Source organism: Hymenobacter glacialis, from assembly GCF_001816165.1.
GTDB lineage: Bacteria > Bacteroidota > Bacteroidia > Cytophagales > Hymenobacteraceae > Hymenobacter > Hymenobacter glacialis.
Map to the genome: position 1 here is coordinate 57672 of NZ_MDZC01000068.1, position 57671 is coordinate 115342.

Annotated in this window: 43 protein-coding genes (2 of these 43 cut by a window edge); 20 read left to right on the forward strand and 23 right to left on the reverse strand. The window is 60.9% G+C overall.

The window, feature by feature from the left end:
* Positions 1–1088: the 5' portion of a type I pullulanase gene (gene pulA, locus BEN48_RS10585; RefSeq protein WP_070734673.1), read on the reverse strand. The gene continues 910 nt to the left of window position 1, outside the view; 1088 of the gene's 1998 nt are visible here — the first part of the coding sequence; the start codon lies at positions 1086–1088; its stop codon lies beyond the left edge, outside the window.
* Between the two features lie 271 nt (positions 1089–1359).
* Between pulA and BEN48_RS10590 the strand changes: the two genes are divergently transcribed.
* The 8 genes from BEN48_RS10590 to BEN48_RS10625 all read left to right on the forward strand — a co-directional run bounded on the left by BEN48_RS10590 (position 1360) and on the right by BEN48_RS10625 (position 16789).
* The gene (locus BEN48_RS10590; RefSeq protein WP_070734675.1) at positions 1360–2481 is read left to right on the forward strand and encodes a sensor histidine kinase; all 1122 of its coding nucleotides are present in this window, start codon (positions 1360–1362) and stop codon (positions 2479–2481) included.
* Between the two features lie 203 nt (positions 2482–2684).
* Complete coding sequence (locus BEN48_RS10595; RefSeq protein WP_070734677.1) at positions 2685–3422, forward strand: LytR/AlgR family response regulator transcription factor; 738 nt, start codon at positions 2685–2687, stop codon at positions 3420–3422.
* A 361-nt stretch (positions 3423–3783) separates the two neighbouring features.
* Positions 3784–4296 carry a hypothetical protein gene (locus BEN48_RS10605; protein ID WP_070734682.1) on the forward strand — a complete coding sequence of 171 codons (513 nt, stop codon included), beginning with the start codon at positions 3784–3786 and terminating at the stop codon, positions 4294–4296.
* The gene (locus tag BEN48_RS18165; protein WP_083320970.1) at positions 4281–4451 is read left to right on the forward strand and encodes a glycosyltransferase; all 171 of its coding nucleotides are present in this window, start codon (positions 4281–4283) and stop codon (positions 4449–4451) included. Before BEN48_RS10605 ends, BEN48_RS18165 begins: the two co-directional genes overlap by 16 nt.
* A gap of 29 nt (positions 4452–4480) precedes the next feature.
* Positions 4481–4684 (forward strand): hypothetical protein, encoded by a 204-nt coding sequence (locus BEN48_RS10610; protein ID WP_070734684.1) that lies wholly within the window; start codon positions 4481–4483, stop codon positions 4682–4684.
* Between the two features lie 882 nt (positions 4685–5566).
* Entirely contained in the window at positions 5567–9169 is a 3603-nt protein-coding gene (locus tag BEN48_RS10615; protein WP_070734685.1) for a lamin tail domain-containing protein, read from the forward strand.
* 955 nt (positions 9170–10124) lie between these two features.
* Positions 10125–15008, forward strand: coding sequence for a T9SS type A sorting domain-containing protein (locus BEN48_RS10620; RefSeq protein ID WP_158010154.1), 4884 nt, complete (start codon positions 10125–10127; stop codon positions 15006–15008).
* 245 nt (positions 15009–15253) lie between these two features.
* Entirely contained in the window at positions 15254–16789 is a 1536-nt protein-coding gene (locus BEN48_RS10625) for a hypothetical protein (RefSeq protein ID WP_158010155.1), read from the forward strand.
* Positions 16790–16969: 180 nt separating this feature from the next.
* On the opposite strand, the gene BEN48_RS10630 is transcribed toward BEN48_RS10625, so the two are convergent.
* From BEN48_RS10630 to BEN48_RS10645, 4 genes are all read right to left on the reverse strand, one after another.
* Positions 16970–17296, reverse strand: a complete 327-nt coding sequence (locus tag BEN48_RS10630; protein ID WP_070734691.1) for a HesB/IscA family protein — start codon at positions 17294–17296, stop codon at positions 16970–16972.
* Between the two features lie 119 nt (positions 17297–17415).
* The gene (locus BEN48_RS10635; protein ID WP_070734693.1) at positions 17416–17808 is read right to left on the reverse strand and encodes a hypothetical protein; all 393 of its coding nucleotides are present in this window, start codon (positions 17806–17808) and stop codon (positions 17416–17418) included.
* A 105-nt stretch (positions 17809–17913) separates the two neighbouring features.
* On the reverse strand, positions 17914–18324 hold the full coding sequence (gene iscU, locus BEN48_RS10640) for a Fe-S cluster assembly scaffold IscU (RefSeq protein ID WP_070734695.1): 411 nt from the start codon (positions 18322–18324) through the stop codon (positions 17914–17916).
* A gap of 104 nt (positions 18325–18428) precedes the next feature.
* A complete protein-coding gene (locus BEN48_RS10645) occupies positions 18429–19643 on the reverse strand; it encodes an IscS subfamily cysteine desulfurase (protein WP_070734697.1) in 1215 nt (404 codons plus the stop codon).
* A gap of 208 nt (positions 19644–19851) precedes the next feature.
* On the opposite strand from BEN48_RS10645, the gene mce reads away from it, so the two are divergent.
* From mce to BEN48_RS10660, 3 genes are all read left to right on the forward strand, one after another.
* Complete coding sequence (gene mce / locus BEN48_RS10650; protein ID WP_070734700.1) at positions 19852–20259, forward strand: methylmalonyl-CoA epimerase; 408 nt, start codon at positions 19852–19854, stop codon at positions 20257–20259.
* 162 nt (positions 20260–20421) lie between these two features.
* A complete protein-coding gene (locus tag BEN48_RS10655; protein ID WP_070734702.1) occupies positions 20422–20994 on the forward strand; it encodes an L-threonylcarbamoyladenylate synthase in 573 nt (190 codons plus the stop codon).
* A 28-nt stretch (positions 20995–21022) separates the two neighbouring features.
* Positions 21023–22462, forward strand: a complete 1440-nt coding sequence (locus BEN48_RS10660; protein WP_070734704.1) for a CCA tRNA nucleotidyltransferase — start codon at positions 21023–21025, stop codon at positions 22460–22462.
* A 174-nt stretch (positions 22463–22636) separates the two neighbouring features.
* On the opposite strand, the gene BEN48_RS10665 is transcribed toward BEN48_RS10660, so the two are convergent.
* Together BEN48_RS10665 and BEN48_RS10670 are read right to left on the reverse strand one after the other, a co-directional pair.
* Positions 22637–25345 (reverse strand): PspC domain-containing protein, encoded by a 2709-nt coding sequence (locus BEN48_RS10665; protein WP_070734706.1) that lies wholly within the window; start codon positions 25343–25345, stop codon positions 22637–22639.
* Positions 25346–25409: 64 nt separating this feature from the next.
* Entirely contained in the window at positions 25410–25757 is a 348-nt protein-coding gene (locus tag BEN48_RS10670; RefSeq protein ID WP_070728927.1) for a PadR family transcriptional regulator, read from the reverse strand.
* 411 nt (positions 25758–26168) lie between these two features.
* Between BEN48_RS10670 and BEN48_RS10675 the strand changes: the two genes are divergently transcribed.
* Both BEN48_RS10675 and porU2 read left to right on the forward strand, forming a co-directional pair.
* Complete coding sequence (locus BEN48_RS10675) at positions 26169–27302, forward strand: putative type IX sorting system protein PorV2 (protein WP_070734709.1); 1134 nt, start codon at positions 26169–26171, stop codon at positions 27300–27302.
* Between the two features lie 82 nt (positions 27303–27384).
* On the forward strand, positions 27385–32547 hold the full coding sequence (porU2, locus tag BEN48_RS10680; protein ID WP_083320972.1) for a putative type IX secretion system sortase PorU2: 5163 nt from the start codon (positions 27385–27387) through the stop codon (positions 32545–32547).
* Positions 32548–32615: 68 nt separating this feature from the next.
* Here the strand turns inward: porU2 and BEN48_RS10685 are convergent, their stop codons facing one another.
* From BEN48_RS10685 to BEN48_RS10695, 3 genes are all read right to left on the reverse strand, one after another.
* The gene (locus BEN48_RS10685; protein ID WP_070734713.1) at positions 32616–33104 is read right to left on the reverse strand and encodes a dihydrofolate reductase; all 489 of its coding nucleotides are present in this window, start codon (positions 33102–33104) and stop codon (positions 32616–32618) included.
* 25 nt (positions 33105–33129) lie between these two features.
* A complete protein-coding gene (gene fmt / locus BEN48_RS10690) occupies positions 33130–34074 on the reverse strand; it encodes a methionyl-tRNA formyltransferase (RefSeq protein ID WP_193408672.1) in 945 nt (314 codons plus the stop codon).
* Positions 34075–34170: 96 nt separating this feature from the next.
* Positions 34171–35418: an exo-beta-N-acetylmuramidase NamZ family protein gene (locus tag BEN48_RS10695; protein ID WP_070734715.1), complete on the reverse strand. Its 1248-nt coding sequence runs from the start codon at positions 35416–35418 to the stop codon at positions 34171–34173.
* Between the two features lie 109 nt (positions 35419–35527).
* Here BEN48_RS10695 and BEN48_RS10700 point away from each other — a divergent pair, with 109 nt between their 5' ends.
* A complete protein-coding gene (locus BEN48_RS10700; protein ID WP_070734717.1) occupies positions 35528–36751 on the forward strand; it encodes an ABC transporter permease in 1224 nt (407 codons plus the stop codon).
* 157 nt (positions 36752–36908) lie between these two features.
* Here BEN48_RS10700 and BEN48_RS10705 read toward each other — a convergent pair whose 3' ends face one another.
* A complete protein-coding gene (locus tag BEN48_RS10705) occupies positions 36909–37610 on the reverse strand; it encodes a peptidoglycan DD-metalloendopeptidase family protein (RefSeq protein WP_070734719.1) in 702 nt (233 codons plus the stop codon).
* A gap of 213 nt (positions 37611–37823) precedes the next feature.
* Here BEN48_RS10705 and BEN48_RS10710 point away from each other — a divergent pair, with 213 nt between their 5' ends.
* A complete protein-coding gene (locus BEN48_RS10710) occupies positions 37824–38927 on the forward strand; it encodes a ferredoxin--NADP reductase (protein WP_070734721.1) in 1104 nt (367 codons plus the stop codon).
* A 151-nt stretch (positions 38928–39078) separates the two neighbouring features.
* On the forward strand, positions 39079–40821 hold the full coding sequence (locus BEN48_RS10715; protein WP_070734724.1) for a M3 family oligoendopeptidase: 1743 nt from the start codon (positions 39079–39081) through the stop codon (positions 40819–40821).
* Positions 40822–40995: 174 nt separating this feature from the next.
* On the opposite strand, the gene BEN48_RS10720 is transcribed toward BEN48_RS10715, so the two are convergent.
* From BEN48_RS10720 to BEN48_RS10750, 7 genes are all read right to left on the reverse strand, one after another.
* Complete coding sequence (locus BEN48_RS10720) at positions 40996–41358, reverse strand: hypothetical protein (RefSeq protein ID WP_070734726.1); 363 nt, start codon at positions 41356–41358, stop codon at positions 40996–40998.
* A gap of 180 nt (positions 41359–41538) precedes the next feature.
* Positions 41539–42162 carry a hypothetical protein gene (locus BEN48_RS10725; RefSeq protein WP_158010156.1) on the reverse strand — a complete coding sequence of 208 codons (624 nt, stop codon included), beginning with the start codon at positions 42160–42162 and terminating at the stop codon, positions 41539–41541.
* A gap of 38 nt (positions 42163–42200) precedes the next feature.
* Positions 42201–42716 carry a 1,2-phenylacetyl-CoA epoxidase subunit PaaD gene (paaD, locus tag BEN48_RS10730; RefSeq protein WP_070734730.1) on the reverse strand — a complete coding sequence of 172 codons (516 nt, stop codon included), beginning with the start codon at positions 42714–42716 and terminating at the stop codon, positions 42201–42203.
* A 57-nt stretch (positions 42717–42773) separates the two neighbouring features.
* The gene (gene paaC / locus BEN48_RS10735; protein WP_070734732.1) at positions 42774–43523 is read right to left on the reverse strand and encodes a 1,2-phenylacetyl-CoA epoxidase subunit PaaC; all 750 of its coding nucleotides are present in this window, start codon (positions 43521–43523) and stop codon (positions 42774–42776) included.
* 41 nt (positions 43524–43564) lie between these two features.
* Entirely contained in the window at positions 43565–44260 is a 696-nt protein-coding gene (locus BEN48_RS10740) for a phenylacetic acid degradation b (protein ID WP_070734734.1), read from the reverse strand.
* 118 nt (positions 44261–44378) lie between these two features.
* Entirely contained in the window at positions 44379–45371 is a 993-nt protein-coding gene (paaA, locus tag BEN48_RS10745; RefSeq protein WP_070734736.1) for a 1,2-phenylacetyl-CoA epoxidase subunit PaaA, read from the reverse strand.
* A gap of 93 nt (positions 45372–45464) precedes the next feature.
* Complete coding sequence (locus BEN48_RS10750) at positions 45465–46058, reverse strand: TetR/AcrR family transcriptional regulator (protein ID WP_070734738.1); 594 nt, start codon at positions 46056–46058, stop codon at positions 45465–45467.
* A gap of 205 nt (positions 46059–46263) precedes the next feature.
* Between BEN48_RS10750 and BEN48_RS10755 the strand changes: the two genes are divergently transcribed.
* The 4 genes from BEN48_RS10755 to BEN48_RS10770 all read left to right on the forward strand — a co-directional run bounded on the left by BEN48_RS10755 (position 46264) and on the right by BEN48_RS10770 (position 49923).
* On the forward strand, positions 46264–47427 hold the full coding sequence (locus BEN48_RS10755) for a T9SS type A sorting domain-containing protein (RefSeq protein WP_070734740.1): 1164 nt from the start codon (positions 46264–46266) through the stop codon (positions 47425–47427).
* Between the two features lie 228 nt (positions 47428–47655).
* Positions 47656–48684 carry a thiamine-phosphate kinase gene (gene thiL, locus BEN48_RS10760; RefSeq protein ID WP_070734742.1) on the forward strand — a complete coding sequence of 343 codons (1029 nt, stop codon included), beginning with the start codon at positions 47656–47658 and terminating at the stop codon, positions 48682–48684.
* Between the two features lie 137 nt (positions 48685–48821).
* The gene (locus tag BEN48_RS10765) at positions 48822–49346 is read left to right on the forward strand and encodes a YMGG-like glycine zipper-containing protein (protein ID WP_070734907.1); all 525 of its coding nucleotides are present in this window, start codon (positions 48822–48824) and stop codon (positions 49344–49346) included.
* 124 nt (positions 49347–49470) lie between these two features.
* A complete protein-coding gene (locus BEN48_RS10770) occupies positions 49471–49923 on the forward strand; it encodes a YybH family protein (protein ID WP_070734744.1) in 453 nt (150 codons plus the stop codon).
* A 158-nt stretch (positions 49924–50081) separates the two neighbouring features.
* Here the strand turns inward: BEN48_RS10770 and BEN48_RS10775 are convergent, their stop codons facing one another.
* The 5 genes from BEN48_RS10775 to BEN48_RS10795 form a co-directional block, all read right to left on the reverse strand.
* Positions 50082–51032 (reverse strand): hypothetical protein, encoded by a 951-nt coding sequence (locus BEN48_RS10775; RefSeq protein ID WP_070734746.1) that lies wholly within the window; start codon positions 51030–51032, stop codon positions 50082–50084.
* A 225-nt stretch (positions 51033–51257) separates the two neighbouring features.
* Positions 51258–51632: a hypothetical protein gene (locus tag BEN48_RS10780; protein WP_070728946.1), complete on the reverse strand. Its 375-nt coding sequence runs from the start codon at positions 51630–51632 to the stop codon at positions 51258–51260.
* A 7-nt stretch (positions 51633–51639) separates the two neighbouring features.
* Positions 51640–52116: a hypothetical protein gene (locus BEN48_RS10785; RefSeq protein ID WP_070734749.1), complete on the reverse strand. Its 477-nt coding sequence runs from the start codon at positions 52114–52116 to the stop codon at positions 51640–51642.
* A 21-nt stretch (positions 52117–52137) separates the two neighbouring features.
* Positions 52138–53550 (reverse strand): 23S rRNA (uracil(1939)-C(5))-methyltransferase RlmD, encoded by a 1413-nt coding sequence (gene rlmD / locus BEN48_RS10790; protein WP_070734751.1) that lies wholly within the window; start codon positions 53548–53550, stop codon positions 52138–52140.
* Positions 53551–53750: 200 nt separating this feature from the next.
* Positions 53751–57671 carry the 3' portion of a gliding motility-associated C-terminal domain-containing protein gene (locus BEN48_RS10795; protein WP_083320973.1) on the reverse strand. The gene runs 303 nt beyond the window's last position, so the window shows 3921 of its 4224 coding nt (coding positions 304–4224); its start codon lies off the right edge, out of view; its stop codon occupies positions 53751–53753.

Consider the following 57671-nt stretch of genomic DNA (forward strand, 5'->3'; position numbering starts at 1 on the left):
GCCACGCGCACGGCGCGCATGGTCTCAATGTCCAGTACGCCCATCAGGTCGAAGCGGAAGCCGTCGGCGTGGTATTCGCGGGCCCAGTACGCCACCGATTCCACAATGAGTTTGCGCACCATGGGGCGCTCCGAAGCTATTTCGTTGCCGCAGGCGGTGGCGTTGCTCAGGGTGCCATCGGGGTTGTGGCGGTAGTAGTAGCCGGGCACCAGCTGCTCAAAAGAGCTGCGGGCAGCGTTGGCAGTGTGGTTGTACACCACATCCAGCACCACGCGCAGGCCCTGGCCGTGCAGATTTTCCACCATCTGCTTAAACTCGCTGATGCGAACGCGGGGGTTGGCAGCGTCGGTGGCGTAGGTGCCTTCGGGCACGGAGTAGTGCAGCGGGTCGTAGCCCCAGTTGTAGCGGCTGGCGCGGTCGGGGGCGGCTTCGTCGATGCTCGCGAAGTCGTTGGTGGGCAGCAGGTGCACGTGGGTCAGGCCCAGCTCCACCAGGTGCTCCAGGCCCGTGGTGACGCCCTCCGGGCCCCGGGTGCCCAGCTGGGCCAGGCCCAGGAACTTGCCCTTTTCCCGAATGCCCGACTGCGGGTGCATGCTCAGGTCGCGCAGGTGCACTTCGCCAATCACCACGTCGGTGGCTTGCTTCAGGGCCGGGCGCAGGTCGTCGGCCCAGCCGGGGGGCGCCACCAGGGCGGGGTTGAGTACGGCGCCGCGCTGGCCGTTGCGGCCCACGGCGTGGGCGTAGGGGTCGGCTACTTCGGCCATTTGCTTCCCGGCAATGGTGGCCTGCACGGTGTAGAAGCCGGTGGTGCCGGCGGGCAGGGCGTAGGTCCAGGTGCCCCCTTCGGCTTTGGTCATGGGGTACTCGGCGCGGGCCGGGCCGCCGGTGCCGCCGGCGTAGAGGCGTAGCCGCAGGGCTTCGGCGGTGGGGGCCCACACGCGCAGGGTGGCCTGGGTGCTGCGCCACGTCAGGCCCAGGTCGGGGCCCAGGTAGGTGGGGTACTTGCTGAAGTCGGGGAGGGGCGGAAGGGCTGAAACGGCGGTAGTGGCAGACAGAAGCACGAGCAGCAGCAGGAAGGAGCGAATCATGCCGCAAGTTCGGCAGGCCGGGCGCAAAGTCGGCTTGGGTAGGGGACGGCTCTGCACAGCAACCCAACAAATAGGGCTTCCAGCGGGCAGGTATCGTACAAGGGCTCAGCCACCCCAGCGGCCGCGTTGATTCCTCAGCAGAGAAGGGGAGTGAACAGCGCTGGCCCAACCGATGAAACCTTCCCCGCCGTCGATACAATCCCCCCTGCAGTCGGTTTGGGCCCTTGCCGGGGTCGGGCGCTAAGTAAATTTGTTGCGTATCCTTTCTTCCATGCCCTTGCCAACTCCCCGAAACTACCTCACGCTAGTCCTTCACGTCCTGGTGTGGGGATTATTCGGCCTCATCTTTTTGCTGTTTCAGCCGCTCACAGGCCGCCTCACGCTGCCCCCGGAATTCTGGGTGAAGCAGGGGCTCATGTTTGCCGTGTGGGTGGGCACGTTCTACCTCACGGCAAAAGTCACGGTGCCGCGCCTGCTGTTTAAAGGGCGAACGGGCTGGTTCATTCTGGCCCTGTGCGGCACCACGGTGGGCGTACTGCTGTTCAGCCGCGCGCTGGAGCAGGTTCTCGACCTGCCCGTACTTATCAACAAGGCTTTTGAGGCAGCGGCGGGCCGGCCCCGGCTGTTGCAGCAGCGCGGCCCGCGCTTCGATTCCATGGGCCTGCTCACCACCATGCTGGTGCTGGGCATCAGCACCTGCATCACGGTGGTGCAGAAGCTGCAGCGCGACGCCCAGCTTCGGCAGACGCTGGAACAGCAGCGCGTGACCTCCGAGCTGTCCATGCTCAAGGCCCAGATTAACCCGCACTTTTTCTTCAATACCCTCAACAACATCTACGCCCTCACGCTGCTCGACGGCGAGGAGGCGCGCTCGGCCATTCACCGGCTCTCGCGCATGATGCGCTACGTGCTCTACGACACCGCCCACGGCAGCACCCTGCTCAGCCAGGAAGTGGCCTTTGTACAGGACTACATCACCCTGATGCAGCTGCGGCTCAGCGACCGGGTGACCGTCACCTTCGAACGGCCCGAGCCCGTGCACGACGTGCCCGTGGCGCCCATGCTGCTGCTGCCCTTTCTGGAAAATGCGTTTAAGCACGGGGTGGCCGCCACCCAGGCCAGCACCATTTACGTGGCCCTGCGCCAGCCCCAGTCCGATGTGCTGGAGCTGGAAGTGCGCAACACCCGCCTCTCGCTGCCCTCCACCGACTTGGCCGGCAGCAACGGCATCGGCCTGGCCAACACCCGCCGCCGCCTGGATTTGCTCTACCCCGGCAAGTTCCGGCTCGACGTTAACGACCACACGCCCGCCAATGAGTTTCAGGTGCACTTGACGTTGAACGTGGGCGAGAGCAGCTTGGTGTTTACCCCACGGGACCCCGTTGGGGCATGACCCCCTCTCCAAAAAACAGGGGGCATCGGAGATGCTTTTGTGAGTTGATGAGTGATATAAAAATAGGTAATACAGGTATTTATGCCTTGTGCTAAGATTGTCGTTTTCCCCAAGCCTATGCTTCCTTTTTTTGGGAGAGGGGGTCATGCCCCAACGGGGTCCCGTGGGGTTGACGCCAGAATAATTTACTACATATACCGAGCATGTCGCCCTTAAAATGCATTGCCGTTGATGACGAGCCGCTGGCCCTTGGGCTGGTGGTCAATTTTGTGCAGAAAACGCCGTTTCTGGAACTAGTGGGCAAGTTTGGCAGCGCCGTGGAAGCCCTCAAGTACCTGCACGAACACCCCGGCTCCGTCGATTTGGCGTTTCTCGACATTCAGATGCAGGAGCTCAACGGCCTGGAACTGGCCCGCGTGCTGGGACCCACCGGCCCGCGCGTCATATTCACCACCGCCTTCAGCCAGTACGCCCTCGAGGGCTACCGCGTCGACGCACTCGACTACCTGATAAAGCCGTTCAACTACGAGGAGTTTCTGCGCGCTGCCGGCAAGGCCCGCGCCTACGCCGAACTCGTTGCGCAGCACGTGAGCAACCCGGCCGCCGCCAGCCCGGAAGAAGAGGAGTACCTCTTTCTCAAAGCCGAATACCAGCTGGTGCGCGTAGCCCTGAGCGACGTGCTCTACGTGGAAGGCCTGAAGGACTACGTGAAAGTGCACCTCAAAAGCACCCCGCGCGCCCTGCTTTCCCTCATGAGCCTCAAGGCCATGGAAGAGAAGCTGCCCGCCCGGCGGTTCATGCGCATTCACCGCTCCTTCATCGTGGCCCTCGACAAGATTGAGGCCGTGCGCCGCCTCACCGTGCAGATTGGCGCCGTCACAATTCCGGTGGGCGACCAGTACAAAGAAGCCTTCCTGCAGTTCCTGAGCCGCTGGAGCTGATAAATTTGCGGCCAGCCCGCCGATGGGCGGGGCATTGCTGGCTGCCACGGTCCTAGATTGCGGCGTTTGCCTGCCATCCGATGACTCCAACCGCTCCTTCTCTGCCCATTCATTGCCCCCGGCCAGCCCGCCAAGCCTGCCCTGGCGGTCCTGTGCTTGTCTGGCAGCCCGGGCGGGCTGGAACTGAACAGCCTCAAATTTGCCCGCTGGGGGCAGGAACAGGGGGGCGTCCCCGTTATTGGGTTGCCTGATACGCCCCTGGCCCGGCTCGCGGCCAAATGGGCGGTTCCGTACCAGCTATTGGCGGTGCGTCGGGGCCTCTTTCTGCCCCTCGCAGCCTGGGGGCTCAGGCAGCTAGCTGTTGCGGCAGCTGGGTAGCCAGGTGCTGGTAGTCACGCAAAACAAAGACCTGGCGTTGGCTATGCTCAGCAAGCAGCTCATGGGCGGGGCGGGGCGCGTTATTTACCAGCAGCACATGCAGCTGGGGTGCCCCAAGCGCAGCCTGGTGCACCGCCCGCGGTTCCAGCAGCTCAATGCCTGGCTAACGCCCCTGCCCGGCCTGGGCCAGGAAGTGCTCCGCTGGACGCACCTGGACCCGCGCCGCCTGCACGTGGTGCCCCTGGGCCTGCCCGTGGAACAATATGCCCCGCCGACCCGCACCAGCAGCCAGGCGCGCCAGGAGCTGGCGCTGCCTGAACAGGGCCTGCTCCTGGGCATTCTGGGCCGCTTGGACAGAGGCAAAGGCCAGGATTTCGTGCTAGAGGCGCTGTGCCTTTTGCGGAGCGAATACGGGCACGACGTGGGCTTGCTCGTGATGGGGAACCCACCCGCACATAAGACGATACCTATTACCAGCAGTTGCGCCAGGAGGTAGCCCGGCTGGGCTTGGCAGAGCAGGTGCATTTCCGCGGCATTCGACCCAATCCGGACGTTTTTCACCAGGCCATCGACGTTTTTGTGATGGCTTCCGAAAAAGAAACCTACAGCATGGTGACCCTGGAGGCCATGGCGGTGGGTGTGCCGGTGTAGGCGCTGCCGCCGCCGGCACAGCCGAGCTGGTGCAGGACGGCCACAACGACCTATTATTGCCGCTGCGCAACGTGGCGGCCTGCGCCCGCGCCCTGCACCGCTGCCTGGCCGACCTGCCTGCCACACGCCAGCGCGTAGAAAATGCCCGTCAGGAAGGCTGGCGCTACTCGCACCACCACCAGTGTGCCCTTACCGCGGAAGTGATTTGGGGCCTGTTCCCGATGCAACCATAGCCCGTCGTCGGTGCTCTACAGTTGCAAGGCAGCCGTGGCGGCCTGCACTGCACGCCAGGGTAGCGCACTTCACCTGAGGAGCAGTGTGTAATATTACTGAATATTAATATGTTATGATTTTATAATATGCGCTTGTGAAGCAATTCAGGCCAGTGCAGCGCACTCATTGGTGGCGCTAATAGAACACCAAACGAGCAGTGCCACCCATTGCCGGGGAGCCTTAATTGTCGGTTTTCAATTGCAACTGGCTCACGGGAGGCCAACTTATTGATGGGCAATAACCAACAGGAGCCCATCAGCCTTTTTGCCCGTGGCGTATGGCTTATAAATTTAATTTGATTAACTGAAGCTTATTTCAGATATTTGCACGCATTTGACATATTACAATTTCTGAGTTGAGATACAGAGACCATTTCGTGAATCAATAGCTTATAAAAATCGTATAGCATATCTTATTTAAATGCGGCTGCGAACCAACGCAATGAGGGGTTTCCTTATTTGCTAGCAATCAATCGGTCACAATAAATACCAGCTGCCGCAACGAATGGCATTGTATTTATATGCAATATGAGTTGCCCGTTAGTTGAACTGATAGGGCTTAGCTACTAGTGTGTTAAACATCAATAATAGAACGATTTTAACTTTTGTGGTAGCCTATTAAGATGTATATTAGCACTTTGAAAGCAAGCGCCGAAAACAGGTGGTTGTTTTAGTAGCAATAACAAAACGATATTTAGGTCAATTAAATAAAAGCACATTCGTCTTAGAATAATTAAATAACAGGTTGCTATAGCAGGAGCGGCACTGTTTATCATTTTTCAAATAAAATTCCCTTTTCTGCCATCCGTACATATTTGCAACCAACTCTTCTACATACCAATTATGAAAACAACCATTACCAGACCCAGCAGCCTGAGACGAGTTATTGGGAGTACCGCGGTACTTCTTTTAGCCCTGCTGAAACCCGCATTCTCCCAGGCCCAGGCGGGCTCGGTTGTAATCAGCGAAGTGTATGTGAGCGGAGCCGCGGGGGCTTTCAAAAACGACTTTGTTGAGTTATACAACAAGAGCAACACGTCGTTTTTGTTGACAGGGTACTCTGTGCAGTATCAGGGCCCTACCTCCTCTGCTAGCTACAGCCCTGTGCCACTCACAGGTACTACTATTCCTGCCAACGGCTACCTGCTGGTGCAGTTTGGGCAGGGTGTTTCCTCTGGTAACTCTTTGCCTGCTCCCGATGCAAGTGGCACCACCAACCTGGCACAGGGAGGGGGCAAAATTGCCTTGGTCAATACCATTGCAGCACTACCCGGAACTGCTACTGCCACCGATGCTGGGATTATCGACTTTGTTGGCTACGGTTCAGCCAACAAGTTCGAAGGCACCTCCGCCGCCCCAGACTTAACCACCACTACCAGCATTGAGCGCAAGGCAGTTGCCTCGTCTACCAGTGCGTCCATGGCCATTGGCGGAGCCGATGCGCAGCGGGGCAACGGGTTCGACAGCCAGGAAAACGGCCAGGATTTTGTGGTGCGCAGCTTGCCTGAGCCACAGAACAGCGCCTCGGCGCTCGAGACAGCGGCCACAGTGTTCTACAGTACCAAAAAGCCTAATGGCCCGCTCAACGAGCTGGGTACCTACAGCAGCACACTGGATGGCACGGGTCCGTCGCCGACTAACTTCAACGCCAACTCTCAGCAATTCATTGTAATTGGTACCAATCGCACGCTCACCGGTAACCTGACCATAATGGGTGGTGGCTCGCGGCTCGTACTTGATACGAATGCTTCGTTCACGGTGCCCGTATTATTTAACTACACCGGAACGCTGGACCTGAACAACAACGCCACGCTGACTGTGCTAAACGCCGCCCCTGGCGTGGTTTTCAACAACATCGCTGCTAGCAGCACCGTGGAATACGCACAGGCCACGCCCTACACCGTGCCTGCCACGCCCTCCTACGGCAACCTCACCCTTCGCAATTCCACCAAGCGGTTGAGCACCGGCACCACCGTGGTGCGCGGCAACTTCCTGGCCAACAATGTGGGCGCCACCAGCCCCAACGTATTGGGCGGCGCAGCCGGTTCGGCTTCTACCCTCAGCCTTGGGGGCAATTTTGCCCTCACCGGTACGGTCAATTTCAGCACCACTGCCGATGACCGCATTACGCTGGCCCTTACCAACACCACTACCCCGCAGGTATTGAACGGCGACGACAACACCATCAAGCTACTCAGCCTGACTACGAGCACCAACCAGGCAGGTGCTACCCTCGCCGATGGCGCCAGCAGCCTGGAGTTGGGCAATAGCACGGGCGGCGGCTACAACTTGGGCGCTGGTTCCGTGCTGACAGTGGGTGCCAATACCTTGAGCTTTGTGCCGGGTGGCGGCGCTACCATTGGCGCCGGTACCGGCCAACTGGCCGTAAATGCCGCGTCGAGCCTCGTATTCAGCAAAAACAGCCCTGCTGAGTTAGGCACCCTGCGCCTTACTCCAACCAGCACCCAGCTTGCCAACCTGAAGTTGGACGCCGCCGGTGGGGGCGGGCCAACGGCAAGCGCTAATACCCTGACCCTGCCTCGTAGCCTCGCCGTAAACGGTACCCTTACCCTCACCACGGGCACGCTGGCCATTGGCGCCAACAATGTACTGACGCTGAATGGGCCGGTAGTGACGACTGCCACGGGTTTCCTGCGTGGCACGGCCACAGCAGGCCTGGTAATAGGTGGTGCTGGTTCGCTGGCCGACATTCGTTTTGACAACGGCACCAGTGCCAGTACCACGCTAGGCAGCTTCACGCTGAATCGTCCGGGGGCCACTTTCCCGCTGGCCTCTTCGCTGATTGTTGAGAATGCGTTTGCACTCATCAATGGCAATTTTGCCATCGGCTCAAACACCCTGACTTTGAATGGAACGGTTGCTTCCTCTTCAACAGGCCTGCTAGAAGGTGGTCTGGCACCTGCAACTTTTATGCCTACATCAAACGTGTTCATCGGGGGAACCGGCCCACTCGGCACGCTGACCTTTGAGCGCTCGGCAGCAGTGCTCAACGTATTGGTGCTGAACCGCCCCGGAGGAACCCTGACACTGGAGGGCAGCGCCGTGCAGATAACCACCCTCACCCTGACCAGCGGTATCTTCAAGCTTAGCGAGGGGGTTGGCCTGAACGTGACGGGGGTATTTGACGCCGACCCCGCAGTGGGCCGCTTTGCGGTCGCCCGGACCTCGGTACTGAGCTTCACCGGTTCTGGAGATATTGGTCCGTTGGCTTTTGTTGCGGGCCAGGATGTGCTCCAACGTTTCACGCTGGACCGCGCGACAGGTGCCATACCTACGATTCAACTCACCACTACACTCACGGTAAATGATTTGTCCCTGACCCGGGGCCGCGTGTTTGTGCAAGGCAACAACAAGCTCATCGTATTGCCCGAAGGAAGCGTGACGGGTGGAGGCAACGATTCTTATACCAACACCCTGACCCGGGCTTCGGTAACCAACCAGACCACCAAAAATGCTACCATAAGCTTTCCGCTTGGGGTTGACGGGCAGTACCGTCCGGTTTTCTTCTTAGTAGAAGACTCGGAGGGTGGTACCAGCAGCTACACGGCGCACCAGTACGAAGCCCCTTCGCCGCCCCGGACCCTGCCGCCCACCTTGTCGCGGGTGTCGCAAATCCGGTACTACAACGTAGTGCGCGAGCCCGGTGGCACGAGTGTCTTGAACCGTGCCCGGATTACCTTGAACTATGACTTTGCCTCCGACGGCGTGACCCCGGCCACCGTTGCCTTTCTGCGCGTGGCCATGGCCGACCCCAACGACGACACCAAGTGGAAGAACATCGGCGGCGCGGGCCTGGGCTCAAGCATTCAGTCTGATTTCTTCCCTGCTGGACCCCTCGGTGACTTCACCCTAGCAACCGACAAGAATACACCCCCCAACGCCAACCCACTACCGGTGGAGCTGGTGCGCTTCACGGCCGAGCGCCAAGCCAGTGGCGTGCGCCTGCAATGGGCCACGGCGAGCGAGAAAAACAGCGCCCGCTTCGAGGTGCAGCGCAGCCTCGACGGCCGCACGTTTGCGTCCATCCTTTCAGTAGCGGCCCAGGGCAGCAGTACCCAGCTGCAGGCTTACATCGCCCTGGACGCGCAGGCCCCCGCCAGTCGCCTTTACTACCGCCTGCGCCAAGTGGACGTGGACGGCACAACTGCCTTCTCTGAAGTGGTGACGGTGAACGGCACCAACGGCCCTGCCGGTGAGTTGACCGTGTACCCCAATCCGGCCAGTGACCGCATCACGGCTGTGGTGCCCGCCGCTGAAGGGCGCACCTACCGCGTGCTCAACAGCCTGGGCCAGGTGCTCGACCGGGGCCGCGCTGCCGAGGCCAACCCGAGCGTGGACGTGCGCCGCCTGCCGGCCGGCACCTACTTCCTCGAGTTGAACTCGGCTACCGGCCGCATGGTGCGTCGCTTTGTGAAAAGCAATTAGCCTCAGCAACTCGTTCTGAGTGGTTTAGAAAAAATCCCCTGCTTCGGCAGGGGATTTTTTTATGTTTATGACCCAGCAAATGGATTTTTTGGGAGCCGGCTTGCGTTTGCGGCCAGCCAGGGGAGAATAAGCTTGGGCTCAACTGTAATATAACCGTTTGATGGTTTGTGTATTAGGTGGGTTATATAGAGTCGCAGTAACTTTACACCTAGTGTGTCTACCCCATGCATAATGGTAAAACCCTTTAAACTCATTGTTAATGAATACACCCTTTACTACTTTTTTCGCCTCGCTTGGTCGTCGCGTTGGGCTGCTGGTGTTGCTGCTGTTGCCGCTTTTGGGGTGGGGGCAAACGGACCCTACACCATTTGATTTGAGTGCTGGTAATTATAGTTTCACCGGATTCGGTAGTGGAACCACTATTATATATCCGGAAAGTATGCAGGGACATAAATTCGCTGCTGAACCAAATTTAGGGACTGCCTCATCCCTTATAAGCGCCCCAAATGCCAATTTTGACCTGCAGCCAAGCACGACAGCGAACACTACAGGAGGCATTCGTAATGAAGGCGCCAATGGTATTGGAATACTAAACAGTGGCTCCAATAATCTTGGTGCCATAACTATTGGTATTAATACAACTGGTCGCGAAGGGATTACTATTGGGTGGTTAGCAGAAAGGATTCTCGACCAAGCTAGTAAGGATAATGCGCTTAAACTGCAATATCGGGTTGGTGCCACAGGGGGATTCACTGACGTTGCAGGCGGGGTTTATGCACCCGTCCCCGGCGTCAATACTGGCCAAAGTTTTGCCGGTGTAATGCTGCCAGTTGATGCCGAGGGTAAGTCGGTAGTACAGGTAAGATGGCTCTATTACGTTACTAACTCTACCGCAGCGGGCTCCCGTGACCGCATTAGGTTAGACGAAATCACCATTAGTAGCAGTGGACTAGCCATGTCCTCACCCTCCATTACAGTGGGCGCCCTTATGCCTGCCGGTGGCTTCGCCACCGTGCAGGGTACGGCTTCGGCCATTAAAACCTACACCTTGAGTGGAGCCAACCTCACGGCCAACCTAACGGTGGGGCCGCTGGCAGGCTATGAATTCTCAACTGATGGCTTTGCTACGGCTGGCCTTGCCTCGCTGAGCCTTGTCCCCAGCAGCGGCGCAGTTTCTGGCGTAACGGTTTCGGTGCGGTTGGCTGCTGCGACTACAGCTGGCTCCTACAATGGCAATATTGACAATGCCAGTACCGGGGCCACCACACGTAGCATTGCGGTCACGGGCACAGTTACACCACCCACTATTACTACGGGTACCATTTCGCCAGCTACCGTGGTGGCTGGTAACGAGGTTACGGTGAACTATACTACCACTGGGACCTTTGGCGTCGGCAACGTTTTCAGCGCCTTGTTGTCAACAGCTTCAGGTACTTTCAGCCCCGGAACTTCGCTCACTACCACGGCCAGCGGTGCCGGCACGCTCACCGTTACCATTCCCGCAGGGACTAGCGCGGGCATTGGTTACCGCATTCGGGTTGTTGCCAGCAACCCCGCCACAACCGGGTCGACTTCAACCGGTATACTGACTGTGACGACAGTTCCCAGCGTTTCGACCACTGTCGTCACCTTGATTCAGGGGACTACGGCCCGCACCGGCGGCAACGTGAGCAACGAAGGCGGCGCCCCTGTCACGGCCCGCGGCGTGGTATATGGCCCGGCGGCCAATCCCCGGCTGGGTGCTCCCGGCACTGCTTTTTTGGCTGATGGCGCTGCCGGCCCCGGCAGCTTTACCAGCGACCTGACCGGCCTGACACCGGCTACTACCTACTACGTAGCCGCCTACGCCACCAACAATAACGGTACTAACTACGGCAGCGACCAGACGTTTGCCACCGATGGCCCGCCCACGGCAATGACCAGAGATGCCACGGCCATCACGCAGGTTTCGGCCAGCAGTGGCGGCGACGCCTTTGGCTCCAGCATTACGGTGCGGGGCGTGGTATACAGCGCTACTCCAAATCCCCGCATTGGTGGTGCGGGCGTGGTAAACATGGCCGGCGCATCGGGCTCAGGTACTTTCACCAGCCTTCTAACGGGCCTCATGCCCAGCACCACCTATTACGTGGCGGCCTATGCTACCAACAGTGTGGGCACCGGCTACGGAGCCGATAAGGTGTTCACGACCCTGGCCCCGGTTGCACCCACCGTCACGACCACGGCCGCGAGCGCCATAACCGGCTTTTCGGCCGAAAGCGGCGGCAACGTGACCAACAACGGCGGTGCCTCGGTTACCGGCCGCGGGGTTGTGTATGGCCCGGCGCCCGCTCCCCGCCTGGGCGACCCGGGCACCACCACCCTCGCAGACGGTGCTCCAGGTAATGGCAGCTTCACCAGCAGCCTTACCAGCCTCACGCCCGCCACTACTTACTACGTGGCGGCGTATGCCACCAACAGCGCGGGAACGAACTACGGTAACGACCGTTCCATTACCACCACAGCGCCGCCCACGGTCACTACCAAGCCGGTTACTAATATTACCGTTATTTCAGCCAGTAGCGGAGGCACCAATTCGGGCAGCGGTACCACGGGGCGGGGCGTAGTTTACAGCACCACCCCCAATCCCCGCATTGGGGGTATGGGTGTGACTAATTTAGCCGGCTCCGTTGGAGCCGGCTCTTATACCAGTAATTTGACAGGCCTAACCGGCAGTACTACCTACTATGTAGCCGCATACGCTACCAACAGCGTGGCTACGACTTACGGAGCAGATGAGGTGTTTACCACAAACGCGGCCCCACTGCTCTCCTACAATTTTGAAACGGCGGGTGCCGCAGGAGTGGCTGGAAGTGCTAATATTTCCGGTACTGCATTTTCCTCAACCGGATTAACGGTAGTCAACAACACCCCTGATTTCCGCCGCTCGGGCTTACCCGAAACTGCTACCATCAACCTCAGCAAATATTCTGAGTTTGTTGTCACGGTGGCACCTGGCTTCCGGGCAAATCTTAGCCGTCTGACTTTGTTGGACCGTGCCACAAGTACAGGGCCTTCAAAGTACCAACTGAGAACCAGCTTAGACAATTATGCAAACCGAGTAGGAGCGGAGCAAACTCCCGGCACTGCATATGGTGCAACCAAAACCATTGAAATGTCTGGCACGGCCGGGCTGGCAGCAGTCACCGGAACGCTCACTGTTCGCATTTATGCTTATGGTGCCACCGCCGCAGGGGGGACGTTTGGGGTTGATGACATTAGCCTGATTGGCAGCGTGACCCCTGATGTGCCGCTTGCGAGTCAGCCCACTATTCAGCCGGCCATCACGGCTACGGCTGTTACCTCCACTTCGGTGCTGCTCACGTTGAGCGGCGGCAACGGTGCCAAGCGGCTTGTAGTGCTTCGGCCTACGGCCGCGGCCGCAATTACTCCTGTTAATAGCAATACCTACAGTGCCAACACCACGTATGGCACCACTTCCGGCCCCAAACCAACCACCGGCACCAGCAACTTTGTGGTAGTGGCCGATGCCGGTACCACGTCGGCAACTATTTCGGGCTTAGCGGCCGGCACCAGCTACACTGCCGAAGCTTATGCCTACAACGACAACGCGACGCTGGGTGCAGAAAACTACCTGACTACCAATCCCGGCACGGCGGCCTTTGCTACCACCGGTCCTGTCACGCCTACCTACGTATGGAATGGGTCGGGCACGAGCTACGTAGCGCCTGGCAGTTGGACTCCCGCCCGCAGCGTAGCAGCGGCCAACGATGTGCTGGTATTTGACGCTGCACTTGGCAGTCCGACCACTACCTCGGTTTCGATGGATTTCACCACCACCCAGACCATCGGCCAGCTCCTGCTCCGCAATGGCGTGGCCGTTACGCTCAACAACAGCGGCAACCGGACCCTGCTGGTAGATGGCAACGCCAACGGTGCCGATTTTGTGATAGAGCCCGGTTCCTCCCTTGTGGTGACCAACCCCGCGGTGGTTGCAACAGGCCTGACCCTGCAGCTCTCTGCGGCCGCTACCGCCAGTGTGGCCGGCACGCTTCAGTTTAACAACGGCGCGCAACGCTTGCTGGGTGCCACCAGCAGCAGCATCGAATTTCTTAGCGGAAGCTACTTTCTGGCCGGCGCCAACCTCGCCGGTAGCCCGTTTGGCAATGCTGCCGCGGATGTCGACAAGGTGGTTTTTCGCAACGGCTCGACGCTGGAGCAGGCCGGCGGTCTGCAGCCATTCGGTACCATTGCTCCCGCCAGTGCCATTACCCTGGAGCCGCGCAGCAACTACATCTACAGCATCGCCGCCAATAACTCCGTGCCACCGCTTAGTGACCGGACGTATGGCAACCTCGAATTCAACGTGGGCAGCGGCGTTACCACCAACTCGGGGGCTAATGGTGACTTAACCATTGTGGGCAATCTCGTTATCACCAGCGGCAACGTTGGCTTGCAGCTGGACAGCAAGATTGCCATAGGGGGAGACCTTTTGGTTGATGGCACCAGCACGCTCACCTTTGCTCCCAAAGACAACGGTGCTCAGCTATTGACGCTGAACGGCACCGCTCCGCAAATCATTGGCGGTACCGCTCCCGCCTTCGCCCTGACTTTTGGACCAACCAGAACCTTACAGATTGATAATCCTGCTGGCGTGACTCTCGCTCGCCCGCTGACCCTTAACAACCTCCAGCTTACAGCCGGTAACTTGATGACTGATGCAGTCAATCTGGTGACTTTGAGTGCTTCATCCATCGTTACGGGAGCCAGTGCCAGTAGCTTTGTCAGCGGCCCACTAGCCCGCGCCACGGGTACCGGGGCCGCTAGCGTGGTGTTCCCCATTGGCAAGGCCACTTTCTACCGTCCCCTCACGCTCAACATCACCAGCCAGACCTCTGCCCGGGTATACACCGCAGAGCAGCAAGAGGGCAACCCGGGCCAGGAGGCCGCGAGCAGCAACGGGCTGGGCACCGCGCCCATCAAGCGGGTATCTGTGTTTCGCTCCTTCAACCTTAGCTCCACGGTGGCCGGTGGGGCCAGCGGCTCCGTCACCCTCAGCTTTGGCGCTGGCGACGGCGTGAACGACCCTGCCGATGCGGGCCTGGTAATAGCTGCCCGCAACAGCGCGGCTCCCGCGTGGCTCAACCTCAGCCGCTCCGGTTTCACTGGCACGGGCAGTGGCCCCGGTGGCCCATCGGTAGTTGGTACGCTCACCTCCGCCGAGTTGACTGATTTGTTCTCCGCTGCCACTTTCGTGCTCGGAGCTACCAACGACAACAACACCATCGGCCAGGAGATAAACCCGCTGCCGGTGGAGCTGGTGCGCTTCACGGCCGAGCGCCAAGCCAGTGGCGTGCGCCTGCAATGGGCCACGGCGAGCGAGAAAAACAGCGCCCGCTTCGAGGTGCAGCGCAGCCTCGACGGCCGCACGTTTGCGTCCATCCTTTCAGTAGCGGCCCAGGGCAGCAGTACCCAGCTGCAGGCTTACATCGCCCTGGACGCGCAGGCCCCCGCCAGTCGCCTTTACTACCGCCTGCGCCAAGTGGACGTGGACGGCACAGCAGCCTTCTCGCCCGTGGCAATGGTGGACGGTGTCCGCACCGGCGCCGCCACGCTGAGTGTTTACCCGAACCCGGCCAATGACCGCATCACGGCCGTGGTGCCCGCCGCTGAAGGGCGCACCTACCGCGTGCTCAACAGCCTGGGTCAGGTGCTCGACCGGGGCCGCGCTGCCGAGGCCAACCCGAGCGTGGACGTGCGCCGCCTGCTGGCCGGCACCTACTTCCTGGAGTTGAACTCGGCCGCTGGCCGCCAGGTGCGCCGTTTTGTGAAGTACGACTAATCCCGCGCCGTATGCAGCCCACCTGCGGCTGGCCAGTGTAGTCACCAAAAATGCCCCCGCCCAGCGGGGGGCATTTTTGGTAAAAAGAGATGCCATTGCTGGACTGTATGGGCCTTGGATTACCTTTGAACGGGCCTTGTATCGGCTCAATTCATTTCCCCTGGTACCCTCGTTCCTCTTGGATGGTTAGTAGCATTTCCCCGGCCGAGCGCCGGTTTTCAATCCCCGTTGCTGTTCGGTATTCTTTGCTGGGATTGCTCGTGCTGCTGCTCGGAGTCCGGTTGTCTTTTTTAGGAACCGGGGCCCTGGCGTTTCCCGACGAGGAGCGGTATTACCGCTCCGTAGAGGCCGTGGAGGCCTTGGTGGGCGGCGACGTTGCCGGCTTCTGCGAACGGCTTTCCCAGACGCAGGGCCGCCCCGGCGATGCCCTGTGGCGGGTGGCCCCGGCCAGCCTGCAGGTGCTGCTCGCCGAGGTGGCCGGCGTCAGCCCCCACAGTCCGGCGTCGCTCCTCATTCCGGTGGCGTTCAACTACCTCATTGTGCTTTGTTCGCTGCTGGCCTACTACCGCATCGGGCGGCTGCTGCTGCGAAACGAGCCCGCCGCCTTGCTGAGCACTCTGGTGTACGGCTGCCTGGTCAATACCAATCTATACATTCGTCATATACTGCCCTACGACGCGGCGCTGCTGTGTTTTTTCGTCGCCGTGTATTGGGTGCTGCGGCTGCGTCAGCACCCGGAGCGGCGTACGTATTGGGCCGTTTTTTTCATTGGTGCGCTGTCGGCCCTCACGTTTGCCATTTACCCGGGCTACAATGCCGCGGTGGTAGTGGGGTGGCTGATGCTGCTGGAAAAGCGCGCCATCTGGGCCTTCAACTGGGTGCGCCTGCTGGGCACCAGCGTGGTTTTTGCACTGGGAGCGGCTGGCGTGCTGCTGCTGTTCGAGCTTCTTACGCTGGCGGGTGGCAGCTCGTATCTGGAATCCTGCATCAGCTTATCGAGCACCATCACGCAGGGGGACTTTGCCGATGGGTTTTCCTTTCTTTTCAACTACCTGTTTGAGGCCGAGCGCAGCCTGGGCTACCTGCTCGTGGGACTGGGTGCCGCCAGTGTGCCGGTGCTGCTGTATCGCCTAGCCCGCCGCCGCCCAACCGTGGCCAATTACGCCGAGCTGATTCGGAACAACATGCTTCTGCTGAGCATGGTGCTGGCATTTCTTGCCTACGCGGTGATGGTTTTTTACCAGGAGAAGCTCGTGTTTTACGGCCGGATTCTGCACCTGTACCTGCCTTTCTTTGTGCTGCTGCTCGCCAAGGTTCTGTATCCGGCTACCCATCGTCGTCGGCAGTTCGTTCCGGTGGCCCTGGTGGCCGGTATCGCACTTTATTCCTTTGGCGTCTTCACCGTCGAATACCACCGCATTGCGTATCCTCTCACCGTGCTCTACCAGCAAGTGCCCGGCTTGAAAGGTGCCACTGTGGCGCACAAAAGCCAAACCGGCACCGCCGACAATGCCGACTACTACCTGGCCCGCGCCCCGCTGGCGGAAGCGCCGCCCACCGACACCAGCCGCCAAGCTGTACTGGTGAACGTGGCCTTCCTGTACCCCATTCACGCCGGAATCTGGTGCAACACCGTTGAGCTCCCGCCTTCCTACAAGCTCCTATTTAGCGCCCCTCACTTCCTGACACTGCCCGCGTACCCATTCGAGGGCTACCGGGCCGAAGAGCGGGACATTATCAGCCACTGCAAGTACCAGTGTCAGGTGTACGTGCAGGAATAACTCCGTCCTACAGGAAATCGGCTTGGTCAACTATGTAGCTGCTAATTCGCTCGCACCAAGCTATTCACATCATGTCATGCTTCGCTGCGCTCAGCATGACAGGTACTATTCGGATAAATTCGAAATGCAGAACGGCCACCCATTGGGTAGCCGTTCTGCAAAATCAGATGTTTTGGCTGCTTAAACCGAGAAGCTCTCGCCGCAGCCGCACTCGCGCGAAGCGTTAGGGTTGTTGAACTGGAAACCCTTGCCGTTGAGGCCATCGGAAAAGTCAAGCTCGGTGCCGGCTAGGTAGAGGAAGCTCTTCATATCGACCACCACGCGCACGCCTTTGTCCTCAAACTCTTGGTCCATGGGCCGCACTTCGTTGTCGAAATCCAGCTTGTAGCTTAGGCCCGAGCAGCCGCCCCCGGCCACGGAGGCCCGCAAGCGGTAGGTGTCGTCAAGGTTAGCGTCCTCGATGAGGCGCGCTACTTTTTCTTTCGCTTTATCAGATACGGTAATCATGGCAGTAGGAGCAGGGCCCTGCTCGACTAATAGAATAATCGGAGGCGCAATTTAGACAAATTATAAACAAGGATGCTGTGCCCTTTGTTCCTTCGCCCGCTGCAGCCGGTAGCGCCTAGCTAGGAGCTGGGGTTTAGCACCACGCTAAACACCGTGATGGCATTAAGGTCGCGGCCAAAATAGAGCTTGTCCAACGCCTCGTACGCGTTATGGGCGCGGAAGTAGGACGTCTGCAGCTCTTTATCGCCGCGGGTGCGCCATTGCAGCGTGTAGGAGCTTTCGGTGTCGCGGAAACGCTTCACGTAGTCCAGCATCTTTTGCAGGCACTCCACTTCGTCGCGGCCCGTTTCGAAACGAAACAGAAAGGACTGGTGGTGGCGGGGGTTCAGCGTGACAAGGTCCAGCCGCGTCTGGCCTTCGAGCTCCCGGAAGTCAAACCGCAACTGCGCGGTATCCAGGCCCAGGTATTGCTGAATTTCGCGCTCCAGGCGGGCAACTTCAAATTCGTCCATTTGTCGAGTTAAAAGCTAAAAGTGAAGAGTTAAGGGTTATAAGCTTCTGGCCGGTTCGGAACCAAAAACTTATAACCCTTAACTCTTTACTTTTAACTCAAAAAATTAGTGGTGTGCCATTTCCAGTGCGGGCAGGCCGTTCTTCACGCGGTAGTCCGAGATTGCCGACTTAATGGCATCTTCGGCCAGCACCGAGCAGTGGATTTTTACAGGCGGCAGGGCCAGCTCTTCCACAATCTCCATGTTGTCAATGGCCAGGGCCTCGTCTACGGTTTTGCCTTTCAGCCACTCCGTTGCGAGCGACGAGGAAGCAATAGCCGAGCCGCAGCCGAACGTCTTGAATTTGGCGTCGGTGATGGTGTTGGTGGCTTCGTCTACCTCAATCTGCAGGCGCATTACGTCGCCGCACTCAGGAGCGCCCACGAGGCCGGTACCCACGTTCTTTTTACTTTTGTCCAGCGTGCCCACGTTGCGGGGGTTGCTGTAATGGTCGATAACCTTATCGGAGTAAGCCATGTGGCGCGGTGCTTAAATTATGAATTAAAAATTAAAAATTATGAATTGAAAAATCAGAATGTGCCATAAGCATCAATTCATAATTTTTAATTCATAATTAACCCCTAGTGTTCGGCCCACTCAATTTTGCTGAGGTCGATGCCTTCCTGGAACATCTCCCACAGGGGTGACATTTCGCGGAGCTTGGTAACGGCCTCTTTTACGTGGCCGATGGCGTAGTCGATTTGCTCGTCGGTGGTGAAGCGGCTGAGGCCGAAGCGCAACGAGGAGTGCGCCAGGTCGTCGCTCAGGCCCAGGGCCTTGAGCACGTAGCTGGGTTCCAGCGAAGCCGAGGTGCAAGCCGAGCCCGACGATACCGCCAGGTCCTTCACGCCCATCATCAGGCCTTCGCCTTCCACGTACTTGAAGCTGATGTTGGTGACGTGGGGCAGGCGGTGTTCCACCGAGCCATTCACGTAGCTTTCTTCCAGCGTCATCAGCTCTTTTTGCAGGCGGTCGCGCATGGCGCTCAGGCGGGCGGTGTCGGCGGCCATTTCCAGGCGGGCCAGCTCGCAGGCTTTGCCCAATCCCACAATGCCGGGCACGTTGAGGGTACCGGAGCGCATGCCGCGCTCGTGGCCGCCGCCGTCCATCTGGGCGGTTACTTTCACCCGGGGGTTCTTGCGGCGCACATACAGGGCACCCACGCCCTTGGGGCCATACATTTTGTGAGCTGTGAAAGCCATGATGTCGATGCCATCGGCAATCACGTCCACCGGAATCTTGCCTACTGCCTGGGTGCCGTCCGTCATGAACAGGGCACCGTGGCTATGGGCAATTTTGGCGATTTCGCGGATGGGCTGAATGGTGCCCGTCTCGTTGTTGCCGTACATGATGGTGACCAGAATAGTCTCCGGCGTCATGGCCGCTTCCAGCTCTTCGAGGCTGATGAGGCCCTGCTCGTTCACGGGCAGGTAGGTCACGCGGCCGCCCAGCTTCTCAATGTGCTTGCAGGTGTCGAGCACAGCTTTGTGCTCGGTGGTGCAGGTGATGACGTGGTTGCCTTTCTGGCTGTACATCTCAAACACGCCCTTGATGCCGAGGTTGTCGGACTCGGTAGCGCCCGAGGTGAAAATGATTTCCTTGGGGTCGCAGCCAATGAGCTTGGCGATTTGCTCGCGCGAGTAGTCCACGCCTTCTTCCGCCGCCCAGCCAAAGGGGTGGTTGCGCGAAGCGGCGTTACCGAATACGTCGGTCAGGTAAGGCATCATGGCCTCCAGTACCCGCGGGTCGAGGGGAGTGGTGGCGTTGTTGTCGAGGTAAATGGGGAGCTTAAGCATTGCGCGCAGCGGGATAGCAGAGTGTTAAACCAGCGAATAACTGGACTCCTGTAGAACACAGTTACAGGGGAATCAGTTTTCTTTGGATTCACAAAAGTAGATACAATCTAAATAAGGAATTGCCTCGGATTTTGGCAGGAGCCGAAATCACTCGGCAAAACATCGATTACAGCCCGTTAAGCGGCATCCGCCTTTCTTTTTGCTTTCAATGTTAACTAACCTCGAACACCTCGGCCTGGCCGTGAACGACCTGGAGGCGGCCACGGCGCTATACACTACGCTGTTGGGCGCAGCCCCGTATAAGAAGGAGCACGTGGCCAGCGAAAACGTAGACACGGTTTTCTTTCAGGTGGGCGGCTCCAAGATTGAGCTGCTGGCTGGCACCTCGCCCGACAGCGCCATCACGAAGTTTCTGGCCAAAAAGCCGGAAGGCATTCACCACGTAGCCTTCGAGGTTGACGACATTCGGGCCGAGATGGCGCGGCTGCGCGGCGAAGGCTTCGTGCTGCTCAACGAAGAGCCCAAGCGCGGCGCCGACAACAAGCTGGTGTGCTTCGTGCACCCCAAAAGCGCCGCCGGGGTGCTGGTGGAGCTCTGCCAAACCATCGCTGATTAGCGCTGATGATGGTGATTCCACTGATTTTCTATTCGTGGAGTTGGCCATCGTTCGAATGAGGGGTTGGTAATTTCGCGGCGTCAGATAGCCAAATGCACCAAGCTGGAAGTCTCGTGACAGCCAACTCAGTGTAATCAAAAAAATCAGCTTTAATCAGTGATTATGAATCGTTTCCAGCAAGAAGTAGATGCTACCGTAGATGCCCTGTTGCTCCAGCAAGTCATTCTGTACCCCACCGATACCGTGTGGGGCCTGGGCTGCGACGCCGAAGCGCCGCCCGCCGTGCAGGCGCTCTACAAGCTCAAAGGCCGGCCCGAAGGCCAGCCCAGCATTATTCTGGTGGCCGATTTCGCCATGTTGCAGCGCTACGCCACGCAGGTGCCCGATGAGCTGGAAGGCCTGATAGACGAGCAGGCGCGGCCCACCACCTACATTCTGCCGGCCAGCCGGGCAGTAGCGCCCGGACTGGTGGCCCCCGACGGCACCGTGGGCCTGCGCGTGGTGAAAGACGAGTTCTGCTTTAAGGTAGTGCGCCGGCTGGGGCATGGCCTGGTGTCTACTTCGGCCAACAAAGCCGGGGAGCCCACGCCCGGCGGGTACGCCGACATTGACCCGGCCATTGTGCACGGGGCCGACCACGTGGTGAACTGGCGGCAGGACGATGCCACGCGGGTGGCACCCTCGCGCATTGTGCGGCTGGGAGCAGGCGGCCAGCTGGAAGTGGTGCGGGAGTAACATCACCCCTGGTTTTACCTTTGCGGCCATGAAGACGCCCCAACTACCCGAACTGCCCATCTTTCGCACCATTGCCGAAGCGGCGGCCGAGCTCAAGCAGCCGGCCTACGTCATTGGCGGCTACGTGCGGGACCTGGCGCTGGAGCGCGTCAGCAAGGACATCGACGTGGTGACTGTGGGCGATGGCATTGCCCTGGCCCAGGCCGTGGGGGCCAAGCTGCCGGGCCGCGGCCGGGTCACGGTTTTTAAGAACTTTGGCACGGCCATGCTGCCTACTAAGGAAGCGGGCGAAATTGAGTTTGTGGGGGCCCGCAAGGAAAGCTACCGCACCGACAGCCGCAAGCCCGAAGTGGAAGCCGGCACCTTGGAAGAAGACCTGGCCCGCCGCGACTTTACCATCAACGCCTTGGGTCTGAGCCTGAACCCGGAGAGCTTCGGGGAACTGGTAGACCGCTACGAGGGCATGAAGGACCTGGCCAGCAAAACCATTCGCACGCCGCTGGGGCCCGACGTGACCTTCTCCGACGACCCGCTGCGCATGATGCGGGCCATTCGCTTTGCCGCACAGCTCGGTTTCGATATTGAGCCGGACACCTTCGACGCCATCATTCGGAATAAGGACCGGATAAAGATTGTGTCGCAGGAGCGCATCACCGTGGAGCTGAATAAGATTATCGAGTCGCCCACGCCGAGCTACGGCTTCAAGCTGCTGTTTCAGACGGGCCTGCTGCACCTCATCTTTCCCAAAATGGCGCTGCTGCACGGCGTGGAAAAAGTGGGCACCCACGCCCACAAAGACAACTTCTACCACACCCTGCAGGTGCTCGACAACGTGGCCAACGCCGGCGGCGACCTGTGGCTGCGCTGGGCCGCCGTGCTGCACGACATTGCCAAGCCCGCCACCAAGCGCTACGACCAGCGCGTGGGCTGGACCTTTCACGGCCACGAGGACAAAGGCGCCCGCTGGGTGCCCGCCATCTTCGCCGAGCTGAAGCTGCCGCTGGGCGAAGAAATGCGCATGGTGCAGAAGCTGGTGAAGCTGCACCTGCGGCCCATTGCCCTGGTAAAGGAAACCGTGACCGACTCGGCCGTGCGCCGCCTGCTCTTTGAGGCCGGCGAGGACGTGGACCGCCTCATGCTGCTCTGCCGGGCCGACATCACCAGCAAGGACCACACCCGCAAGGAGCGCTACCTGCGCAACTTCGGGCAGGTGGAGGAGAAGCTGAAGGAAGTGGAGGAGAAGGACCACCTGCGCAGCTTCCGCCCGGTCATCACCGGCGAAATCATTATGGAAACCTTTGGCCTGAAGCCCTCGCGTGCCGTGGGCGAGCTCAAAGAAGCCATCATGGAAGCCATTTTGGAGGGTACCATTAAAAACGAAATGGACGAAGCCCTGGCCTTCCTGTTGCAGCAGGGGGAGGCCAAAGGACTTCGTCCGGAAGGCGGCTTCGTTCACTCACCAAACTAAGCCGGACTTCTTTTTTGTGTTCAGCGGGGCTTCGGGTTAAGTAATGGAGCTATACGAAAATATTCGCGTAACGGCTGGGTAAGTAATTGTAGGTAATCGGTTTTGGCCGTTGGAGCTGCCCGCTGAAGCCGGGGGTGGTAACGCGAAACAAGGCGTTGCGTGGCGCTACGGCTACTAAAGGCGCTTCACGCTGGAAGGGCCGGTGGCGTCCACGTTGCTGCTGCCGGGGTTGCCGCTGTAGGTAATCTGGCTGGCGCCCACGGCGTCGCCCCGAATGCTTTGGGTCACGTGCAGGCGGGCCTTGCACATGCCGGCCAGGTCCACGGTGACGGTGCGGGCCTGCAGGTTGGCGGCGGCCAGCTCGCAGGCGCCGGCGGCGTCCAGGTCCAGGGCATCGGCGATGCCGGTGGCGGTGGTGCGGCAGGCGCCGGCCTGCTCTATTTTCAGGGTGCCGTAGCTGCCGTTCAGGCGCAGGTGGCTGGCTCCGGCCTGCTCAATGGCCATGCGCTCCTGGCGGTCGAAACCGCCGAGGTCGGCTTGCACGCTGCCGGCCAGGTCCAGCTTTTCAATGGTGGGCATTTGGATTAGGATAAGCACCTTGTTGTCTTTGCGCCCCCAGTTGCCGCCAAAAAACGAGGTGTTGCGGGGCCGGATTTTCAGCTTACTGCTGCTGCTACTCACCCGCAGGCTTTTCAGAATGCTTTCGTCGCCACCGGCTTCTACCTTAAAGGTGTCGCCTTTGCGCACCACCACCCGGTAGCCGCCCACTACTTCCACCTGGTTGAAGCCCGTCTGCTGGAAGGTGCGGCGGCCGCTGCCGTAGCTCTCCATGTCGGTGTCGAAGGCGGGGGCGCCGCCGTAGTTGAGCTTGAGGCCGTTATCGTTGTCGTCGTTGGAGTCGCTCACGTCGCCTTCTTCCGAACTGTTGCCGTCTGCGTTAGCATCTTCTTCCTCGTCCGAATTTTCGGCATCGGCATCGGCATCGGCGCAGCCGATGCACTCCAGCTTGTTGCCGCGCAGGCGGTACCGGTACTGCTCGGGGTCGTTGGGCCGGCGGTTGTTCACGAAGTTGTCGTCATCGAGCAGGTTCTCGGCAAAGCGGCGGCTCAGGCGGAAGGTGCGGTCGCGGGGCAGGCGGATGGTGAGGGCCAGGTCCTGGTTGCGGTACTTGGCGTTGGGCAGGAAAGAGAAGTGGTCGTCAAACACCAGCGAGGAATCGCCCCGGGTCCGGATGGTGTAATCAATAGAGGCCAGGGCGTTGCGGCGGGCTTCGTCTTCGGACGGGCCTTTTGAGCCCAGCAGGCGCAGCACTTCCACGGCGCGGCCGCTGTCGGCGGCGGCCAGGCGCACGTCCACGCGCTGGTCCCAGTCGCGCTCCACGCGGCGGGCGTCCAGCATTATCACCGGCGCGCTGATGGCGGGGTAGCGCTCCAACTGCTCTACTTCGGACTGGTACTGGTACTGCCGGCTCTGATGCGCCGCGGCCATGGTCACGCCCACAATGCTCAAAATCCAGATGCCCAGCATAGACAGGCCCGCGGTGCGCCCCAGTAGCGAGCGGCGCAGCAGCAGGTTCAGGCCGCTCAGGAACAAAGCCAGGGCCGGAATGCCAAAGGCGAGGAAGCCGGCAATGACACCCCAGGCGGGGATGCCGTTCAGCATGACGTGGGCGGGCGCATCGCCCAGTGAAATGTCTTCGGAGTTGGGGATGAAGCCGATGCCGGCACCCAGCACAACCGCCAGCGCCAGCAGCAGCGAGAACCCCGTGACGGTGAGCAGCACACCTGCCACGATGCGGATGGCCGAACCCGCAAAGTCAACCAAAGGGCGCAGGCCGCGGGCGGCGTCTTCCACAAACGCACCCACGGGGCGGTTGGGCATGGCCGGGCCCTGGCCAAACTCATTGGCCCGCAGGCTGCTGTCGTAGCCTTCCAGGGTCACGGCGTCGCCGCGCATGCGCATCTTGTCCGAAACCGTTTTGGCTTCGGGCAAGACTATCCAGAGGATGATGTAGAGGATGAAGGTGAAGCCCCCGGCAAACAAGCCGGCCAGCAGCAGCACCCGCACCAGGGTCACGTCGATGTTCAGATAAGCCGCCAGGCCCGCGGATACGCCCGCAATTTTAGCAGTGCCGGTGTCCCGAAACAGCTTGCGGCCGGCCAGTGGCCCTTGGTTGAGCATGGCCTCGGCGGGCGCCGGCGCGTCGTAGCGCTTGGGCAGCACTATCCAGAGAATGATGTAGGCCAGAAACGCCCAGCCGCCGAAGCTGAAGTGGTTGTCGCCGTCGTGAAAGTTGAAGCCCCCAAGCACGCCGGGCAGCAGGAACACGAGCACAATCCAGCCCAGGCGCACCCACACCGGGTTGATGGCAAAGTACTGGGCAATGCCGGCGGCCACGCCCGCCACTTTGCGGTGGGCCATGTCGCGGTACAAGCGCTTGGGCTCGGTGGCAGCGGTGGCGGCCGCCGCGCTGGCGTTGGCGCCGGTTTCGAAAGCTCCTTCGCTGCCGAAGGGTGCCTTGCGGCTGGTGGCGTCTTCGGTTCCAAAGGCGGCGCCCTCGGAGCCGAACGCGCTGGTGCTGCTGGCCCCCACTACCTCCACGTCCTCGGCGTCGAGGTCGTCGGTGGAAAAGTCGTTCACGCGGCCCATTTTGGCCATCATGGCTTCCACCGCGTCCAGCCCAATGACCTGCTGCATGGGCGAGAGGCGGGCTGCAAACAGCTCGGCAATGCGCCCCTCGATGTCGGCTACGATGTCTTCGTGGCCGCGGTAGTTGGCAAAGTGGGCTTTCACCTCGGCCAGGTAGCGGCTAAGCACCTCGTAGCCGTCTTCTTCGATGTGAAAGATAATCCCCTGCAGATTGATGCTGATGTTCTTTTTCATGGCAAAAAGGCTGAAAAACGGCCGTTTAAGTTCTGGTGAGTGGAGAAGGAAAAGGGCAGCTAAATCAAACAGCGGGCTTGGGTGGGGCGCTGTGCCGGATGATGGCCACGGAGGCGGCCATTTCCTCCCAGGTGTCGCGCAACTCGGCCAGAAACTGGCGGCCGGCGTCGGTTAGGGTGTAGTATTTGCGGGGCGGGCCGCTGGTGCTCTCCTTCCAGACGTAGTCCAGCAGCGCGGCATTTTTCAGGCGGGTCAGGAGCGGGTAGAGGGTGCCCTCCACCACTATCATGCGGGCCGAAGTCAGCTCCTCCAGCATGTCGGAGGCGTAGGCTTCGCCGCGGGCGATGATTTCCAGGATGCAGAATTCAAGGATTCCCTTGCGCATCTGAACCTGGGTGTTCTCGAGTTTCATGGGCGTTGTGAATAGTAGTGGGTGAGAAACAGTACAAATGTATGGTAGGTACTTTGTAACGCAAGGTACTGGATGAATAATTCTATTTAATCTAAATTATTATCACGTTACGTGTTGATTATCAACACTAAAAAATTCAACAGCAACAGCCGGAATTCCGTAACTAGGCAGCTGTATCACCCTGAAGGCGGTTAAAACCCAGGACTCAACAGCCAGCAGTGCCCCAAATCAGGCGTGGGCCGAAAGCCGCTGACTGCACTAACTCCAAGGCCCGAAAAAAAACGTACATCTCCAAAGGCCCGGTTATTCGTCCGGCCATCGCGGGCGTTTGGCGTGATTTTGGCCGCATCACGCACTATCTTGAAGTAACTTGCGTTCCGCTGGCGCGCCCTAAAACCCGCCTTCCTGCATATGCCCCAACTCTCCTCTACTGTCCGCGGAATTGCCCTGCTGGCTGCTACCACGGCCCTGGCTTTACCAGCGGCCGCCCAATCCACCAAAACGCCCAAATACAGCAACGAGTACCTGAACCTGGGCGTGGGCGCCCGGGCCCTGGGCATGGGCAAAGTGCAGGTGGGCCTGGCCAGCGACGCCACCGCCGGCTACTGGAACCCGGCGGGCCTGGCCAACCAAACCCAGAAATACGACGGCGTGCTGATGCACTCGGAGTTGTTTTCGGGCGTGGTGAAAAACGACTACGCGGCCTTTTCCATGCCGCTCGATGCCCAGAGCGCCATCGGCGTGAGCGTGCTGCGCCTGGGCGTAGACAACATTGCCGATACCCGCAACCTCATCAACGAGTACGGTTACGTCGACTACAGCAAAATTGAGTACTTCTCGGTGGCCGACTACGCGCTGCTGGTGTCCTACGCCCGCAAGCTGGGCAACGTGGAAGGCCTGAGCGTGGGCGCCAACGGCAAAATTATCTACCGCAACATCGGCAAGTTTGCCACCGGCTACGGCTTTGGCGTGGACGCGGGCGCGCAGTACAACCACAAGGGCTGGAACCTGGGCCTGATGGCCCGCGACATCACCACCACCTTCACCCAATGGTCCATCAACGCCGATGAGTACCAGAAAGGCATCAACAGCACCATCGCCAACGGCGACGACCCCATTCCCACCAACAGCGCCGAAATTACCCTGCCGCGCTTCGTACTGGGCGTGGGCCGCCGCGTGGCGCTGCCCAAGGAGTTCTCGGCCCTGGTAGCTGTAGACCTGGAAGCCACCACCGACGGGGAGCGCAACACGCCCATCTCCACCAAAGCCGGCAGCATCGACCCGCGCGTGGGCATCGAGCTGGGCTACAAGGACCTGGTGTTCCTGCGTGGCGGCGCCGGCAACTACCAGAAGATACAGGACTTTGCAGCCAGCCCCGGCGGCACGCCCGGCAGCAGCTGGAAAGGGCAGTACAGCGTGGGTGCCGGCGTGGCCATCAGCGGCCTGCGCGTCGACCTGGCGCTGTCGCGGCTGGCGGTTGAAAAGCTGGGCAGCACTTCCCAAACCAACTCGCTGATTGTTTCGCTTGGCTACGGAATTAAGTAAGCCTTCGTAGTCGTTTTGTTGGCTCAAAGAGGTGCAATAAATTGTAATAGAAGTTTATAAAATAAGATATAGCTGCTCAGGCATGGAAAATACAAGTACAACTTCAAAACGAGTTGGTGGGTGGTGGGTCTGGCTGGTGGTATTGGTGCTCTGCGGCCCGGCGGCGCTGGCGCAGTCGGGGCCCTACGGCAACGAGTGGATAGTGCCCAGCCAGCAGTACTACAAGGTGAAGGTGACGCAGACCGGCATTCACCGCCTCGACTTCCAGTACCTGACCCAAGCCGGGCTTGCCGGCATCGACCCCAGCCGGCTGCAGCTGTGGCGCCGGGGCCGGCAAGTAGCCGTGTACCAGGGCGGCAGCCCCACGGTATTTGATGCCAGTACGACCATCGAGTTCTACGGGCAGCGCAACGACGGCCAGCTCGACAGCGACCTGTACAAGAAGGCCTCCGACCAGCCCCACCAGCTCTACAGCTTCTACACCGATACCGCCGCGTACTTCCTGACCTATCCCGGTGCCTCGGCCCCGGCCGCCAAGCGCATGACCGAGCCAGCGGCTGCGGGCGGCACCCCGCATGCCTGGCGCCTGGCCAGCAGCCTCAAGCTGGAAACCAATCAATTTGCCGACGCCGCACACGACGTTACCTTTTTGCCCTGGCTGGAGTCGGGCGAGGGCTTCTTCTCGCAGACGCTAGGCGGAGAGGCCGTTACGAGCATCGACTCGACGCTACAGGCCGTGGTGTCTACGGGGCCGGCGCCTTATTTGGAGCTGAGCATAGTAGGAGCCACGTTTGTGTCGCACAACGTGGAAGTTTCGGTGCTGAACCCAGCAACTGGCGCCTACCGCACCGTCACCAGGTTGGTGTTCACGGCCTATAATAAGGCGGGTGGAAAATTCCCGTTGGAACGGGCCGAAATCGGGCCCAATGGCCTGGTCACAGTCAAGCTTTTGGGGAGCACCGGCAACATCGGTACCCGGTCGGATTATTTCCGTCGCGGGTTCATTCGCGTGGTGGCACCCCAGGCAAATAGCTGGCTGGGCCCACGGCGCCACCTGGCTTTTGCCAGCGACTCCCTGCTGGGCGGTCCGGCCACCTACGAAATCGATAACATCCCAACCTCCGTGGTGGGCTACGACATTCACGACCCGTGGAACGTGCAGCGCGTGGCGCCCACCGCTGCCCTTACGCTGGGCCCGCTGGGGCGGCGTTTCGTGTTTCCGAGCGCCACCGCGGCCCGGTCGCGCCGGTTGTTTCTGGCCGATGCGCAACGGCCTTTTGTGCCGGTGCCCGCCAAGCGGGTACGTTTTCGCAGCATCAACCAGGCCGCTGTAAATTTTGCCATTATCTCGCACCGCCAGCTTTATGGCCCGGCCACCGACAACGGTGCCACGGTGCCCAACGCGGCTAAGGAATACGCCAAATACCGGGCCTCCACGGCGGGAGGCGGCTACGATACGCTCCTCATAACCACGGCGCAGCTCTACGACCAGTTTCACTACGGCGAGCGGTCGTGGCTGGCCATGCGGCACTTCGGCCTGTGGCTGGCGGCCGGCTCCCCCGCCAATGCCGAACGGTACCTGCTGTTGCTGGGCAAAGGCATTGTGCCCAGCGAGGGCGGGGTCAAGTATCGTAACGGCGGCGAGTTCGGCCTCGACCTGGTACCCACCAGCTCGCGGGCCGTGTCCGACAACATGCTGACGGCCGATTTCCAGAACGACGACTTTGTACCCAAGCTGCGCACCGGCCGCCTCACCGTGACCACGCCCCAGCAGATAGCCAACTACCTGGGCAAGCTGCGCACCCACAACGCCCTGGGGCTGGAGCCCTGGCGCAAAAACGTGCTGCACCTGGTGGGCAGCAAAGACCCGGACGAAGCTCGGGTATTCCCCGTGATAATGAACCGGAACAAGGCGCGCGTCGAGCGGCCGCTGTTTGGCGGCAAGGTGACCACCTACATCCGCGATGCGGCCCTGCCCGTGAACGTCAATATATCGACGGAGTTGAACGCTGGCATCTCCCTGATGACCTATTTCGGCCATGGCTCCAACAACACGTTCTCCCTGAACTTTGGCACGCCATCGGACCCCACGTACCAAAACACCGGGAAGTACCCGTTTTTTTACCTTAACGGCTGCGCGGGCAACCACACGTTCACCAGCGGCTATACTATAGTTGAGGACTGGCTGTTTGCCGACAAGAAGGGCGCGCTTGGTTCGTTGGGCGAGTACGGGTTCAGCTATGCTGACCGGCTGGAAGTATCGCTCGATACCGTCTACAAGTTGATGTTCAACGACCCTAAGACGTACGGCAAGCCCATCACGGCCATATATGCCGAGGCGGTGAAGCGCCTGCAGAACACGCCCTACTTCACCGACGATATTGGCATTGAGCAATTGCTGGGCACCGGCTGGCAAGGCGACCCGGCGCTGGCGCTGTATGCGCCCGAGCGGCCGGATTTCATTGCCAGCTCGGCCAATCTGTCGATTGTGCCCACGCCGCCCGGCAACGGTCCCGTACGGGCGTCTTCCCCGGATTTTGTGCTTAATGTGGGCGTCACCAATCCGGGGCAGATAACCACCGTTCCTCTGGAAATCAAAGTAACCCGCACCGTGGCGGGCCGGCCTCAGGTTTTCAACTTCACGCGCCGCCAGTCCTGGAGCCGCGACACCACCTACGCCCTAGTGCTGCCCAACACCCTGGCCGACGGCGGCCTCAGCACGTTCCTGGTAGAGCTAGACCCCAACAACAAAGTGGCCGAGTTGAGCGAAACCAACAATACGGCTCAAATCGATTTTACCTTCCTGCAGGGCGGTCTCACGGTGGTAGCACCCACGGAGTTTGCCATTGTGAGCAACAACACGCCGCGCCTGGTGGTGCAGAACAATAACCGCGGCGGGGCCCCGCGCGACTACGATTTTGAGGCCGATACCATCCCCACCTTCAGCAGTGGCATCGTGCTGCGCTCGCCGCTAATTCGGGCCGGTCTGCTGGCCGAATGGGCGCCCACGCTCCCCAGCGTGGCCCCGCGCGACAGCGTGGTATGGTATTGGCGCGCCCGCTTCCACACCCCCGAGCCCGGCGAAGACGGCGGCTGGGTCACCTCCTCGTTCCGGGTGATTCCGGGCAGCCCCGGCGGGTGGTCGCAGAGCCACTACGGGCAGCTGCAGCGCACCACGCGCACCGGCGTTGAGGTGAGTGCGCCATCGGGCGCGTGGACGTTTGTGCCCACCGACATTCCCATCGTGTTGCGCACTGCGGGTGGCGGCGTGGCCGGCAGCCCCGCGCAATTTGGCTCGCTCTCGGGCGCTGGCATTTTTCTGCAAAACGGCGGTGGGGTTCCATCGGTTTCCGGCTGCGGCGTGAGGTCGCCCAACCTGCTGATTGCTGTGTACGAGCCCGGCAGCCTGCGCCCCGTGACCATGCCCGGCAACTTCCAGCGCTGCGGCTCGGCCCCCAACAGCTTCTACTATTTCTCGGCCAGCGACACCCAGCCGGTTGATGCCACCGATAACCTGAACCTCAGCGCCGCCCGTCAGCAGGAGCTCGCTGCATTCCTGGCGGCCATTCCAGCAGGGTCTTACGTCGCTCTGGTATCGGCCAACCGTGTGCAATACAGCCTGCTGCCCGCCGCGCTCAAAACCTCTATTCAGAACCTGCTGGGCTCGCAGCTCATCACCAAGCTGGCCGATGGCGAGCCACTTGCCCTCATTGGCCAGAAGCTCACCGCCAGTACCGGCCGCCTCATTCGCGAAATTGGTCCCGATGGCGCGCTTACCACGCCCGGTCACAGCCAAGGCCTGGAGCTGCGCAGCAGCCTGCAGCAGAGCTCCACGGCCGGCCGGGTGGTGTCGCCTCTCATTGGTCCCGCTAGGGACTGGCAGAATCTGTTCGCCAATATTCGCACCGTGACGGCCAGCGGCGTGCGCACCCTGAGCGTGGTCGCCGTTGATGCCCAGGGCCGCGAAACGGTAGTGCTGCCCAACGTCACGCCGTCGATGGTGCAACCGCAGTCGCTGGCTGGGGTGTCGGCCGCCCAGTACCCGTACCTGCGGCTGGAGCTGGCCTTGCGCGACGACGTGACCCGCGTACCGCCGCAGCTGCGCCAGTGGCTGGTAACTTACCAGGGCGTGCCCGAAGGCGTGGTACGCCGCGACCTGGAGCCCGTGGCCAGCTATGCGCCGGCAACCCTGCTCCAGCAAGCCACCTCTGGCACGGGCGACGTTAGCTTCAATGTCCGGTTCCAGAATGTGTCTACGGTGGCCTTCCTGGCCCCGCTCAAGGCCCAGGTGAACGTGCGTAATATCAGCGCGGCCGGGCAACCCATTGTGAGAACGGTGGAAGTGGTGTTCCCGGGCGTGCTGGCTGCTGGGGCCACGGCCATTATCCCAGTTACCGTGAATATGAAAAACCTGTTTGGTACGTTAGCCATCGAGGTGTTTGTGAACCCGCGTGTGCAGCCGGAGCAGCTGTATTCCAACAACGAGCTGCTGCTGGACCCCTTCACCATTTCTGATAACAACCTGCCGCCAACGCTGGACGTGGCCTTCGATGGCCGCCACATTCTCAACGGAGAAATCGTGTCGCCCACGCCAATCATCGCCATTCAGCTCAGCGACGAAGACCGGGTGAACACCATCACCGACCGCACGGCCTTCACGCTTTCACTGCAAAAGCAGGGCACTGCCACGCCCGTTCAGGTTGACTTGAACGCTGCCAATGTCCAGTTCAGTGTGACGGTGGACAAGGGCAGCGTGGCCAAGCTGGAGTACCGCCCGGGCCTGGGCGCGCCCCTGGCCGATGGCAAGTACACGCTGCGGGTGCAGGGCCGTGACCCGCGCAACGCCGCTGCCGGCGCTCAGGATTTTCAGGTGAGCTTTGAAGTAGTCAACGACTCGAAAATCACGAACGTCTACCCGTACCCGAACCCGGTGACGAGCAAGGCCCGATTCGTGTTCACAGTGACCGGCCAGCAGTTGCCCACCAACATGAAAATTCAGATTATGACCGTCACCGGGCGGGTGGTGCGCGAGATTTTCATGAACGAGCTGGGCCCGCTGCACATTGGAAACAACATCACCGACTTTGCCTGGGACGGCACCGACACCTTCGGTGACCGGCTGGCCAATGGTACCTACCTCTACCGCGTGTCGTTGGACGACCCGAGCGGGGAGTTCGGCCGCCGCCAGACGGCCGGCGACCGCGCCTTCAAAAACGACTGGGGCAAGCTGGTGCTGATGCGCTAAAGCTGCTTGCCGCCGCACCAAAAAAGGCCGCCCAACCGGGCGCTTTTTTGGTGCATTACTGCGCTTAATTATCGCCGCCGCAGCGTAACGAAGCTAAACGCGTAGGCGTGCTGCTCGTCGGCCTCGTGGCGCTCCCGGGACTCTTCCCGCCATTCGTCGGCAGGGAGCGTTGGGAAAGAGGCGTCGCCTTCAAAGGAATGGTGCACCTCGGTGAGGTACACCACATCGGCGTAGGGCAGGGCTTCGCGGTAGATTTCTCCCCCGCCAATGACGCACACCTCCTCGTCGAGCTCCCGGGCACGGGTCAGGGCAGCCGGCACCGAAGCCGCGGTTTCGCAGCCGGGGGCGCTCCAATCGGATTGGCGCGTTATTACAATGTTGGGGCGCTTGGGCAAGGCCCGGCCGAGGCTGTCGAAGGTGCGGCGCCCCATCAGCACGGGGTGACCCACCGTAAGGCGCTTGAAGTGCTGCAGGTCGGCGGGCAGGCGGCCCCAGGGTAGCTCGCCTTTAGCGCCAATAATGCCGTTTTCGGCCACGGCTACTACAAATGAAACCATCGGGAAACAGTGAAATAGAAAAGAATTAAACAGTTTGAGCGGGCAGCTTAAACCCGAGCAGCAGTTCTTTAACGGGCAGCCGCTTTTTGCCTTCGAGCTGCACATCCAGCAGGTCGAGCCAGCCATCGGCGGCGGCTACGCGCAGGTAGCGCCGGCCGTCCGATGCCCAGGTGCCGGGGGCAGCTAGGGGCTGGTCGGCGGCATCGTCGGGAGTGGGCTGGGCCCGGAATATCTTGAGAATGCGCCCGTCGGGCAGGGGGGCAAAGGCCGTGGGAATGGGGGAGAGGCCGCGCACCCAGTTCACCAGCTCGGCCACGGGCCGGTTGAAATCGAGCCGGCCGGTTTCCTTCTGGATTTTGGGCGCCGGGCGCAAACCCTCCCGCTGCTCCTGCGGGGTACTGGGCGCCGTGCCCGCCGCAATGGCTTCTACCGAGCGCCGCGCCAGGGCCGCCCCGGCCACCTTCAGCTTGTCGTAGAGACTGCCAAAATCATCGGTGGGCGCAATGGCCAGCCGGTCCTGCAAAATGAGGTCGCCGGTGTCGATTTCGTGGCGCAGAAAGAACGAGGTGACACCGGTTTCGGTGTCGCCGTGCATCAGCGCCCAGTTGATGGGGGCTGCCCCGCGGTACTGGGGCAGCAGCGAAGCATGGATGTTGATGGAGCCCAGCCGGGGCATGTTCCATACCGTTTCGGGCAGCATGCGGAACGCTACCACCACCTGCAGGTCGGCTCGGTAGCTCCGTAGCTCGGCCTGGAATTCCGGCGATTTCAGGTTGGTGGGCTGCAGTACGGGCACGCCTTGGGCTTCGGCGGCCACTTTCACAGCCGATGCCTGCAGCTGGCGTCCGCGCCCCGCGGGTCGGTCGGGGGCCGTTATCACGGCCACCACCTGGCCCCCCGGCCAGGCCAGCAGGCTTTCGAGCGTGGGAACAGCAAAGTCGGGCGTACCCATAAAAACCAGCTTCAGCATATCAGGTGTCAGTGTAGTAATAAAAAGGCCGGGCGTTATTCCTCGCCGGCACATGGCCGTATTTAACCCAGCCAATGGAAATCAACAACCCGATGATTACCGCTCCGGGTACAGCAAATACTTCCCCCGCAAGGTTTTGAATTTGGCAAGGCCCGGCTCCCAGGAAGCCCGGATTTCTGCTTCGCTCTTGCCGGCTATGATTTGCTCGCGTAGCGAGTTGCTGCCCGAAAGCTGCTCGAAATATTTCCCAAAAAAGTGGGCCTTATCGGTGCTTTGCTGATAAAAGTCGAGCAGGTACTTCAGCACCAGTCCCGACGACTCGCGGGCCGGCGCAGTGGCCAGGTTCAGCCCGTAGCACAGCTGCCCGTTGAGCGGCGGCGTGGGCGAGCCCGCGTTGGGCTTGGGGGTAAAAGAAAAAGGCCGGGAGGCCGGCTGCGTGGGGCTGCCAATTATTTCAAACGGCGTGGCCGTGCCGCGTCCCACGCTCACGTTGGTGCCCTCAAACAGGCAGATGCTGGGATACAGCCGCACCGAGTGGTGGGTGGGCAGGTTGGGGGAGGGCCGCACGGGCAGGGGGTAAGTGGTGGCGTGCGTGTAGCCGGCGGCCATGGGCACCACCGTCAGCTGGCATTTTTTGCCGCCGGCCAGCCACTGTTCGCCGTTTATCATGGTGGCCAGCTCGCCCACCGTGAGGCCGTGGGCGATGGGCAGGGGGTCGAGGCCCACAAAGGATCTGTGCGCGGGTTCCAGCACGGGGCCGTCCACCAAGTCGCCGTTGGGGTTGGGCCGGTCGAGCACCAGCACGGCCTTGTTCTGCTCCGCCGCCGCCTCCATCACGTAGTGCAGCGTGCTGATGAAAGTATAAAACCGGGCGCCCACGTCCTGAATGTCAAAAATCAGCACGTCCACGTCGGCCAGCATTTCCGGCGTGGGTTTTTTGGTTTTGCCATACACCGAGCGCACGGCCACGCCGCTGCGGGCGTCGCGCCCGTCCTTGATGGTGGCGCCATCGGCTTCTTCGCCCCGAAAGCCGTGTTCCGGCGCGAAAATGGCCGTCACGTTCACGCCCCGTGCCCGCAACGTGTCCACCAGAAAGGCACTGCCCACCCGCGACGTCTGGTTGATGACGAGTCCCACGCGCTTGTTCTTCAGCTGGGGCAGGTACTTCTCCAGCTGCTCGGCACCAACTACCACTGCGGCGGCCACGTTGCCAGGAGTGCCCGCCGGGACCGGCGCAGCAGCCGGCCCCGTGGTGGCGGGAGGGGTGGCGGCGGGCTTTGTGGTGCCGCAGGCCGGCAGCGCCAGGAGCAGGGAAAGGGTGATTTTTGCGGAAATTCCAAGCATAGGGGAGGGCGAAAAGGCTAAAAAAAAGGGTGCTGGGTAGCAGAACGGCAACCACGCAGAAAAGGAGCGTGGCCAGTACCGGTTCAAAACGTAGCTTTACGGTCGAAAAATGAATGTCGCCCGCTACATTTCGCAGAAGATTGACGGAGGAGCCGATTCTGGTTCGTTCACGTCGTCGGTTACAAAAATAGCCATCATCAGCATTGCCATGGGCTTGGCGGTGATGGTGGTGTCGTTTGCTATCCTGCAAGGGTTCCGCAACGAGATACAAAACAAGATTTTCTCGTTTGGGGCGCACCTGCAAATTTCGCGCTACGACACCAACAACTCCCTGGAAGTGGCGCCCATTGCCGCGCCGTTGTTGGTAGAAGAGCTCAAGCAGTTCCCGGAGGTAAAGTCCACGCACCCCTTCGCCGTGAAAACGGCCATCATCAAAACCAAGGACGAAGTGCTGGGCGTGGTGCTCAAGGGCATTGCCGAACCCAACGGCCCGTCGCCGATGCGCACCAACATGACGGCGGGCAAGTTTATCAGCTTCCCCGACTCAGCCGCCAGCGACGACGTGCTGGTGTCGCGCAAAGTAGCCGATAAGCTCCGCCTCGTGGTGGGCGACAAGGCGCTGTTCTACTTCATTCAGAACCCGGCCCGCATCCGGCAGTTTCGGGTCAGCGGCATCTATTCCACGGGCCTCGATGAGTTCGATGAAGTGTACGTTATCGGCGACATCCGGCAGATTCGGGAGCTGAACTCGCCCGCCTGGCCCGACTCGCTGGTGGGCGGCATGGAGGTGGTGCTCAATGACTTCGATACCATCGACCGCACCGCCGACAACTTCTACGAGAAGCTGCCCTACGACCTCAAGATTGATAAAATCACGGACCAGTACGCCCAGCTTTTCGACTGGCTGCAGCTGCTGAACCGCAACGTTATTATTTTCCTGATTCTGATAATCTTCGTGGCCACCTTCAACATGGTCGCCACCATTTTCATCATGATTCTGGAGCGCACCAACATGATTGGCATCCTCAAGGCCCTGGGGGCTACCGACAATCAGATTCGGCGCATGTTCTTTTTCCGCGGGCTGTCGCTCACGGTGCGTGGCATGGTCATCGGCAACGTCATCGCCGTGGGGTTCTGCGCCTTACAATACTATTTCCACGTCATCCCCCTCGACCCGGAGAACTACTATATGGACCGCGTGCCGATTTCCTGGGACCCCAAAATGCTCCTGCTCATGAACGCCGCCACCTTCGTGACGTCGCTGCTGGCCGTGCTAATCCCAACCTACCTCATTGCCCGGATTAAGCCGGTGGTGGCCATCAAGTTCGACTGACCACGGATTAGCACGGATTTTAGCGGATTTCACGGATTTTGTGGACGATGCGAAAGCAAAGAAGGCTTGCCACTGGCAAGCCTTCTTTGCTTTAAACTAAACTTCGGTAATAGTAACCACCCATCAGCAATCGTACACAAAATCCGTGAAATCCGCTTCAATCCGTGCCAATCAGTGGTCTGATTTGGAGGATAATGTTCGGGTCGGGGCAGAGCGCCGCCCATATTTCCCGCTCCGAGGGCCGCGCCACGCCCGGAAAGTCGCCTACCCGCCCGCCCATGTCGGCAATGAGCTGGAAATGCAGGTGCGGGGGCCAGTCACCGTTTTCCGGGTAGGGGCCCACGCTGGCAAAGGGCTGGCCTTTCTCCAGCGGCTGGCCCACGGTCAGCGCCGTCCACTCCAGGCGGCTGAGGTGGCCGTATAGGCTGTAGAAGGTGACGCCTTCCAGCTCGTGCTCCAGAATCACGGTGATGCCGTAATCGCCGAAATTGGCGTTGTCGGCCAAGCTGTGTACGCGGGCGGGGAGCGGGGCCAGCACGGGCGTGCCGGCCGGCAGCCACACGTCCACGCCCAGGTGCAGGGACCGGGCTTCTTCTACCTGGCCGGGGCCAAAATGCTGGCTGCGGCGGTAAATGACGCGGTTTTCGAGGTAGCCGCCCACCCCGATGCTGGCGCCCTGCGCGGCCAGCATGGCGTTCACAATCTGCTCAAAGGCGGGCGTGTCGCGCAGGTCGGCGTTGCAAACCAGGGGGTTGTTATCGGTTAAATCGAGGCGGGTCACGGTTGGGCCGTTGAGGTCGACGGGCAATACGGGGCCGAATTCGGCCTGGTGGCGGAGCAGGAGGGAAGTGAGCGACAAGGAAAGAGGCGTAGGGGATGGAAACGGATAACGCAGCGCTCAACAGTTTGCCGGGGAGCTCTGTTGAATAGCAGCCGCGGCGGCAAGTTACCTTTGCGGGCGAACTAGCGCCGTGGGCGGCGCCGGGCTGCTTTTATTTTTAATTTCTTTTTTAAGTTCGGGAGACGGCCGTACTGCGTATACCCGCAACCTCCCACCACCCCAATCCCCCGCATGAGTTACCAAACGCTGACTGTAGTTGCGCTGACCCAGGAAACCGCCGATTCTGTCACCATACACCTTGAGCGGCCCGACCGCCAGCCCATCGGCAGCCGTCCCGGCCAGTTTCTTACCCTGATTCTGCCCTGCGGGCCCGGCGGCAAAAAAGAGCGCCGCGCTTACTCGCTCAGCAGCACCCCGCACGAAGCCCCGCTCCTGTCCGTGACGGTGAAGCGCGTGCCCGGCGGCCTGGTTAGCAACTTTTTGCTGGATACCGTGCAGGTTGGGCAGGCAATAGAAGTGATGGAGCCCCTGGGCAACTTCACCCTGAGCCCCAGCCCCAAAGCGGCCCGCTCGCTGGTGCTCATCGGCGCGGGTTCGGGCATCACCCCGCTCATGTCCATCCTCAAAGCCGTGGTGAAAACCGAGCCCAACAGCCACGTCCTGCTCATCTATGGCAACCGCAACGAGGAATCGGTTATTTTCCAAAAGCAGCTCGCCGAGCTGGAAGCCAGCACCAACGGCCGCCTGCAGGTGGAGCACGTGTACAGCCAGCCCCTGAAGCCCGAAGGCCCGCACCGCCACACCGGCCGCCTCAACCGCACCATGATGCTGCGCATTCTGGAGCAGCGCCACCAGTTTCCGGCCGAGCAGGCTGAGTACTTCATGTGCGGTCCCGAGGGGCTGATGATAGAAGCCCGCGCCGCGCTCGACCTGCTGAACGTGCCCGAAGCCCGCATTCGCCGCGAAAGTTTTGTGGCCAGCGCCGAGGTGGCCGAAGCTGCCGCCGCCCAGCCCAACGGCCACGGCGACGTGTCGGATAACCCCGCCGATAACACCAAGACCACCCGCACGGTCACCATTCAGTACGAAGGCAGCGAATACCTCGTGGAGGTGCCCGCCGGCAAAACCATCCTCGAAGTTGCCCTCGACCAGGACATCGACCTGCCCTATTCCTGCCAGGCCGGCCTGTGCACCGCCTGCCGCGGCAAGTGCCTGAGCGGCAAAGTGCACCTGGACGAGCGCGAAGGCCTGTCTGACTCTGAAATGAAGCAGGGCTACATCCTTACCTGCGTGGGCCACCCCATGACGGACGATGTAGTAATTGAAATTGGGTAGATTTGGAGAGCCGAAGCCGGGACAGGGTTACGCAACATAGGTGCCTTTCCCACGGCGCTCCGGCCAGGATAATCTGACCCGGTGCTGGCACCTTCGCGCCACGGCAGTCGTTCAGGCAGCCGCTACTGACACGTAATCTACATAGCCTACCATGACGCTAATTGCTGAACCCACCGCCGAGTCGGCTACCGATACCAGCCGGCCGCCGCGCTACTATTTGCCCGAAGACTTTACGGTAACTGACTGGGCGGCCATCGAACCGTTTTTTCAGGAGCTGCAGAACCGGGAGGTGTACACCGCTGCCGAACTGGAGCGGTGGCTGCTCGACCGCTCTGAGCTGGAATCGGTGTTGAGCGAGGACCTGGCCTGGCGCTACATCCGCATGACGTGCGACACGCAGGACAGCAGCCGGGTTGAGGCATTTCAGTACTTCGTGAACGAAGTAGAGCCCTTGGTAGCGCCCTACGACCATGCCCTGAACGAGAAAATGCTGGCCTCGCCGCACCTGTCCGGGCTGGATGAGGGCCGCTACGGGGTGTTCCTGCGGTCGGTGCGCCGGGCCTCGGAAATTTATCGGGTCGATAACATTCCGCTCAAAACCGACATCAGCACCAGGCAGCAGCAGTACGCCGCCACGGTGGGCGCCATGAACGTCACCCTCGACGGCCAGGAGCTCACCCTGCCCCAGGCTGCCGACCGCCTGAAAAACCCCGACCGGGCCGTGCGCGAAACCGCCTGGCGTGCCATTCAGGCCCGCCGCCTGCAGGATGCCCAGCCCCTCGACGCCCTGTTTACCGAGCTGGTGGGCCTGCGCCACCACGTGGCCCAAAACGCCGGCTTCTCCAACTTCCGGGATTACATGTTTGCCGCCCTCGGGCGCTTCGACTACACCCCGCAGGACTGCTTCAACTTCCACCAGGCCATTCGCGAAACGGTGGTGCCGCTCATCGACGACTTCGACCTGGAGCGCCGGCAGGACCTGAACCTGCCCGCCCTGCGCCCCTGGGACCTGGACGTGGACCCCAGCGGCCAGCCGCCCCTGCGCCCCTTCGGCACCGGCGAAGAACTGCTGGAAAAAACCATCACCGTTTTCCAAAACCTCGATTCCTACCTGGGCGACTGTCTGCGCACTATGCGCCAGATGGGCCACCTCGACCTGGAAAGTCGCAAGGGCAAAGCCCCCGGCGGCTACAACTACCCGCTCGATGAGACGGGCGTCCCCTTCATCTTCATGAACGCCACCAGCAGCCTACGCGACGTGGTAACCATGCTGCACGAGGGCGGCCACGCCGTGCACTCCTTCCTCACCCGCGGCCTGCCGCTGGGTGCCGACAAGCACCCGCCGTCCGAAGTAGCGGAACTGGCCTCCATGAGCATGGAGCTGATGAGCATGGACCAGTGGCACGTGTTTTTCCCCGATGCCGAAGACCTGCGCCGGGCCAAGAAAACCCACCTGGAAAGCGTGCTCGAAACCTTCCCCTGGGTGGCTACCATCGACAAGTTTCAGCACTGGGTGTATGAGCATCCCACCCACACCGAAGCCGAGCGCCACGGCCGTTGGGCCGAGATTTTCGACGAGTTCAACCAGCGCACCGTGGACTGGAATGGCCTGTCGGAGTTCAAGCCCTACCTCTGGCAGAAGCAGCTGCACCTCTACGAAGTGCCGTTCTATTACATAGAATACGCCATGGCCCAGCTCGGTGCCATTGCCGTGTGGCGCAATTTCCGCAAGAACCCCACCGAGGGCCTTGCTGCCTACAAGCGCGCCCTGGCCTTGGGCTACACCGCGCCCATCGGCCAGATTTACGCCGCCGCTGGTATCCGCTTCGATTTCAGCACCGACTACCTGCGCACCCTGGCCGACTTCATCCGCGAGGAAATGGCCGCGCTGTAATCCAAGTATATTATTCAGAAAAAGCACAGTATTCGCTACGTTGGGGCTTTTTGCTGGAGATTAAACTGTAGTGTGGAAGAAGGTAATCAATTTAGAACGTCATGCTTCGGCAAGCTCCGCATGACGGCCTTCACTGCGCGGGCGCTTCTGGTTGAAACTGAAAAAACGAATCGGCTAATTGCCCTCCTCCGCTTTGGCTTCCAGGCACGAAAGTGTTACGTGTCGGAAGGCAGGGTCGTCGTTGGGCGTTGCCTGCGCCAGGATAAACCCAACGCTCAGTACCTGCCCGTCTACCTGACGGGGCAAGTAGGCGTCCCATACTTTACCGCGGGGCCGCACCCGCGTGCCATCTGCCAGTTCCAGATTGGTGTGTTCGGTGGGGCACATCGTTGTCTTGCCCAGGCAGAAGCGCACCGTAGCCGTGGTGCCGCAGGCTACCGTGGGCTCTGTGCCATCCTGGGATGAGCAGCCCGCAACTATTAATGCCGCCAGCAGCCCCAAAATGGCCCAAATCGAGTTGATGTACGTGTAATGCATAGAGGCGAGGGGGCCTAAAGGGTTGTGTAGGCGGTTGACCGCCCCGCGCTCCACAAGGTTGCATGGGCTGCATTCACCCATGCATTATTTCTAGGGTAGCCGTCATGCTGAGCGCCGTCGAAGCATAACGTTCTTCTGATTCCCTAACAGCCAGCCCCCGTTACGATAACCCGCCCCGGTTTAGTTGGCGCCGATAGTGAACAAGGGCAGCTTTTTGAGGTCGGCGTACTTCCCGCCCAGGGACTGCAGCTCGGTTTGGTGGAGCTGCAGGTAAGTGTTGTACTGGCTGGCGGCGCGGTCGTACTGCAGGCGGAAGCCCACCACGCCCTCGTCGAGCTGCCGCAGGCCTTCCACGAAGTTGCGGGCGTTTTCGGTAGGGGCGTTGTCGTTGGGCGCGGCAACGGGGTACACGGCGCGCAGCAAAGAATCCTGAGCCGTGTCGTATCGGTCAATCAGGTCCGAATTGGCCATGGTTTGCTGCGTGTAGCGGCGGGCTTTAAGCCGGGCATTCGCACGCTCCAATTCCTGGAGTTTGGAAGCCTCAACGCCGGGCTGGTTCTTGATTTCGCGCAGTAGCAGGCGGGTCACGGCTATTTTCTGGTCGTCGCTCTCGGTCATGTCACGCCACTTCACGTCCACGGAATCGCGCAGCACATCAAACTGGGCTTTCACGGCAGCGGCCGAAGCCGGGTCGAGCACGACGGCTGTTTTGGCGGCGTCGCGCTTGCAGGAGGCTGCGCAGCCGCCAATCATCATCAGGACAACAACCACCGTTTTAACGGAGGAAATCATGGTATTAGGCATGGGGTAACAGGTAAATCAGATAAAAGGCGCCGCCGAAATTACACCGGCTTAAATTGCTCGAACAGCTGGCGACAGTCGTGGCAGTAGTGCACGGCCCGGCACAGCGTAGCCCCAAACGGTGTGCGCAGCTCCGTATTGTTGCCGTGGCAGTTCGGGCACTCCGCGTACTCCAGAAAGTCGAGGTCGAAAACCTGATTGCCAATCACCGGGGGCGGCGACAGCTTGTGCTGGCGCAGCGCCTGCCGGCCCGCTTCCGTGAGCATGTCCGACGTCCAGGCTTCGCGCATGCTGATTTCTACTTCCACCGCCGGTACGCCGTGCGCCAGCAGCGTGCGCTCCACGTCGCGCTTCATGTAGTCCATGGCCGGGCAGCCCGCAAACGTGGGGGTGAGGTGCACCGATACTTTGCCCGTAACAGCGTCCACTTCCACGCCCCGCACCACGCCCAGGTCAATGAGCGAAATGGTCGGGATTTCCGGGTCCTTCACCGCCTGCAGCCACTCTAGGATTTGGCTTTTAGCTATCGGCTGGGGGCTATTAGCGTCGTTCTGCATGATACATGTGGAGAGAAAGCTAACAGCTATCAGCCAGTAGCTAACAGCTAAAAAAACCTACCAGTCGGCCGTGGGGTCCAACCGAAACACTTCGGCCATCTCGTCCAGCAGCGGCTGCAGGTGCTCAGTGTGCTGGCCGTGGCGGCCACCCAGCACCGGCGTTAGGGCCAGCACGTCGGGCACTTCCAGGGCCGTTTGCGCCAGCACCTTGCTGATGCTTTCCAACCAGCGGCCCCGCAGCTCGTCCTCGCCCACAAACAAGCCGGAACTGATAATTTCCGCTTCGGCGTCCGTCTTTTCAAAGATGCCCAGGGCGTAAGGCAGGGTGAAGTCCAGGGACCGCTGCATGCGTTCAATGGCCTCGTCCGTGGCCGTGCCGAGGCGCTTCATCCACGTGTTGGCGTGCAGCGCGTGGTACTTCAGCTCGCCGCGCAGCTTGCGGGCTACCTGGGCCAGGGGCTCGTAGCTGCTGGTGGCCAGCGCTTCAAAACGGAGCAGCTCGGCGTGGTCGAACAGGAAGTGCCGGGTCAGGCTGAAATCGTATTCCCCAATGGGTAGTTCCACCAACTGGCAGCAATGGAACTGCGGCGCGTTGCGCGTGAAAGCCACCGTGTCGGGCTCGGCTTCGCCCAGGGCGTGCAGCAGCGAATACAGCTGCAGGCTGTGCCCCAGCTTGTCCTGGGCCATGCTCGAAAACGCAATGTCTTCTTCCAGAATGGGGCCCAGGCCGTTCCATTCCGAATTGCGGTGGCCGAGAATAAGCTGGTCGTCGGCGAGACGGTATAACAGGTCGAGCGTTGGGTTCATGCGGGGTGCGGCGTTGGGGACGCCGGCAAATAGTGGAGTAGTTAGTCAGCTTGCGAAGTGCCGGTTTCCGCCTTGAACCGTTCAATCCGGTCCTGCACTTTGTAGGAAATGGCGTCGCGGTACTTCTTTTCGGGCGTAGTAGTCCAGATGTCGCGGTCCCCGTCGTCGGAGCGCAGGAAATCCGCCGAGCGGGCTGCCCACACGTTCACCACCGGGCGCTGGTCGCTAAATACGGCCTTGGCCACCTGCAGGGCCTGGGCCGGCGAGCTGGCCCGCACCTTGCCCACGTGCTGGTGCGCTTTGCCGCGCTTTTTGAGGTGGAAAATGTCGTAATCTTCCTCACCGGCCGCGTAGGCGGCTTCCGCCGCCGTGTCGTCGCCGGAGCGCGGGCCAGCGGGCGGGGCCGTAGCGGCGGCTTGCTGGTTGGTGAGCAGGGGCAGCGAGTCGTAGGCCCATTCCTGGTCGCCCACGTAGTCCGTTACGGTGATGGCAGCCGTGGGCACCACCCACAGCCCTGTGCAGGCAAAGCGCCGGCTGTACTGCTCTTTGGCAAACAGGAAGGCCACGTCGGCCTCCGGAGCGTGCACCGGACCCACGTACACAAAGGGCGCGCCTTCTTTCTTTTGGTGGAAGGCCTCGTAGGTGCCGAACTGGTCCAGGGCGCCTTTGGCCGCGGCGGTGGCCGGAGCATCGGGCAGCCCCAGGCGGTTCATGCGCGGGTCGTGGGATTGTATCATGGGCAGGCTGTCATGCTGAGTGCAGCGAAGCATCTTATCACGCTCGGGCAGCTCGGGTAACAAAAATCTGACGAAGGAAGCGGTGATAAGATGCTTCCTTCGTCAGCATGACAAATGGCTAGGCCAACGGGCGTACGTACTGCGCTTTGGGCGTGAGCAGGGCGCGGCGCACCCAGGCGCCGTTCTCCTCGGCGGCGCGGCGCACAGCAATGCGCTCAGCGTTGCAGGGACCGTCGCCGTTAATCACGCGCTTGAAGTCTTCCCAGTCGGGCTCGGTGAATTCCCACTGGCCGGTTTCCTCGTTTTTGCGCAGGTTGGCATCAGGCAGCGTCAGGCCGATTTCAAGGATTTTGGGCACGTACATGTCCAGAAACTGGTTGCGGCACTCGTCGTTGCTGGCCATCTTCACCTTCCAGCGCATCAGGATTTCGGTGTGCACACTCATCTTGTCCGAAGGGCCAAAGAAGGTCATGATGGCAGGCCACCAGCGGTTGAGGGCTTCCTGCATCATCTTGCGCTGTATGGGCGTGCCCGTGGCCATGTGCACCACGGCGTCGTGCCCGTACTTCAGGTGGAAAGCTTCTTCAGCGCAAATCCGGTCCAGGGCACGGCAGTAGGGGCCGTAGCTGCCCTTGGCGTTGGCCAACTGATTTACGATGGCCCCGGCGTCAATCAGCCAGGAAATCACGTTCGAGTCGGCCCAGGTGGGGGTGGGGTAGTTGAATACGTTGGAGTACTTGCTCTTGCCGTTGATGAGGTCGGTGAGCATTTCTTCGCGGGTTTTGCCCAGCGTTTCGGCCGCCGAATACAATAGCTGCGCGTGGCCCACTTCGTCCTGCACCTTGGCCATCTGGGCCATTTTGCGGCGGAAGCCGGGGGCGCGGGTAATCCAGGTGCCCTCGGGTAGCGAGCCGATGATTTCGGAGTGCGCGTGCTGCTCAATCATCCGCGTGAGCTGCTTGCGGTAAAGCGCGGGCATCCAGTCGCCGGGCTCAATCTTCTCGCCCCGGTTGATGCGGGCCTCAAACTCGGCCAGCAGAATGGGGTCCTCGTTTTCCAGGCCGGTCAGGGCAGTGGTCGGCAAATCGTGGGTGCTGGCGGAACCGTACATAATGGGGAGTTAGTGAAATGAGTGAATAAATGAAGGAGCGAGTAAGCGGGCGTGTAGGAAGGAGAGTGAAAAACCCTTACCTGTTTCGCTCATTCACTCATTGAAAAGGAGCCCGCCAAGCAGCTGCTCGGCCAGGCGGTGGGCTATTTCGTCGGGGGTGAGGTTGCCGTCGGGGCGATACCAGGCGGGCAGCCAGTTGAGACTGGCCAGCAGCGTAAGGGCCGCAAAAGCAGCATCGGGTGCGTGCAGCTCCCCTTGCGCCAGGCCCCGCTGAATAAGCGTGCGAAAAGCAACCTCGTACCGGTCGCGCAGGGCCAGAAACTCGGTGCGGGCGGGCTCGCTCAGGTGGCGCCACTCGTGCAGAAACACCGCCGAAGCCGCGCTGTCGCGGGTGAGCACGCGAACGTGGGCCTCAATGGCCTGCCGCAGCTGCGTGGCAACCGGCGCCGAGTTTTGGGCCGTGGCCGCGGCAAAGCCCGCAAAAAACTCCTCGGCCAGGCCAAAGCACACCCGGTGCAAAATTTCCTCTTTCGACTTGATGTGCGAGTACAGGCTGCCCGCCTCCAGGCCCAACTCGGTGGCAAGCTCGCGCATGCTGGTAGCGGCAAAGCCACGCGCTCGAAACAGAGCCGTGGCCGTACGGTCAATCTGGGCCTTGCGCGAACGTTGGGGAGCTACAGTTGGCATGATGCATTGCAAAGGTATACTTCCTAACGCTCGTTAGCCAAAAAACGTTGCAGGTATTTTTCTAGATTGATAATGGGTGAATGACTGGTTGCTATTCTCTTGAGCGAAAAGCAAGGCACCATTAAATCCGAAGCAGTGAGGGACCAAAGCAACCTTAAAGAGTATATTTGCCCGGATACTGACATTTCTGAGCTTAATCACTTTTATGAAAAAACATTACTATTTGCTGTCGGCCGCTCTGCTGCTGACCGGCGCTGCGCACGCCCAAGGCACCGAGCTGTTCTTTTCCGAATACAACGAAGGCGCCCACCAGCCGGGCCTGAGCTACAACGGCGGCGCGTCGAACTCGACCGGTAACGAAAAGGTCCTTGAGATTTTCAACCCCACTACTTCGGCCGTAAACCTGGCGCCTTATTCCATCCGGCGCTATTCCAACGGAGCTCCCCTGGGTAGCCCCCTCATGGAAGAGGAGCGGCTGATGCGCCGTACCGGTGCCAACGTGCTGAACTCGCAGAGCACGCACGTGGTAGCCAACCCCGAAGCTACCCTACTGGATATTACGCGTGTGGCCAACCAGTTCAGCGCCTCGCGCCAGAACAGTCCGGTGAACGCCGCTACTTCGCCCAACATCATTCAGGTGGGCGGCACGGTGTGGTTCAACGGGGACGATGCCATGGCGCTGGTGCGCTACCCCAGCGGCACGGCTGGCCTGCCCAACGTGAACGCCGGCATCATCATCGACATCATTGGTTCAATTGGTGAGCAGCCTTTGCTGGCCAACGGCAATGTGGGAGGCAACTGGAGCGGTACCAACCCTGCCGACGGCACCCCCGCCGTGTTCGTGCTGTCGGCCAACCAATCAATTATGCGACGCCCCGAGGTTTCGCGTGGCCTGCGCGCCAACCCCACGCCGCAAAACGTGCCCGGCTCGAACCCTCCTACTCGCAACCCGGGCGGCTACAACATTGCCGACCAGTGGGTAGCATACGGCTCGGCCTTCACCGGCGCGGGCGGAACTGTGAACGCGGGCGCCCAGCTCTACAACCGCCTAGGCGAGCACCTGGACTACTCCGGCCCGAACGGCGTGTACCAGTCGACCATCACCAGCACGCTGGAGAAGTTCAACGCCAACATCAGCGTGTATCCCAACCCCGCCCGCGGCACGGCCACGGTAGAGATTAAGGACGCCAAAGTGGGCAACGTAGTGGTGCTTAACAACCTGGGCCAGCGCATCTCGGCGGCGGCCAAAGGCCAGGGCCAGGAAAAGCTCACCCTGGACATTTCCGGCCTGAAAGCCGGCCTCTACTTCGTGCAGATATGGAGCGCCGACGGCCAGACCAAAATCTACAAAGAACTGGTGGTTCAATAGTTTTTAACGGTTAGCTGTTAGTGATTAATGGTTAATTGATAGTTGGCTTTTTGAGGAAAAAGGAGGGAAGAGATTTCCTCCTTTTTTTGTGGGCGTACTTTTGGGCAATAGCACGGCGCCATGAATAAAGATTTTCCTCATAGCGCCGCTTGCCATGCCTCACCTGCCAATAGTTAGCCATTAACCGTTAACGACTAACCGTTATCCACTGACCATTAACCACTAATTATGTCTGAACTGACGCCCCTGACTGCCATTGGCGAATTTGCCCTTATTAGCCGCCTGCAAAAAGGCATTAGCATGCGCCAGCCCGGTACGGTGCTGGGCATTGGCGACGATGCGGCCATTATTGCGCCCACGGCCGGCACCGAGCTGGTGATGACCACCGATTTGTTGGTCGAAGGCATTCATTTTGACCTGGCGTTCTGCCCGCTGCGCCACTTGGGCTATAAGGCCATTGCCGTGAACGTGTCGGACGTGGCTGCCATGAACGCGCTGCCCACGCAGCTGGTGGTGGCCCTTTCGGCGGGCCCGCGCTTCACGGTAGAGGCCATTGAGGAGCTGTACGCGGGCATGCGCCTGGCCTGCGAGGCCTACAACGTGGACCTGGTGGGCGGCGACACCACCGCCAGCCGCGGGGGGCTCACGCTGGCCATCACGGTGCTGGGCGAAGCCCCCGCTGGCGAGGCCGTGCGCCGCAGCGGCGGCCAGCCCACCGACCTGCTCTGCGTGACCGGCGACCTGGGCGGGGCCTTCCTGGGCCTGCAGGTGCTGGAGCGCGAAAAGCAGGCTTTCCTGGCCGACCCCGAAACGCAGCCCGAGCTGGCCAACTACGAGTACATCGTGCAGCGCCAGCTCCGGCCCGAGGCCCGGCTCGACATCGTGCACGAGCTGCGGGAACGCGGCATCCGGCCCACCAGTATGATAGATATTTCGGACGGGCTGGCATCGGAAGTGCTGCACTTATGCGCCGCCAGCAGCACCGGCGCCCGGGTGTTCACGGAGTTCCTGCCCCTGGCCAACCCCACGCTGGAGGCAGCGGCCGAATTCAACCTCGACCCGCTGACCTGCGCCCTGAACGGGGGCGAGGATTACGAACTGCTGTTTACGGTGCCGGTCACGGACCACGAGAAACTGAAGAACCATCCGGACATCACCATTATTGGTCACCTGACGGCTAAGGAAGACGGCGCCAACCTGGTGACCAAGGCCGGACAGGCTGTACCGTTGCAGGCGCAGGGTTGGACGAGTTTTTGACCCAGTTGGTCGCGTGGGCTTCAACTTAGCCCCTGCACAACCGTTAGAATGGGCAGGAACACAACCGGAGTGGCACGCTAATTGTCTTTTGTCCTGCAACGGGGATGATTCCTCTCAAAAAATTTAATCTCTTCATCATGAAAAAGCTCCCATTCGTTCTCAGCCTGATTATGCTGCTCAGCGCCGTTTTCAGCGTATCCTCCGTGCAAGCTCAGGACCGCAAGGGCTGGAGCCCGCAAGCTAAAGGCGCCGTAATTGGTGGCCTGGGCGGGGCTGCTGCCGGTGCCATCATCAACAAGCGCAACCGGCCCGTTGGCGGTGTGGTAGGCGGCGTGGCCGGCGGTGCCGTTGGCTACGGTGTGGGCAAGCACATTGATAACAAGCAGAAGGAGCGGGCTCGCATTGCGGCCGCCAACCGGGCTGCTGCCAACCGCGAAGCGGAGTACCGCCGCTCTATTGCCCGCAGCAATGCTCGCCAGACCACCACGACCACCCGCATCCAGACCACGGCCGTGCCGGTGAACAGCCTCGTAGCTTCGAGCGCCGAGTACAATGTGCAGCCTATGCCCGCTACCTCGGGCTCGGCTTACCTGCCCAACGACTCCTACGGCGACCCGTCGCACCCTTATTCTACTTCGGAGTACCGCCGCAAGAGCTGGTAGTTGCCCGAGTTGTCTGACTACTAAACCCCGGGCCTTGTGCTCGGGGTTTATTCATTATAGCCCGTATAGCAATATGCGCTAGCACCGGCTACATTTACTTTTTCTTCACCTTTTAGTTTGAATCATGAAAGCCCTCCTGTATAGTTTGCTCCTGGCCGCTACGCTCACTTCCTGCACCAAAGCCGACGAAGCGGTGAACATTCAGAACCTGAACCAGGAATTTATTGGCGCCTGGAACAGCAAGGATTCCGGTAAAATCAATGGCTACCTGGCCGACGACGTAAGCTTTGTGCAGGGCGATGTGCACTGGAAAGGCAAAGGCGAGGTATCCCAGAAATGGGTGAATGAGACAATGCCCACTATCAGCAGCTTGAAAACCAGCGTGGTGAGCTCCTCCACCGATGCTAATATGGCCTACGAAGCCGGTACGTTTTCGGTGGATGTGCTGCCGCCTGCCCCCGGCCAGCCCGGTGGCATAGGCGAAGGCAACTACATTTTCCTGTGGAAAAAAGGCGCCGATAAAGCCTGGAAGCTCAGCTACGCCCAGCTGGAAGACCTGCCCGTGCGGGCTCGCTAATTAAGGAACGCTAGGTTGAGTAACTAAACTCCTCCGAAGCATAATTAACGGTCATGCTGAGCAGAGCCGAAGCATCTCGCGGTGAGTAATCCAATCGTTAGGTTTACTGCCACACGCGAGATGCTTTGGCTGCGCTCAGCATGACCGTTTTTATTTGCCTAACGCGACAGGCCCAGCGAGTCGCGCCAGGCAGCATCCGCGTTGTTGTGGGTGCGCCAGTAGTCGAGCTTGATGCTGCGCCGCTGCGTGGCGCGCGTGGTGAGCAGGCGCGGCGCCGGACCAAAGCCGTCGAGGTGGCTTTCTTCCCAGCCGAGGATGCGGTGTGGGAAGGCTTTTTCGAACCGGATGGCGAGGGTGTGCTGCTTGGTGCCGGCGTAGGCTACGGTGTAGACCTGGGCAGCAGAAGCAGATGACCCCGACGTTGCTGTGCTGAGCGTGGCGGTAGCGGCTTCGGAATGCAAGGGCAGGTGCTGCATGCGGCAATAAGCCGCGCCGGGCACCAGCTGAATGTTGCCGGTGGGCAGGCCCGCCGGATTGAGGCGGATGCGGTTCCACAGCTCGTCTTCGAGCAGGGCTACGTCTATTTTGGTTTCGGTGTCGCCCTCGCTTTCGAAGTACGACTTTTGGGTGATGCGGTACTCTTTGGCGCCCAGGTTGAGCTGCGTGAACACGTGGCCGCACCATTCCTGCATCGACATGCTCACCTTGGGGCTGTGCGGGTCGGCGGCGAGGTTCAGGGGCGTGAACGTGGAGGTGAGGATGGAGTAGGGGTAGATGCCGGTGTTGAACTTCTTGTTGAAATTCAGCTTGAGCACGGGCAGGCGGTCGGCGCCCGCGGCGGCGGGATTGTCCAGCTTCACCTGCTTCTTGCGGGACAGGTCTTCGCTCACAAAAATCAGCACGGCTTCACCCTGGTGCAGCTCGCCGTAGCGGGCCTGGGTGAGGTCGTAGCTGGTGAGCTCGGCTTTGCCCTGAAACCAGTACGCGCCGAATTCGGGCGGGAGTGGGGCCGCTTGCTGCGCCTGCGTTTCAGCGGGTGCGGAGGAGCATTGCGCCCCTATCAGCAGCAAGGTTGGGACCCAAAGTAGTAGGGAGAGGGACGCGCGCATAATGATTGTGGGTAAAGGTGTTACAACAAAGAACGTCACGCGGAGCGGAGTAGAAGTAACTATCCCGCGCCTCTTGTCATGCTGACGAAGGAAGCATCCTATCACCGGGAAACGATTTGTTCTCCGGTGATAGGATGGCTTCCTTGGTCAGCATGACAGATAGAGCAGTAGAGACGCATCGACTGCGCTCAGCATGACGTTCTTGTTGTTGCGTAGCTTCCTATTCTAATCTTCCGGGTACGGCACGAAAACGAACTTCGTGAACTCCTTATCCAGCACGAAGAGGCAGCAGAATTCGTCGGCGTCCTTGTAAGTGGCCTGGAAACCTTCGACGCCTTCTTCGCTGATGATGCCTTGCTGCACGAACAGCTCCAGGTAGCTGGCGAAAACATGCCATTCCAGGTTCAGGTCATCGGCATTTACGAGGAGGCCACCGAGGGGCACTTCCTGCTTGGCAAACACGAAAATGGGGTATTTACTGAAGTCGCCCTTGCGAATCTGGGAAGAGGCTTCGAGCAGGGTATCGCACACGACGACAAAATCCTTGGTGATGGTGCCGAGGTATTTGCCGCTGAGTTCGGGGTCGTTGAAGTAGTCCATTTAATCTTTATTTTTTGACCGTTAACAGATACGCACTTGCCTCATCCGTCAATTGCTCCCACATCGGATTATCCATTGCAACATGCTTGCCCATGTTTTTCACAAAGCCTCGTGGTGTAAACCAACTCCACTTCCGAAAGAGAGTTTGTCCAAAAAGAGTCGAGGGGTACAGAATAAACGTGTGCCAATTCGTTTCTTCAAAAGAATATGCTGGCACTTGCTCACGAATACAATAGCCAAAATGCTCCTCAAGAAGAAGCGGGGCGGCAGTACCAACAACGTCAAGATTGAAGTAATTGATTTGGCCGTTAGAAGATACTAAAACTACGAAGTCGGACTCATCGTCCATAATTACTCGGGGAGCATAGCCGATGATTTTAACGTCTGAAAGTGGTATGATAAAAGAAGGAGCCTGGCGCACCGTGCCCGTAGAACTGACTGGAGGGGCCTCGTAACGAATGAATTCCTTGTCAACTGTGAGCATGTTACAGACTCGTTAGGTCACCTACTTCAACTCCAGCGCCACCACATTCTCCACGTGGTGGGTGTGGGGGAACATATCCACCGGCTGCACGCGGGTGACTTTGTAGGCGGCGTCCAGCAGCTCTAAGTCCCTTGCCTGGGTGGCGGGGTTGCAGCTGATGTACACGATGCGGGGGGCGCGCAGCTCCAGGAGGCGTGCCACCACGTCGGGGTGCATGCCGGCGCGGGGCGGGTCGGTGATGAGGACGTCGGGGCGGCCGTGGTGGGCGGTGAACTCGGCCGTGAGGATGTCCTTCATGTCGCCGGCGTAGAACTCCATGTTGGTGATGTTGTTGATTTCGGCGTTCACGTGGGCGTCGGCCACGGCTTGCTCCACATATTCTACGCCGATGACTTTGCGGGCCTGGTGGGCCACGAAGCTGGCGATGGTGCCGGCGCCCGTGTAGAGGTCGTACACCAGTTCGTCGCCTTTGAGGTCGGCGAACTCGCGGGCCACTTTGTAGAGCTGGTGGGCGCCTTCGGAGTTGGTCTGGTAGAAGGACTTGGGGCCGATGCGGAAGCGCAGGCCTTCCATTTCTTCCTCGATGTAGGGCTTGCCCTTGTACGTCACCACTTCCAGGTCGTGGAAGGTTTCGTTGCCCTTGCTGTTGAGCACGTAGTTGAGCGAGGTGATGCCGGGGAACTTGGCATGCAACGCGTCGAGCAGGGGCTCAATGGCCTCGTCGGCGTGGTAGCACTGCAGAATCACCATCAGCTCGCCGGTGGTTTGGGCAATGCGGATGATGAGGTTGCGGAGCAGGCCGGTCTGGCGCACGAGGTTGTTGAAGGGCAGCTGGTGCTCGTGGGCATAGTCGCGCACAAACAGGCGGATTTCGTTGCTCGGCTCGGGCTGCAGCCAGCAGTGTTCCACGTCGATAATCTTGTCGAAACGGGTGGGCGTGTGGAAGCCCAGCACCTCGCGGTTATAAGTGCGCGAGTCGTCGTTTATCTGCTCGGTGGTCAGCCAGCCGTTGTCGCTGAAGGTGTACTCCATCTTGTTGCGGTAGTACGTGCGCTGCGGCGAGGACAGGATGAACGGAATCTCGGGCAGCTCAACCTTGCCGATGCGGGTGAGCTGGTCAATGACCTGGTGCTGCTTGAAGTGCAGCTGCGAATCGTACTCCAGGTGCTGCCACTTGCAGCCGCCACACACGCCAAAATGCTGGCAAAACGGCGTAGTACGCAGCTTGGAATACTCGTGAAACTTCACCGGCACGGCTTCCAGAAAGCTCTTCTTGGCCTTGGTGACGCGCAGGTCCACCACATCGCCGGGGGCCACCTGCGACACGAAGATGACCAGATTCTCGACGCGGACGAGGCACTTGCCTTCGGCCACCATGTCCTGAATTTTAACGTTGCGAAGTAACTCGGCGGGGATATTTTTAGCTCTGCTCATAGAACTACAAAACTACTGCCCAGACCACGGATTGGCTCGGATTTCAGCGGATTTCACGGATTTTGTAGCCGCCGCACCAATCCAGCCGTTGTTGCCCGCACTCCATAAAAAAAGCCGCTCACAAGAGCGGCTTTTTCCAAACCATCCAAGCCGTCCACAAAATCCGTGAAATCCGCTAAAATCCGAGCCAATCCGTGGTCCTATTTGATTACCTCGAACCAGTTCTTCACACTGCTGCCGTTGGGCAGTTTCAGGAGGTAGTAGTAGGTGCCGGCCGGGGTTTTGTCGTCGCCGCCCCAGTTGTTCTGGTAGTTGGTGGTGCTGTACACCTCCCGGCCCCAGCGGTTGAACACCGTGAACGTGTTGCCGGGATACAGCTGCACGTTGTCGATGACCAGCACGTCGTTCTTGCCGTCGCGGTTGGGCGTGATGACGTTGTAGGTGCTGACGGCATTGGCAAAGTCTACGCCGGCCTCGTTGGAGTTGGACAGGAGGGGAGCAGTGCCCGTGCTCACGGCCACCACCCGGAAGTCCTGCCGGAAGCCCGCGCCGGTGATGGCACCGGGCTCGCCGTTGGCCACGGTGGCCTGCCGGGCGCTGGCGGGCACGGTGCTAATGAGCACCGGCGAGCCGCCGTCGATGCGCCGGAAAATGCGGTATTCCGCTACCGGGAAGCCTACGTAGGCGTTCCAGGCGAGAGCGGTGCTGCCCTGGTCGCGGCCGCCGGTGCCGGGCGTGGCGGCGTTGGTGGCCGTGAGGCGCACGGTCTGGGCCAGGGTGCTGAGCACGGAGGTGGTGCAGCCGTTGGCCAGGTCCAGCTGGTATTCGTAGGAAGTGCCGGCCGCGTCCACAGCGTTGTTGTCGGTAAAGGTGGTGGCTGAGGCGGCTACCGTGCCCACCGCAGTGAACGTGCCGGTGCCCGCCGCCCGGCGCAGCACGCGCACCGGGTTGGGGGTGTTGGCGCTGTTGGGCGCGCTCAGGGTCAGGATAATGCGGTTGTTGGAAGCGGCATCTACCGAAGCGGCGCGCAGCGTGATGCCGGGATTATCCAGCAAAACGGTGCGCGTGGCAGCTGGCCCGGCGCAGGAAGCCGGCGCGGCCGTGATTTCAACGGCGCTCACCGAGTACGGCCCGGAGGCATTGAAGAGCACCGTTACCTGGCTGCTGGTACCGCCGGCCGTAACGGTGCCGCCCACCACCGTCCACTGGAAGCTGGAGGAGGGAGCGGCATTGGCAATGGCGTAGTTCTGGGGCGCGGCGGTGTTGCACACGAAGCCGGAGCCCGAGATGACCGGCGCCACCGGAGTAGGATTCACGGTGAAAGGCGTGCTAATAAGAGGCCCTACGCAGCCGCTGACGGAGGTTTCGCGCACTGTGAGGGCGTAGGTGCCGGGCGCGGGCAGGGTGCTCAGCACACGGCTGTTGCCGGTGCCCGCCAGGGCCGTGCCGTTGAGCTCAAACACATAAGTAGAACCCACAAAGCCGCCGGGCAGGGAGAACGTCACCGGGCCGTTGGTCTGGCACACCCGCACCGGGCTCACGAGGGCCAGCGTGCGCGGCGTGGGGTTAATCAGCACCTTGAGGGTATCAGAAATGCCCCGGCAGATGCCGCCGGCGGGGTTGCTGGTTTCCGTCACCACAATCCGGCCGATGGTGGGCACGGCCACGGGGGCCCAGCTCACGGTCACCGTGTTCTGCGCGGTGCTCACCTGCGTGCCGCCGATTATCTCCCAGGAATAGCTGGAGCCGTTGGCAAAGGCCCCGCTGCGGTACGTATAAGGCCCATCGGCCTGGCAGATGGAGCGGGGCAGCGGGGCCACCGCCGCGATATCGCCGGGGCCAGTAGGCCGCACGGTTTGCAGGCGCTGGTTGATGATGACCGGCAGCGTGGTAGTGTCCGAAGAGCAGCCCTGCGCATTCCGGCGAAACACCTTGAGGAAGGCGCCGGTGCTGGCCGCGCCCCAATTCACGGTAATGGCCGGCGTGCCCTGCCCGCTGGCAATGGTGCCGCCGCTTATCAGCCAGGTGTAGGCCGTGGCGGCCGGCGTGGGCACGGAGTAGGCCAGGCCCACCACGGTGGGGCACACCGAAGCCGGGCCGACGATGGCCTCCGGAGCCGGGCGCGGGTTCACGGTAATGGTCACGGCATCGGTGCTCACGCAGCCTGCCGCCGAGGTCACGGTCACCGTCAGGGTAACGGTGATTGGCACGGAGGTGAGGTTAACGCCCGTGAATACGGGCTGGGCGGAGGTGGCACTGCTCAGGCCTGCGGCCGGGCTCCAGCTGTAGGTGTAGCCGGCGCGGGCCGGGGCACCCAGCGTCACGCGCTGGCGGTCGCACACGGCCGCATCGGGACCCGCCTCAGCAATGGGCGAAGGGTTGACCGTCACGGTCACGGTGCCGGTGCTGGTGCAGCCGTTGGCCGTGGTGGCGGTGAGGGTGTACACCTGGGTGAGCGCCGTGGTGCCGGTGTTGGGCAGCGTCGCGGTGGGCTGGGCGGTGGTGGTACTGCTGAGGCCCACGGCCGGGCTCCAGCGGTAGGTGATGCCCGCCACTGCCGGCGCGCCCAGCGGGGCCGAGGGCTCATTGGGGCACACGCTGCGGTCAGGGCCGGCGTTGGCGGTGGGCAGGGGCGTGACCGTGACGGTGGTGCTGGCCGCGATGGTGCAGGTGCCATCGGTGCCCACCACGGTGTAGGTGGTGGTGGCGGTGGGCGTCACGGTGAGGGTGGGGCCGGTGCTCGTCTGGCCGCCGCCGCTCCAGGTGTAGGTAAGGCCGGCCGGGCCCGCCACGGAGAGCGTGGAAGAGCTGCCGATGCAGATAAGCGCGGCGCTGGGCGTAACGGTCAGGGGCGGAATTGGGCGAATGTCGATGGCCTTGACCACCGAATCGGTGGGGCAGCCGCGCGAGGAGATGCCCTTGAGCACCAGCTGGCCGGTGGTAGCGCCGTTGGCCCACGTGACCTGCACGGCACTGGTGCCCTGCCCGCCGGTGATGGTGCCGCCCACGGCCCGCCAGCTGTAGGAAGCGGGCACAGCACCGATGGCCGTATAAGTGCGCGCCACCGACGTTTCGCAGATGGTATTCGGCCCGGCAATGGAATCGGGGCCGGCGGCCCGCGTCACGGTGATGCGGAAAATGTCGGAGGCCAGGCGGCCGCCGCAGCCGTTGTCTTTCACCGTCACGCCCAGGTCGTAGGCCTGGTCGCGGGCGTTGCCGCACACGGAATTGAACACAAACGTGCCGCTGACCGTGCCGGTGCCCGAGGCCGTGGCCGTGCCAGTAAGGTTGCCGGGCTGCACGGTGCCGGTATTGCCGTTGAAGGTGGTGTTGAAGGGCCCGCTGCCATCGAGCAGGGCACTGTTTACGGTCATTACCAACGGGTTGCCACTGGCTTGCGAGGCCGTAATGGGTATGCTGAGCGACTGGCCTTCTTCAATGGTGTAGTTGCGGGGCGTCGTAACCAGCGGGGGCAGCACCGGCGGCGGCGTGGGCGGGCAGCTGGACACAACGAGCTGCAAATCGCGCCGCGTGGTGCCAATCAGTACTTCCCGCCCGTTGATGGTGCGGTATTCCGAGACGTCCACGGCCACCACGTACAGGCCGTTGTTGCGGGCTCCGAACTTGGCAACTCCCGTGCTGGGGTTGATGAGGGCAAAGTTGCCCGCTCCTGTGCCGAAGGGATTGGTTACGCTGAAGCCCGGCAGGTAAGGAACAGGCGGCGGCAGTGGTGGGAAGGAGGTGGTGTTGGTACGAATGCCGTAGGGGCTGCCAAACGAGTACACCAGCCGGTCGCCATCGGCGTCAAACGCATTGTTCAACGTGATGGTGGTGTCGTTCTGGCACACGATGGCCACGGCCGTATCCGAAAACACCGGCGACCGGTTGGGAATGAGCGGCGGGGCCATGCTCACAAACAGCGTGAGGGGCTGGGCGGCGTTGAGCGGCGCGTTGAGGTTGGTGAGGGTGTAGTTGCGGGCCTGTTGCGAAAATACCGCGTAGTAGCCATCAAAAGACACGGGTAGGTTCACCGTGCGCACGTAATTGAGTAGGTAAAAGGGCTGGTTGGGGCCCACCACGGCGCAACCCGCCGGAATAACCGGCCGAATGGGCTGGCCCAG

Bases quoted from the DNA above. Each gene is read 5' to 3' on its own strand.
- BEN48_RS10635 (WP_070734693.1), bottom strand. From the start codon at position 17,808: ATGGACGAATTTGAAGTTGCCCGCCTGGAGCGCGAAATTCAGCAATAC.
- mce (WP_070734700.1), top strand. From the start codon at position 19,852: ATGTTAACTAACCTCGAACACCTCGGCCTGGCCGTGAACGACCTGGAG.
- iscU (WP_070734695.1), bottom strand. From the start codon at position 18,324: ATGGCTTACTCCGATAAGGTTATCGACCATTACAGCAACCCCCGCAAC.
- BEN48_RS10685 (WP_070734713.1), bottom strand. From the start codon at position 33,104: ATGGTTTCATTTGTAGTAGCCGTGGCCGAAAACGGCATTATTGGCGCT.
- BEN48_RS10670 (WP_070728927.1), bottom strand. From the start codon at position 25,757: ATGAAACTCGAGAACACCCAGGTTCAGATGCGCAAGGGAATCCTTGAA.
- BEN48_RS10720 (WP_070734726.1), bottom strand. From the start codon at position 41,358: ATGCATTACACGTACATCAACTCGATTTGGGCCATTTTGGGGCTGCTG.
- BEN48_RS10755 (WP_070734740.1), top strand. From the start codon at position 46,264: ATGAAAAAACATTACTATTTGCTGTCGGCCGCTCTGCTGCTGACCGGC.
- BEN48_RS10750 (WP_070734738.1), bottom strand. From the start codon at position 46,058: ATGCCAACTGTAGCTCCCCAACGTTCGCGCAAGGCCCAGATTGACCGT.
- paaA (WP_070734736.1), bottom strand. From the start codon at position 45,371: ATGTACGGTTCCGCCAGCACCCACGATTTGCCGACCACTGCCCTGACC.
- porU2 (WP_083320972.1), top strand. From the start codon at position 27,385: ATGGAAAATACAAGTACAACTTCAAAACGAGTTGGTGGGTGGTGGGTC.
- BEN48_RS10765 (WP_070734907.1), top strand. From the start codon at position 48,822: ATGAAAAAGCTCCCATTCGTTCTCAGCCTGATTATGCTGCTCAGCGCC.
- BEN48_RS10630 (WP_070734691.1), bottom strand. From the start codon at position 17,296: ATGATTACCGTATCTGATAAAGCGAAAGAAAAAGTAGCGCGCCTCATC.
- BEN48_RS10740 (WP_070734734.1), bottom strand. From the start codon at position 44,260: ATGATACAATCCCACGACCCGCGCATGAACCGCCTGGGGCTGCCCGAT.
- thiL (WP_070734742.1), top strand. From the start codon at position 47,656: ATGTCTGAACTGACGCCCCTGACTGCCATTGGCGAATTTGCCCTTATT.
- BEN48_RS10715 (WP_070734724.1), top strand. From the start codon at position 39,079: ATGACGCTAATTGCTGAACCCACCGCCGAGTCGGCTACCGATACCAGC.
- BEN48_RS10615 (WP_070734685.1), top strand. From the start codon at position 5,567: ATGAAAACAACCATTACCAGACCCAGCAGCCTGAGACGAGTTATTGGG.
- BEN48_RS10775 (WP_070734746.1), bottom strand. From the start codon at position 51,032: ATGCGCGCGTCCCTCTCCCTACTACTTTGGGTCCCAACCTTGCTGCTG.
- BEN48_RS10620 (WP_158010154.1), top strand. From the start codon at position 10,125: ATGTCCTCACCCTCCATTACAGTGGGCGCCCTTATGCCTGCCGGTGGC.
- paaD (WP_070734730.1), bottom strand. From the start codon at position 42,716: ATGCAGAACGACGCTAATAGCCCCCAGCCGATAGCTAAAAGCCAAATC.
- BEN48_RS10785 (WP_070734749.1), bottom strand. From the start codon at position 52,116: ATGCTCACAGTTGACAAGGAATTCATTCGTTACGAGGCCCCTCCAGTC.
- fmt (WP_193408672.1), bottom strand. From the start codon at position 34,074: ATGCTGAAGCTGGTTTTTATGGGTACGCCCGACTTTGCTGTTCCCACG.
- BEN48_RS10660 (WP_070734704.1), top strand. From the start codon at position 21,023: ATGAAGACGCCCCAACTACCCGAACTGCCCATCTTTCGCACCATTGCC.
- BEN48_RS10675 (WP_070734709.1), top strand. From the start codon at position 26,169: ATGCCCCAACTCTCCTCTACTGTCCGCGGAATTGCCCTGCTGGCTGCT.
- BEN48_RS10780 (WP_070728946.1), bottom strand. From the start codon at position 51,632: ATGGACTACTTCAACGACCCCGAACTCAGCGGCAAATACCTCGGCACC.
- BEN48_RS10700 (WP_070734717.1), top strand. From the start codon at position 35,528: ATGAATGTCGCCCGCTACATTTCGCAGAAGATTGACGGAGGAGCCGAT.
- BEN48_RS10595 (WP_070734677.1), top strand. From the start codon at position 2,685: ATGTCGCCCTTAAAATGCATTGCCGTTGATGACGAGCCGCTGGCCCTT.
- BEN48_RS10695 (WP_070734715.1), bottom strand. From the start codon at position 35,418: ATGCTTGGAATTTCCGCAAAAATCACCCTTTCCCTGCTCCTGGCGCTG.
- BEN48_RS10655 (WP_070734702.1), top strand. From the start codon at position 20,422: ATGAATCGTTTCCAGCAAGAAGTAGATGCTACCGTAGATGCCCTGTTG.
- BEN48_RS10725 (WP_158010156.1), bottom strand. From the start codon at position 42,162: ATGCCTAATACCATGATTTCCTCCGTTAAAACGGTGGTTGTTGTCCTG.
- paaC (WP_070734732.1), bottom strand. From the start codon at position 43,523: ATGAACCCAACGCTCGACCTGTTATACCGTCTCGCCGACGACCAGCTT.
- BEN48_RS10770 (WP_070734744.1), top strand. From the start codon at position 49,471: ATGAAAGCCCTCCTGTATAGTTTGCTCCTGGCCGCTACGCTCACTTCC.
- BEN48_RS10645 (WP_070734697.1), bottom strand. From the start codon at position 19,643: ATGCTTAAGCTCCCCATTTACCTCGACAACAACGCCACCACTCCCCTC.
- BEN48_RS10665 (WP_070734706.1), bottom strand. From the start codon at position 25,345: ATGAAAAAGAACATCAGCATCAATCTGCAGGGGATTATCTTTCACATC.
- BEN48_RS10590 (WP_070734675.1), top strand. From the start codon at position 1,360: ATGCCCTTGCCAACTCCCCGAAACTACCTCACGCTAGTCCTTCACGTC.
- BEN48_RS10710 (WP_070734721.1), top strand. From the start codon at position 37,824: ATGAGTTACCAAACGCTGACTGTAGTTGCGCTGACCCAGGAAACCGCC.
- rlmD (WP_070734751.1), bottom strand. From the start codon at position 53,550: ATGAGCAGAGCTAAAAATATCCCCGCCGAGTTACTTCGCAACGTTAAA.